Raw genomic sequence first — 54,456 nt, 5'->3', positions numbered from 1 at the left:
GTTGGTGTTGACCTTGGTGGTACAACGATTAAATTAGCATTTATTAATGTGTACGGTGAAATTTTACATAAGTGGGAAATCCCTACGAATACAAATGAACAAGGAAAACATATTACACTTGATGTAGCGAAAGCTATTGATAAAAAGTTAGAAGAATTAGGTGAATTAAAAAGTAAGCTAATTGGTATTGGTATGGGAGCTCCTGGTCCTGTACATGTGGCATCTGGAATGATTTATGAAGCGGTTAATTTAGGATGGAAAAACTATCCGTTAAAAGATTTACTAGAAGTAGAAACGGGATTACCTGTTGTTATTGATAATGATGCAAACTTAGCGGCGCTTGGTGAAATGTGGAAAGGTGCTGGTGAAGGAGCAAAAGATTTAATTTGTATGACACTTGGCACTGGTGTTGGTGGTGGTGTTATCGCCAATGGTGAGATTGTACATGGTATAAGCGGTGCTGCTGGTGAGATTGGACATATTACAGTTGTTACAGAGAACGCTTTTCCATGTAATTGCGGGAAGTCGGGTTGTTTAGAAACGGTAGCCTCTGCAACAGGTATTGTACGTGTTGCTATGCAACAAATACAAGAGACAGATAAAGAAAGTGTTTTACGTTCTATGTTAGCAGAAGAAGGGCTTATTACATCAAAAGATGTGTTTGAAGCGCTTGGACAAGGTGACGAACTAGCAGGTGAAGTAGTGGAAAAAGTAGCTTCTTATTTAGGATTAGCTGTAGCGAACCTTGCTAGTACGTTGAACCCAGAGAAAATCGTAATTGGTGGTGGCGTATCTAAAGCTGGAGACGCACTATTAGAGCCAATTCAACGTTATTTCGAGCAATATGCTTTCTCTCGTGCTGTAAAGAGCACAAAGTTAGCAATTGCAATACTTGGTAATGATGCAGGTGTAATTGGAGGAGCGTGGCTTGTAAAAAAGCACAAATACGAGGCGAAGATGATATAAGTTGTGAATAATGAAAAGAGGAAGGGGCCCCCTTCCTCTTTTTATGCAAGATCTTGTTGGAGAATAAAAATGTAAATGGATTAAGCTGGTGGGTACCCATTATATAGAACAGTCATGATTGTAAACCATCCGAAAACAAGTACGGTTGCAATAGCGAAGCCGCCCGCGAATAAGTTTTTTTCGCGAAGTGTTCTAAGCGTAGCAAATACAGCTAACAGAGTGACTAGCGTAAAAATAATAACAAGGCCCATACAATATCCTCCTCTGTCTACTCATTCCTTAGAATGAGTTTCTAGAATATTTACTCTTTTATATTGTACATGTTTTAAAAATGATTGTCGAGATAACACGCCTTCTTTTCCTAAGAGAAAGAAATGTTGTATCATTAAAAGTAAATTAAATAACTGGAGGAGATTTTCATATGAAATGGATACAAATGCCTTTAGGCCCATTACAAACAAATGCTTATATTTTAACGAATGATCAAAATGAGTGTATTATTTTTGATCCTGGTCATGAAGGAGAGAAACTTGTTACATATTTACAGGAAGCACAGTTAAAGCCACTTGCGGTTTTATTAACACATGCTCATTTCGATCATATTGGTGCTGTTGATGCCGTGAGAGACGCTTTTCATATTCCGGTATACGTACATAAAGAAGAAGCAAATTGGTTAGGCGATGCAACTGTGAATGGCTCGCAAATTTTTATGATGAACCGCAGTATTACAGCAAAACCAGCAGATCATATTATTGACGAAGAGGGTACATTAACGATCAGTTCTTTTAGTTTTGAAATTTTTGAGACACCAGGACATTCTCCAGGAAGTATCTCTTATTATAGTAAAGAAGCGAATGCTGTATTTTCTGGAGATGTATTGTTCCAAATGAGTATTGGAAGAACGGATTTACCTGGTGGAAGTTTTGCTGAATTAATTGGAAGTATTGAAGAGAAGCTATTTGTATTACCAGATGAAACAGCAGTGCTATGTGGACACGGTCCAGAAACAAGTATTGGATTTGAAAAAGAAAATAATCCATTTTTACAATAAGGAGTCATTATGGGGATGGAGCTCATTTTAAGAGAATGGATGGAAAAAGAAAAGGATCATTCGATTTCATATAGTACGTATATGAACCTCGTATTATATGCAGAGGAACATGGGTATTATATGAGAGAACGTGAAAAAATTGGAAGACAGGGAGATTTTTTTACGAGTAGCAATGTATCTTCTGTATTTGCGAAGACTTTTGCTAAGTTTTTTATTCGGCTTGTTGAAAAGGGAGAAGTTTTTCCAAATATTTGTGAGATTGGTGGGGGAACAGGAAAGTTTGCCTATGATGTTTTACAAGAATGGAAACAATTATCTCCGGAAACCTTTATCAATTTAAACTATTCAATTATTGAAGTGAGCCCTTTTCATAGAAGGCTACAACAGGAGAGGCTTTGCTTATTTGATAATGTGTCGTATTATACATCTTATATTGAAATGGGAGAGTCTTTCGAAGGAATTATTTTTTCGAATGAATTATTTGATGCGTTTCCTGTTGAGATAGTTGAGAAAAGAAATGGAATTTTGTATGAAGTACGTATCACGTATACAGATGAGGGAAACCTTACAGAAGTATTTAGACCGATAGAGAAAAGAGTCGGTCGTTACTTATTGAAATATAACATTCATATTGCTGAGGGACAGCGCTTTGAAGTGCCTATTGCAATGGAAGAGTATATAGAAGAGATTGCGAAATGGTTTCAGAAAGGTATATGTATTACAGTTGATTATGGATATACAAAAGAAGAATGGATGCATCCTGCACATCGTGAAGGAAGTTTAAGAGGATATTATAAGCACAAGCTAATTCGTAATCCTCTTGCATATCCAGGAGAAATGGACCTTACTACGCATGTTCATTGGGATGAGTTGAAGATGAATTTTGAGCTACAAGGAATTAATACGATATGGCATAGGAAGCAATCAGAGTTTTTGTTAGCAGCAGGAATATTAGATCAGCTTGCTAGCCATCAAGATACCAGCCCTTTTTCTGAAACTCAAAAACTAAATAGAGCTATTCGCTCTATGATTTTGAACGGAGGATTAGGTAATGCTTTCGATGTTGTTATACACACAAAAGATATGAAGAATTTACTTTTGAATCAATATTTAACAATATGAAAAAAACAAGACACAGTATTTTCTGTGTCTTGTTTTTTAATACGACTTTTAATTATGTAGCATTATATATTTTCTCTCATGATATATATTTATATTAAAGATATGAGATGAAAAATATAGAATACACTCTTTTTCTCTGTCTATAGGTCCCTAACCTAATAATACGCGAACGAGTTGAATGATTGTTTCGTTTTCTACTTTGTAGTAAATTTCCAATCCTTTTCTTTCACTAGAAACGATTTTAGCACTTTTTAACTTTGCTAAATGCTGTGAAATTGTAGATTGTGGCATGTTTAAGCCTGTGTACATTGTAGAAACGTTGCTTGGGCCACGTTCAATTAATCCCTTTACAATACATAAGCGAACAGGATGAGCAAGCACTTTCAATAATTCTGCATTGCTTTCATATAGTTCTATTTCTTTTTGAAAGGTTTCTAACATGTTCTTTTCCACCTCCGTGTGAGCTGTTATACCATACTATACATACCAAAAAATCAAAGAAAAGAAAACAGTTGTTGCAGAAAAAAAGTCCTAAAGTAAAGAAATTGTAAGAAAAGAGACCCTGATGTAAATAAAATAGATAAATTTGCACAGTTTTGTAAAATGACATTTTTGAGTGGAAATTTTGATGCGTTTCAAAAATTGAAAGATATAGATATATTCGTAACACAATTTTATCATGATTTTCTTATTCTTTCAAATGAATATACAAAATTTTTAAAATAATATGACAAAGGAATTATAATGTTATATATAGAATATATAACAGGTTAAAAGAAAAGAAGCTGATTATGATCAGCTTCTTTATGATGATAATGAAATGTTTGGATGTAACTGATACATCTTAGAATAATCAAGTCATCAGTCATTTATTCTAGAGTTCATCTTTTTAAACAACTATTTTATTTCTTGAAGAGTTTTATTATTCGTACACAGCTTCGTTTCTTCCCTTTATGCATTTACAGGTTCTTCTACATAAGAAAGGGCATTTTCAAAATCGGATATTAAATCGTCAACATTTTCAAGACCAACCGATAAACGAAGTAATGAATTAGAAATACCTCTTTCATCACGAGCTTCTTGCGACAATGCTGCATGTGACATTTTAGCTGGGTAGGAAAGAATCGATTCGACAGCTCCTAAACTAACTGCGAAGACAGGTAATTTTACTTTTGATAAAAATTGGCGGAGTGCGTCTTCTGATTGTAAAGTGAAAGATAGGACAGCTCCGGCTGATGTAGCTTGAGATTGTTGAATGTCAAATCCAAGATGTGTTTGTAAGCCAGGATAATAGACATTTTGAACTTTAGTGTGCTCTTGTAAAAAATGTGCGATTTTGTTGGCACCTGCAGCTGAATGTTCGAGACGTACATGCAATGTTTTAATGCCGCGAAGCACGAGAGAACAATCTTGCGGTCCTAAAATAGCACCAAAAGCGTTTTGTAGAAAGCCGAGCTTTTGAGCGAGTTCTTCATCTTTTACGACAGCTAATCCGGCGGTGACATCGCTATGACCAGCAATAAACTTTGTAGCGCTATGAAGAACGACATCAGCGCCAAGATCAAGCGGTTTTTGAAATAGTGGTGTCAAAAATGTATTATCAACAAAAGTAAGAGCACCAATAGATTTTGCAAGATTAGAAACAGCACGAATATCTGTCACTTTTAAAAGTGGGTTAGAAGGTGTTTCTACATAAAAGAGCTTCGTATTTGATTTAATGTTTTCTTTTACTTCTTCCACATTGGTCATATCAACAAATGTATGTGAAACACCATAACGGGAGAGAACTTCAGTAACAATTCGATAAGTACCTCCATATACATCTTCTGAAATAAGAACATGGTCACCTTGTGAAAGAAGGAGAAATGCAGTAGAAATGGCTGCAATGCCTGATGCAAAGGCAAATCCTTTTGTCCCGCCTTCTAATAAAGCAATGATATCTTCAAGAGCTTCACGTGTTGGATTTCCAGATCTACTATAGTCATACTTTCCGAAAGCATCTACATCAAACTGATGGAATGTTGATGTGTTATAGATGGGAACGTTAACAGCTCCTGTGTGTGAGTCATGCTTGTATTGATTATGCAGTAAAAGCGTATCTATGGAATAACTCATATTCTTACACCTTCTTTTACAAGTTTAATTGCTTGCTTTAAGTCTCGAATTAAGTCGTTGCTATTTTCGATGCCGACTGAAAAACGGAGAAGACGATTACACACACCACGTGCTGTTCGAACATCTTCTGGAATATCGGCATGAGTTTGCGTTGCTGGATAAGTCATTAAACTTTCGACACCGCCAAGACTTTCAGCAAATGTAATTAAGGATAAAGATTGTAAGAAAGGATTAATCCAAGTTTCATCTTGAAGGCGAAATGAAATCATACCACCTCTTCCTGGATAAAATACATCTGTCACACCATCTTCATCATTTAAATAAGCAACAATTGCATGAGCGTTTTCTTCATGCTGTTTCATGCGAAGTGCTAAAGTCTTCATGCCTCGAATTAATAGCCATGAATCAAACGGGCTTAAGACAGCACCAGAGGCATTATGATAATGAGCAAGCTCCTCGCAAAGAGATTTCCCTTTCGCAACGACAAGTCCGCTTAGTACATCGTTATGACCGCCTAAATATTTAGTTGCGCTATGAAGGACGATGTTTGCACCTTCTGTTAATGGTTGCTGTATATAAGGTGTATAGAACGTGTTATCTACAATAAGAAGTAGTCCGTGCCTTTTCGCTACACTTGCTACACTTACGATATCAGTTACTTGCATTAATGGATTAGTCGGTGTTTCTATGAAAATAGCCTTCGTTTGAGATGTGATTGCTTGCTCAATTTGTTTAATAGATTGTGTATCTACGTATCTACATCGAATATTCCACTTGTCTTCATGTTCGGAAAATAGACGATATGTTCCCCCGTATAAGTCTTCAGATACGATAAGCTCATCTCCGGAACGGAATAGTGAAAGGACAAGGAGAACAGCCGCCATTCCTGAACTACAGGCATACCCTTGCTCACCGCTTTCTAAGTCTGCAATTGCCTGTTCTAAAAGGCCACGAGTCGGATTTCCAGTTCTTGAATAGTCAAATCCAGTAGATTTACCAATTCCTTCGTGACGATAAGCAGTTGAGAAATAAACAGGTGGATTAACCGTTCCTGTTGTAGCTTCGCTACGGTTCCCGATTTGTGCTAGTTTTGTTTCGATTGTTGACATGTGAAAATTCCCCCTTTTTAAAGTGAACGACTAATTGAAAATAAAAAAAGCCTTCTAAGAAGAAGGCTTTCGGATTGAATAGAGTCTTCTTCTCATCTGTCAAATCTTTCACAATTTGCTGGAATTAGCACCTTATTAACGAATGAATGTTAATGGTTGCTGAGGCGTCATAGGGCCAGTCCCTCTACCTCTCTAGATAAGAATGTTCGTATGAAATTTTATTATGGTTTTAACTTTACAACAAAAGATAATTGAATTGCAACTTTATTTTAAATAATTTTTATTTTTGCGCAAGTGTCATTGACTTTTATTTTAGTGCGTGCTAAATTTATAAAAAATTAACAAACATTGTTAAAAGGAGAACGTATTTCCTTTTAGCTACATAAATAAAATAATAAAGACAAACTCTTATTGAGAGCGGTGGAGGGAAAGGCCCTGTGAAACCCGGCAACCTTCAAACTAAATGTTTGAAACGGTGCTAAAACCTGCAAAACGTGTGTTTTGCATAATAAGAGGAGGAACAATTATGTCCCCCTCTTCAAAGTGAAGAGGGGGTTTTTATATTGATAGAAATGAGGGAGATTCGTGAAATTACTAGATTTATTATCAAAAGGAATTGTAATAGGTGATGGTGCGGTTGGAACGTTATTACATTCGCATGGTTTACAAAGTAGTTTTGAAGAATTGAATTTGTCTGATCCGGACTTAATTATATCGATCCATAAACAATATGTAGCTGCTGGAGCGGATGTTATTCAAACGAATACGTATGGTGCGAATGAAGCGAAACTCCGCATGTATGGTCTAGAAAATCAAGTTGTCCAAATTAATAAAGCGGCAGTGAATATTGCGAAAGCATCAGTAACAGATCGGAATGCAATTTTAGGGACAATTGGAGGTATGAAACATATTGGTGCTGTTACAACGACTGATATAGAGCGAGAATTTATGTTACTTGAGCAGGCAGGTGCTTTACTAGAAGAACAGGTTGATGGATTACTATTAGAAACTTTTTATGATGAATTTGAATTATTGCATGCGGTTAAAGTATTGCGTAAACAAACGAATATTCCGATTGTTGCTCAGTTAGCGTTACATGAGGCAGGTACGACTCAAAATGGGAATGATGTCAATGAAATATTAAAACAGCTTTTAGATTACGGTGCCAATGTTGTTGGGTTGAACTGTCAACTAGGCCCGCTTCACATGACGGAAGCTTTCAAAATGATATCGATTCCTCAAAATGGCTATTTATCAGCATATCCGAATGCAGGTCTCCCGAATTATGTGGAAGGGCGTTACGTATATGAGGGAAGTCCAGCGTATTTTGAAGAAATGACACCGAAATTTATTGAACAAGGTATTCGTTTATTAGGTGGTTGTTGTGGTACTACCCCGGAACATATTGAAGGAATGAAACGTGCTATTGCAAATGTTGCACCTGTAATAGCAAAGGAGACGATTCAAAGGCCTAAAGTGGTCCATACACATGAGAAGCGTTCGAGAGCTCATGTTACTCTAGCAGAAAAGGCAAAGAAACAAACGACAGTTGTAGTGGAATTAGATCCACCGAAAACGTTAGACACGCAGCGTTTTTTTGAAGGGGCAAGAGCACTGAAAAGGGCTGGAGCGGATGCTATTACTCTAGCAGATAATTCATTAGCATCTCCTCGTGTTTCGAATATGGCTATGGGTGCATTATTAACGAAGCATGATATTCCAGTATTGACGCATTTAACGTGTAGAGACCATAACGTCATTGGACTACAGTCTCACTTACTTGGATTATCAGCATTAGGTATGGAGGAAGTGCTAGCTTTAACTGGTGATCCAGCGCGCGTTGGTGATTTCCCAGGTGCAACTTCTGTATATGATTTGTCATCGATAGAGCTCATTAAAATGATTAAAGAGATGAACGACGGACGCTCTATTTTAGGGAAATCAATTGGTCCGGCAACAAGATTTTCTGTTGGAGGTGCATTTAATCCTCATGTAAGGCATTTAAAAGCAGCGGTCAAGCGAATGGAACGAAAAATTGATGCTGGTGCTGAATATTTCTTAACGCAGCCGATATATGATGTTGCTTTAATAGAAGAAGTATATGAAGCGACAAAGCATTTGGAACAACCTATCTTTATTGGAATTATGCCGTTAGTAAGTAAGCGGAACGCAGATTTTCTTCATTTTGAAGTGCCGGGTATTACTCTCCCTGAAGAGATAAGACAAAGAATGGATGGACATGAAACGAAAGAGGCAGCCATAGAGGAAGGGATTCGTATTTCACAAGAGTTGATCGATGCGGCGATGAAATACTTTAACGGTATTTATCTTATTACACCGTTTTTAAAATATGAAATTACAGAACATCTCGTGAAATATGTGAGAGAAAAGCAAGAAGTGAAAGAAGGTATTAATTGATGAAACGAATAGAAGAGAGATTACAACATGAAATTTTAATATTAGATGGTGCAATGGGAACGATGATTCAGCAAGAAGACTTAACAGCGGAAGATTTTGGAGGAGAAGAATACGAAGGTTGTAATGAATATTTAGTAAAAACAAGACCGGATGTTATTTTAAATATTCATAAAGTCTACATTGAAGCTGGAGCAGATATTATTGAAACGAATACGTTTGGTGCAACAAATATTGTATTAAGTGATTATGCATTGTCTCATTTAGATGAAGAGTTAAACGAAAGGGCAGCGCTTTTGGCGAAGCAAGCGGTTAAAGAAAGTGGGAAAGAAGTGTATGTTGCGGGAGCGATGGGACCAACGACGAAAGCGATTAGTGTTACAGGTGGTGTGACTTTTGAAGAGTTAATTGAAGCCTATACAAGGCAAGCGAGAGGACTATTAAGAGGAGAAGTTGATGTATTACTCGTTGAAACGAGTCAAGATATGCGTAATGTGAAAGCTGCGTACATTGGAATTCAATCGGCGTTTGAAGAACTAAACAAAATAGTACCTATTATGATTTCTGGAACAATTGAACCGATGGGAACGACTTTAGCGGGTCAAACGATCGAAGCCTTTTATTTATCGGTAGAGCATATGAAGCCATTATCGGTTGGATTAAACTGTGCTACTGGTCCAGAATTTATGAGGGAACATATACGTTCCCTATCTGATTTATCGGAGTGTTATATTTCGTGTTATCCAAACGCTGGTCTTCCTGATGAAGATGGGCATTATCACGAATCTCCAGCGTCACTTGCTGAAAAAGTAAAACGTTTTGCTGAAGAAGGATGGATTAATATTATTGGTGGTTGTTGTGGCACAACACCAGAACATATACGTGTAATGAAATCGGCGCTTGCCTCGATTAACCCTCGTGAGCATCATGAAAGGGTTGGACATGGAATTAGTGGACTAGAAGCGTTGCAATACGATGATTCTATGAGGCCTTTATTTGTTGGAGAAAGGACGAATGTAATTGGATCGCGTAAGTTTAAAAGATTAGTAGCAGAAGGGAAATTTGAAGAGGCTGCTGAAGTGGCAAGAGCGCAAGTGAAGAAAAATGCTCATATTATTGATATTTGTATGGCAGACCCTGATCGTGATGAAATAGAAGATATGGAAAGATTCTTGGCAGAAGTTACGAAAGTGTTAAAAGTACCGATTATGATTGATTCAACAGATGAAAATGTTATGGCGAAAGCTCTTACTTATATTCAAGGAAAAGGTGTTATCAATTCTATTAATTTAGAGGATGGAGAAGAACGTTTTGAAAAAGTGACACCCCTTCTTCGGAAATACGGTGCTGCGATAGTTGTAGGGACAATTGATGAAGATGGTATGGCAGTTAGTGCAGAAAGAAAAATAGAGATTGCTAAAAGAAGCTATGAATTACTAACGAAAAAGTATGGTATACGCCCATCTGATATTATTTTTGATGCGCTTGTGTTTCCTGTAGGAACAGGTGATGAAGAATATATAGGTTCAGCGGCAGCGACTATAGAAGGAATTCGTCTTATTAAAGAAGCGTTACCAGAATGTTTAACGATTCTAGGTGTGAGTAATATATCTTTTGGTTTACCACCAGCTGGACGTGAAGTATTAAACTCTGTCTTTCTATATCATGCAACGAAAGCAGGATTAGATTATGCGATTGTTAATACGGAAAAATTAGAACGCTATGCGTTAATTCCAGAGGAAGAAAAACGTCTTGCGGATGCATTATTATTTGAAACGACGAAAGAGACGTTAGAAAAATTTACAAACTTTTATCGTGTTGCCAAAAAGAAAGATGTCGTTATACAAGAAACGCTAACACTTGATGAACGACTGGCAAATTATATTGTAGAAGGTACGAAGCAAGGACTACAAGAAGATCTAAGTCTCGCGCTTACAGAAGGACGAAAACCTCTGGATATTATTAACGGGCCGCTTATGACAGGAATGGATGAGGTGGGGCGATTATTTAATGGTAATGAGCTTATCGTTGCTGAAGTATTGCAAAGTGCTGAAAGTATGAAAGCTGCCGTAAGTTATTTAGAGCCACATATGGAATCTAGTGAGAGTGCAAAAAAAGGGAAAGTATTATTAGCGACTGTTAAAGGAGACGTACATGATATTGGGAAAAACCTTGTTGAAATTATTTTATCAAATAACGGATATGAAATTATTAATTTAGGAATTAATGTTCGTTCGGATCGAATTGTTCAAGAAGTACAAGAAAAGAAACCTGATATTATTGGCCTTTCTGGTTTGTTAGTAAAATCAGCGCAACAAATGGTAACGACTGCTGAAGATTTAAAAGCAGCGAATATTGATATTCCAATTGTTGTAGGTGGTGCAGCACTAACGAGGAAATTTACAGATAATCGTATTTCTCCATCTTATAAAGGGCTCGTATGTTATGCAAGTGATGCAATGACAGGTCTTGATATTATTAACAAATTACAAAAAGAAGAAGAACGTGAAAAGATGAAGCGAGATAAAAAGGAACGCCATCTTCATATTGTGAAACAAGAGGAGAAAAAAATAGAAATTCCCGCAGTTATTGAGCCGTTGCCAAAAGCAACTGTTATGATACCAGATTCGACGAAACGAGTTGTATTACGGGATATTCCTGCCCTTCATCTTGCACCGTTTTTAAATAGACAAATGTTAATTGGACACCATCTTGGGTTAAAAGGAAACGTAAAAAAACTCTTGCAAGAAGGGGATAAAAGAGCACATGAGCTAAATGATTTAATTGATGAATTATTACAAGAAGGACAATCTTGGTTACGCCCAAAAGCGGTGTATCAATTTTTCCCGGCGCAAAGTGATGGACAAAATATAATTATATACGATCCGGAAGATCACACACGTATTATAGAGCGATTTGAATTTCCGAGACAAGGGAAAGCACCATACCGTACTTTAGGAGATTATATACGCCCGATTGGAGATGAGATGGATTATGTCGCTTTCTTATCTGTTACCGTTGGAGAAGGGGTTCGAGATATTGCAGAGGAATGGAAGGCGAAGGGAGATTATTTACGCAGTCATGCGATTCAGTCGTTAGCACTTGAATTAGCAGAAGGACTTGCTGAAAAAACACATATGCTCATTCGTGATCGTTGGGGAATTCCAGATTCACCTGAACTGACGATGGAAGAGAGATTCCGTACAAAATATAGAGGAATACGCGTATCATTTGGTTATCCAGCATGCCCAGAACTTGCTGATCAAGAAAAATTATTTCGCTTAATTCATCCAGAAGAAATAGGTATTTCATTAACAGAAGGATTTATGATGGAGCCAGAAGCGTCTGTAACGGCTATGGTATTTTCTCACCCTGAGGCAAGGTATTTTAGTGTACTATAGTGTAGAAGGGGGAGACGTATGAAAAAAATAGTCTTTACAGGTGGCGGTTCGGCCGGGCATGTAACACCTAATTTAGCAATTATTCCACATTTACAAAAGCAGAACTGGGATATCTCTTATATTGGTTCTCATCAAGGGATTGAGAAAACGATTATAGAAAAAGAAGGAATCCCATACCATAGTATTGCAAGCGGGAAGCTACGTCGTTATTTTGATTTGAAAAATATAAAAGATCCTTTTCTCGTGATGAAGGGTGTTATGGATGCGTACGTAACAATTCGTAAACTAAAACCGGATGTTATTTTTTCAAAAGGTGGTTTCGTATCCGTACCAGTCGTAATAGGAGGGTGGCTAAATAGAGTGCCAGTTTTATTACATGAATCTGATATGACACCTGGACTAGCAAATAAAATTGCGCTCCGTTTTGCCTCGAAAATATTTGTTACATTTGAAGAAGCAGCGAAACATTTACCGAAAGAAAAAGTAATATATACAGGATCGCCTGTACGTGAAGACGTACTAAGAGGAAATCTTGAAAAAGGTTTAAAGTTTCTAGGGTTTTCCCGGAAGAAATCAGTTATTACTGTTATGGGAGGAAGTTTAGGCGCAAAGAAAATTAATGAAACGGTTCGATCGGCACTTCCAGATCTTCTGAAAAATTATCAAATTGTGCATCTTTGCGGAAAAGGAAATCTTGATGAATCCTTACAAAATAAAGAAGGATATAGACAATTTGAATATGTACATGAAGAGTTGCCGGATATATTAGCAGCAACAGATTTTGTTATTTCACGTGCGGGATCCAACGCGATTTTTGAATTTTTAACAATGCAAAAGCCGATGGTTTTAATTCCGTTATCGAAATTTGCAAGCCGTGGAGATCAAATTTTAAATGCTGAATCCTTTAAAAGACAAGGGTATGCATCGGTATTATATGAAGAGGATGTAACGGTGAACTCACTTATAAAGCATATAGAAGAGCTATCTCATAATAATGAGACGTATAAAATAGCATTAAAAAAATATAATGGAAAAGAAGCGATTAAAACTATCATTCAACATATTTCAGAGGCATGATTAAACAATCATGTCTTTTTTAGTAGGATGAAAGATTCCAAGAATTGATATTTTTATGTTACAATAACAAATGGTTAATAGGGAAATTCCAATTGATTAAGCGTGAAAATACGAATGGATTAGGAGTGACTGTGTTGGAGCTAAGTCTCTATGAAAATACTGCACTTATTATATGCTTTGTGTTGTACGTTGGTAGTGTTATTGTTTATATTTCACGGAAATTTTCACAAGAACGAGAGCTTGAAAAATCAGAAATAACAGCTGAACTAGAAATGTTAGCTGATGAAAGTTATAAAAAACAAAAAATAAAAGAAGATCATGAGGCACCCCATCATTGAAACGCAAATAAGTTCTAAGGATGGGGATTTTTTTTGAAAAAATCCCATTAACGCTAAAAAAGGAGTTTCCCCATACATATTTAAGGAGTGAATATAAATGAAATTTTATATTGCTTCAGGATTTCAAAATAAACATCTTGTTCGTTTCGTATCAAGCCAGTTGAAAGAAGTGGGATGGCAGCATACATATGATTGGACGAAAAATGAAAGAGCAACCAATAGAGAACAATTGCAAAAGATTGGTGAAGAAGAACAAGAAGCGATACGAGAAGCTGATGTTTTCTTACTCATACTAGAGGGTGGGAATGGAAGTCATACAGAATTAGGGATGGCAATTGCTTTAGAAAAGAAAATTTATATATATCACAAGGGCAATGAGTTGCAAACGACATTCTACCATTTACGAGAAGTTGATATTTTCGAAGGAGAAATTGAGGGGCTTGTCTCATATATATTAAATAAAGTGGAATGTTAGACGTGGGAATGCAGCGAGAAATATTTCTTGCAAAAAAAGAGTGAAGGTTACCATTAGGCTATTTTGGGCACAGTTATTATAAGTAAAGCATATAAAGGAGTTATAAATATGAAATTAGAAAATGGATGGGAAACAAGTTTTTTAGAGGTTGTACAAAACAGTGAATTTAAGAAAGATGCAATTCTTAGTCAATTGCTTTTTGCGGATAGTGAAGAAGTAGAAGAGCTTGTTGATGATTACGGTTATGAAGAGATTATTGAACGCGAACATGATGATGAGTTAGCAGGAATTTTAGGAGAAGAACTTTTCAGTGAGCTGGAGCGAAACGTATTCTTATCTCCACAGCCAGAAGGAAAACTTATTTCATTCGTAAATGGATTCGGTTTTCATGTGTTAGATTGGATTGTGCTTCTTGAAACAGAATTTGGCATTGATAGCGCAAACTTCACATCGGATGCAGTGAAAATGTTAGAAAAGCGCTTTAGACAGTTTCCCTATATAGAAGAGAAGACAATTTTTGATATGACGTTTGAAGAAGCGATGGATGTATTAGAATCTGTTACAGGATTACAGCTGAAGGGGAAAATGAACGTATAATGAAAAAGAACGTGATAGCTTCACGTTCTTTTTTTTTTACATAATAATAATTTTATCATCTAGCTTTGTTTGTCCAGTAAGAAGTGCATTTAAATACTCTACTTTTCGTATGCAAGCTTGTATATGTCTTTCAACCTCTTGTAACTCTGCTTGGTGATGCGTTTCAATTGGATGAATTTGTACGTTAAATTTTTCGAATTGACTACTATATGTTATTTCTGCATAGCCGCTCATAATATCGGTTTCGTTATGAAATAAAAATTGCTTCGTTTCTTCACAGAATGATACATCCTGAAAGCCATATACTTTTAATGCTTCAATTACTTTGTTAATCATGTTTGTATTCATTTTTTAACCCTCTTTACGAAGTTCTACTTTTATATTATAACATAAAAAATTACGTAGAAAGCGCTTCCAAGTGTATTTTATTATAAACTTTACGTTTCAATCATAAAAATGAAACAAAGAAAAAATAATTGTAAAGAAGGAAGGACTCTTTTATTGTTTCGTCATATATATAGAGAAATAGTGCAATGAAAGGAAATTTTCCGAGGTGGAGATTGTATTTCCAATTTGAGCGCAGTAAAAGAGGTGAGAATCTTGAACTTTGATATTGTAGGACAAAAAGCATATATAAAAGATGGGCCGCATCGGAACCGAATTGGAACTGTAAAGAAAAATGAAAAACAATTAGAATCCCATTTTGCTATTGTAATTGGAGAACAAAGTATTGATGTAGAGCTAAAGGATATCGTGTTAGTTGGAGTAGATGTAGGACAATTTCATAAATGGTGCGAGCAAAATGGTTATTTGTGAAAGGGACGGGCTGTGAGATAATGAAATATATTTGAGAAAAGAGAATATGTTATTATATTCTCTTTTTCTATGTGTGGGGATACGGAAATGAAGTATAAAGAACAAGAGTTTACATTGGAGTTGAAAGAGAACATTAAAGGTATGGAAAAGGAAATCGAGCGAATATCACTTGGATTTTTTAAAGCGTATTCGCATTTATACATAGGGAAAAATATGAAATTAGATATGGGATTTGAAAGAGAAAAAGAGAATCCCTTTGAAATAGGATATTATTCATCAGTTTCTATAGCGATATTAGATGAAGAAGGAGAGATGATTGAATTTTACATTATTCCAATTTGGAGATGCGAAAATACTTTTTTAGGGATGCCAACTCAGTCGAGAGTTTGGGGGAGTAAGAAAGTAGGGGAACTTGTTGATGAATCTTGTTATGAGATTGAGGAAGAGTTAAAAGAGCAACTAGAAGAATACTTGGAGTGATAACTTTCAAGAGAAGATGTATAGAGATGGAACATAATAAAAAAGACGCTAACAGTATAAAGTGTTAGCGTCCTTTTTTATTATGAAGCAATCTCACCAGTTTTTACATCATCTTGATTGTACGTATCCTGATCTAATTCACCAAGCCATTTACTAGAAATAAGACCAGCTGTCATAGAACCACTTACGTTAAGAGCTGTACGACCCATATCGATTAATGGTTCAACTGAGATAACAAGAGCGACAATGCCGATTGGTAAGTTCATTGTAGATAGTACGATTAACGCTGCGAATGTTGCACCGCCACCAACACCGGCAACACCGAATGAGCTAATAGCAACGACAGCGATTAAAGTTAAAATGAATTGTGGTTGTAATGGATCAATTCCTACAGTTGGAGCGACCATCATAGCAAGCATTGCTGGATAAATACCTGCGCAACCGTTTTGACCGATAGATACCCCAAAGGATGCAGCGAAGTTAGCGATTCCTTCAGAAATACCAAGCTTTTCTTTTTGAGCTTCAATATTTAATGGCATTGCACCAGCACTAGAGCGAGATGTAAATGCAAATGTTAATACAGGGAACACTTTTTTCAAATATTGAATTGGATTTAAACCAGATAATGCGATTAATAATAAGTGAATGATAAACATTACGATAAGAGCTACGTAAGATGCTAACACGAAGTTACCAAGTTTTAAAATAGCGTTAATATCGCTACCAGCAACTGTCTTTGCCATAAGAGCTAATACGCCGTATGGAGTAAGACGTAAAATTAATGTTACCATACGCATTACGATTGCATATACAGCATCAAGCATTTTCTTAAATAGCTCTGCTTGTTCTGGATATTTTCGTTTTACACCTATAAAGGCAATCCCGATAAAGGCTGCAAATATTACAACAGAAATTGTTGATGTTGGACGAGCACCTGTTAAATCAAGAAAAGGATTCGTAGGCAACAGTTCTAACAATTTGTCTGGAATTGTTGTCTTTTCAATAGAAGTAAATCTTTCTTCTACTAATTTCAGACGAGCAGATTCTGCATCACCTTGTTGTAATCCTGTTGCTGATACATCAAATCCTGCGCTTGCAGCTATACCGACAGCTGCGGCAATTCCTGTAGTAAGAATTAAAATTCCGATAATAAGACCACTGATTTTACCAAGGTTTTTCGTTAATTGTAATTTTGTAAATGCTGAAATAATAGATACTAAAATAAGTGGCATAACGATCATTTGAAGTAATTTCACATAACCGTTACCAATTAAACTAAACCAGGTATTTGATTCGATAATTACTTTAGAAGTAGGTTCATAAATAAATTGTAATATAAGACCAAAGATAATTCCGACTCCTAAAGCAGTAAATACACGTTTATTAAAAGATACATGCTTACGTTGCATATAATACAATACGCCAACTAAAATGAGCATGACTGTGATGTTAATCCCGACAAGCAGTGTATTCATGTTGATTCCCCCTAATTCCAATGTGTTATATAGAATATAAGGTAATAAAACCTATAAGTCAACTAGGGAATTGCGGAATTAAAAAAAAGATGGCAATTTGCCATCTCTTAATGCCCAGCTCCAGGGACAAGTAAAAATGTTGTGTACCATGTAAATCCGATGAAGAAAACGGTTAAATATGCCCCGAATACGTATATATACATACGCTCTGTTAATTTTAAATAACTTAAAAGTACGAAGAATCCTGTTTGTCCTAAAAATAGTAGTGCGGTCGGATGCATATCCCCTACGTAAAACATAACCGAGAAAATTCCAGTCCAAAAGCCGAGAACGCGAAACATGCGCTCCATGCCATCTCCCTCCTTTTCTAAAAAAGTAAAACCTCTTTTCATTATAGTTTATTTTTCTAACTATTGTAAATATTCATTCATATAAAAAAGAAGCCAATTATAATATTGACTTCTTCTTAGTTGAAAAACTAAATTTGAACTTTATCCCGCATTAACGGGCAGTAAAACTCCCATCTCAAAATTCGGCAAATGCGAGGAAATTAGGTGGGAGATAACTGCCCGTAAAAGCCCGATTGGTTCAATTAATAATCAGTGGGGGAAGAACACCCCCCCACTGATTAAAGTTTCACTTTATAGTTACAAGATTTGCAGCCATCTAGTAGACTATCGTTTCGTGTTAATTCCACGTTCGGGAATAGGATTTCAAAAATCCCCTTCATCATATCTCCGTGCATATTACAAATTTCAGTCGGATGATGCGCAGCAACTTCTTTAAATGGGCAATTGTGTACATCATAGAAAATTTTTGTGCCATCTGTACTTAATTCAAAAGCAGGGGATAAGCCAGCTGTTGAGAATGCTTCTTTTGCGATTAGCATTTTTTGTTCTATCGTCAATGCTTCTGCACTTACATTTAAGCGATGCATATGTTGTTGCATTAATTCTTTGCCGAATTGTTTTCCTGTTTCATATAGCGCTTTTTCACCGGCGCTACCTAAGCTTAGTAGTGAATTAAATGCTATCTGTGCTAATAATTGATAATCGCGAAATGGGAATTGTAACTGGATGACATCTTGAGACAAGACGTATAGTCTGCTTGGTCTGCCGCCTTTCCCAGTTTTTTTTGTTTCTGATTTGAGCATATTAACATCTTCTAATTTTGATAAATGTAAACGCGCCACGTTTGGATGAATGTTAAACTCATCTGCAATTTCTTGTACAGTTACGTAATTATGTTTTTGCGAAATATATTTATAAATGTAATAACGAGTAGGGTCAGATAACACACCTGTAATTTTTAAAGCTTGTTCCATGAGGATCTCCACCTTTATCACTTTATCCAAGATATTAACATTATAATACAGATAAACTTCTATATAGGTAATTTCAGACAATAGTTCAGAAATTGTTCATAATTTCACAAACATATTTTTCCTTTTTCTCTTAGTGAAAATACAAAATCTCTAATTTTTCTTGTGCATTTTTTTATGATATATACATAGTGAGGAGGGAAACTTGATGAATAGTGTCGAGCTTTTTGCAAATATGATTATGAAAGAAGCTTGTAGGGTGCAAGCATCGGACTTACATATTGTGCCCAGGCAGAAGGATGTGGCGATTCAATTACGTATTGGAAAAGATTTAATTACGAAACGGTGTATTGAGAAAGAATTTGGAGAAAAGCTTGTTTCACACTTTAAATTTTTAGCATCAATGGATATAGGAGAGAGGAGAAAACCTCAAAATGGTTCGTTGTACTTACAAATTGATGGACAAGAAGTGTATTTACGCCTTTCAACACTTCCAACAGTATATCAAGAAAGTCTCGTTATTCGCCTCCATTTACAAGCATCTGTACAGCCACTGTCTCATCTTTCGTTATTTCCAAGTTCAGCGGAAAAATTACTCTCTTTTTTAAAGCATTCTCATGGGTTACTCGTATTTACTGGGCCAACTGGTTCTGGAAAAACAACAACAATGTATGCGTTATTAGAAGTAGCTAGAAAATGGCAAACACGTCGCATCATTACACTGGAAGATCCAGTTGAGCAAAGAAAAGACGGTTTATTACAAATTCAAATAAATGAAAAAGCTGGTATCACATATAAAACGGGATTAAAGGCTATTTTGCGTCATGATCCAGATATTATTTTAGTTGGCGAAATTCGTGATGAAGAAACAGCAAAAGTAGCTGTAAGGGCCAGTTTGACGGGACATTTAGTAATGACAACCTTGCATACAAATGATGCGAAAGGAGCGATACTACGATTTATGGATTATGGTATTACAAGGCAAGAAATTGAACAATCATTATTAGCAGTAGCTGCTCAGCGGCTCGTCGAATTAAAATGTCCATTTTGCAGAGGGAAGTGTGCAACTTTATGTAAATCAATGAGGAAAGTGAGACAGGCAAGCATTTATGAACTGTTATATGGATATGAATTAAAACAAGCGATTAAAGAAGCAAGTGGAGAACATGTTACGTATCACTATAAAACGTTGGAATCGTCGGTTCGAAAAGGGTATGCTTTAGGCTTTTTAGAAGAAGATGTATATGTTTAAGAGAAAATGGAGTTTAAGTGATCAAGCATTATTATGTAAAAGATTAAGTGATTTATTAGAGAAAGGTTACTCACTTTTGCAGGCGTTAGAATTTTTGCAGTTGCAACTACCATTAGGAAAGAAATTACAGTTACAGCGTATGATCGAGGGATTGAAAAATGGACAAAGTTTGCACGCTTCTTTTCACCAATTAATGTTTCACTCTGAGATGTTAAGTTATTTGTTTTATGCAGAGCGACATGGTGACATTTCTTTTGCTTTGCAACAAGGAAGCGTACTTCTTTACAAGAAAGATAAATATAGGAAAGATATGATGAAAGTAATGCGATATCCTATGTTTTTATCATTTTTTTTAATGATTATGCTTTCTGTTTTTAACCTCATTTTATTGCCTCAGTTTGAAATGATGTATAGTTCTTTACGTTCTACAGCACCACCACTTACGGAGCAAATTTTAGTTGCAATTAAATTATTACCCTACTTCATTTATATGATTGTTCTTATCGTTATAACGGGATTTAGTATATATATATTTTATTTCCGAAAACTTCCGCCTACTCAAAAGGTAAAGATTATGATCCGTATTCCCCTTATGAAAACATTTCTTATTTTAAATCATTCGCATTATTTTTCCACTCAATTAAGTGGTTTATTACACGGTGGATTGTCCGTACACGAAGCATTAACAATAATGATGAAGCAAAAGTATCATCCGTTCTTTCAGTATGAAGCAGACCGAATTGAGCGGCAATTAATTGCAGGAGAACCGTTACAATCTATTATTGATAAAAGCGGTTATTACGAGAAAGAACTTTCTTATATCATTACGCATGGACAAGCAAACGGTAATTTAGCAAATGAGCTTGGTGATTACAGTGAGCTCATTATTGAAAAGGTAGAACAAAAAATTAAACGTATGTTATTTGTGATTCAACCCATTTTATTTACATGTCTTGGGGTTATAGTCATTTTGATGTACTTAGCGATGATTATGCCGATGTTTCAAATGATGAATTCTATATAGGGGGCATTTACATGCAGAATGAGGAGGGTTTTACTCTTTTAGAAATGTTATTAGTTATGGTTGTCATAACTGTATTATTACTATTAATTATTCCAAATGTAGTTACACAGCGCTCATCCGTCCAAGGAAAAGGATGTGCAGCCTATGTGAAATCTATAGAAGCACAAATACAAGCATATCACTTGCAACATAATAAGATTCCATCAATAGAGGAACTTGAAACAGGAAAGTATATTACTTCAAAAACTTGCCCGAAAGGTGAACCAATCCATATTTCCGATGATGGTACGGTATCAGCTGGGAAATCGTGAAGCAAAAAGGTTTTACTCTTTTAGAAATGCTACTTGTCTTATTTGCTATTTCTGTACTGAGTGTTGTTACGCATTTTAACGTTACTTCATTACATGAAAAACAAAAAGTTGAGCAGTTTTTGAAACAGTTTTCAAATGATATTTTGTATATGCAGCAGTTAGCGATTAAGCGTCAAAAACATTATACGTTACGCTGGTTTAAAGAGAAACATATGTATTATATTTCGGAATCGGAGACAGACCTTTTAATTGTTAAGAGAGAATATGATAAAGATGTCCAAATGGATTTGCATACCTTTCCAAATCCAATGACATATAATCCGAGCGGGAATATTAATAGGGGTGGTACGATTTTACTTTCCTATCGAGGGTATAAATATGAGATTGTATTTCAGCTTGGAAGAGGGAGATTTACGTATCGTGAAGTGTCAAAAAGGATCAGTAATGGTTGAAATGGTTGTAGCGTTAAGTTTAATAATGATGGCGGTATCGTTATTGCTCCCGCAAACATTATTAATTATGCAAGAAAGAAAAAATATAAAAATGAGCTATAAAGCATTAATATTATTAAAAAAAGAAGCGGCCTTATTTAAGTATGAGAATGAGGAAAAGCGAGTAAAAGAGCAAGTCATAAAAGGAATTGTATATTACACATATTGGAGAGGAGATGAAGTTTGTACGATGTGGAAAGATAGGAGAGGAAAAGCGATGGAGCAATGCCTTTATGCAAAGGAAAAATAAAAAAGAAGCGGGATTTACATTAATAGAAATGATTGCATGTTTGTTGCTTTTATCAATGTTCTTTTTACTTTTACCGCGTCTTCATATTATGGGGATAGAAAATACACATTCAAAAGGATTAAATGACTGGGAGTGGGATGTGTTTTTAGGACAAATGCAATTAGAGTTTCGTGAAGTATCAAGTGGGAGGAAGATAGCGCTAGAAAATGGTGGGAATATTTTACGCTTCCAACTTCGTAATGGTGATCAGGTGACGTATGAAAAGTTGAATAGTAATTTAATAAGAAAAGTAAATATGCGCGGAAGGGAATTTATATTACAAAGGATTGAAGCGATTTCGTATAAATTAACACCTCATTTGTTATATATATATGTGAAAGATATAAGTGGTGAAATATATGAAGGCGTGGCTGTGCGCTATAGTGAAATTGAGATAGAAACATGAGAAAACAAGATGGATTTGTAATGCCAGGAACAATTATTTTTCTTATTTTATTCATTTCATTTTTGATGTACGAAACGAATATGTTACTTTCGGATAAAAAATTTTATTCTGAAATAGAACAAAGTTTTTTCATGGAGGAACTTGTTGATCGAGCTATTTCAGATATAAAAAGAGAGTTACAGCAAAAAGAAAAAGAGGATGTTTTTTTATTTCAGTATGAAAGAGGAGAAGTGAGTGGAAAGTACGTCTTTGAAAATGATGTTATTATCATTTCGTTGCAATGTGTTACAAAACAGAGAGTTTTCTATACAGTGAGCTTTCGGTATAGGGAAAAGGATAATAAAATATTTGATTGGGTAGAAGGATAATATGTAAAATATATGGAGAAGAACCATGAGTTTCTATTGTGGAGGGAGTCAATTTCTTTGAGGAAAGGGATAAGAATAATGGTCAAAAGTTTAAATTTTCTCAAAAAAGAGAAAGGTAGAAAGAATATGATATATTCATGCTATCCAATCATTTTTTTCTAGGGAGATAAGGAAATGACAAATAACAATCAAATAGGTGAAAATAAGGAACAAACTATTTTTGATCATAAAGGAAATACGATTATGACAGAGGATAGGGAAATACAAATTATTTCAAAATTCGAAGAACCTCTTATTGTCGTATTAGCAAATGTATTAAGTGATGAAGAGTGCGATGAATTAATTGAATTGTCTAAAAGTAAGATGGAACGTTCTAAAGTTGGTTCATCACGTGATGTAAATGATATTCGAACGAGTAGTGGTGCATTTTTGGAAGAGAATGAACTAACTTCGAAGATTGAAAAACGAATTTCATCTATCACGAATGTTCCTGTAGCGCATGGAGAAGGATTGCACATTTTAAATTATGAAGTAGATCAAGAATATAAAGCGCACTATGATTATTTTGCGGAACATAGTAGATCAGCTGCTAATAATCGTATAAGTACTCTTGTGATGTACTTAAATGATGTAGAAGAAGGCGGGGAAACATTCTTTCCGAAATTAAATCTTTCTGTACACCCTAGAAAGGGAATGGCAGTATACTTTGAGTATTTTTATCAAGATCAATTACTGAATGAGCTTACGTTACATGGAGGAGCACCTGTAACGAAAGGTGAGAAATGGATTGCAACGCAGTGGGTGAGAAGAGGTACTTATAAGTAAAAGTGAGCCAGCTTGTTTGATTACGAGAAAATAGTGAGTATGTTACGTTTTGTTCTTCATAGCATAAGAAGAACAAAACGTTTTTTTATTAAATAAAGTAACATCTTTCGTTATAATAACAAATAATAACGGATAATTGAGAGGAACGAAAATGAAATCTATATACATAACTGGCTATATGGGAGCCGGGAAAACAACAATTGGAAAAGTGTTAAGTAAAGAACTTCATATGGATGTTGTAGATACAGACCAAAAAATTGAAGAGAAGCAAGAGAAGGAAATTCGTGATATTTTTGCCGAAGAAGGCGAAATGGCTTTTCGGGAATATGAAAGTGAAATGTTACGTTCACTACCGGTTCAGAATGTAATTATTACAACGGGTGGAGGGATTATTGAACGAGCGGAAAATCGAAAGTGGATGAAGGAAAATGGAACTGTTGTGTATTTATATTGCGATCCACATGTAATTGCAGAAAGGCTTCGTGAAGATACGACACGTCCACTATTTCAGAAGAAAGATATAGATGCATTTATAACGAAATTTGAATCGCGCCGAGCTTATTATGAAGAGGCTGATATTCATATCGATACGACAAATAAGTCGGTAAAGCAAATTATGAATGAATTAAAGCAAAAGATTAATGAATAAAAAAGTGGACATACTAATCAAGTAGAGGTGATGATAATATGTCTACTAATGATTATGTACGCTTTGTGACACAGCAATTTGTGTCATATATGGATGCTCCAAAAGAGGATCGAAGACAACAGAAACAACAACGTCGTGCGGAGAAAGAGCCATTCTTAAATAAATGGTTTGGTGTTATGCCACTGAGCGCTGCTTTGTTTTATCGAAATGTAAAAAATAAAAGAAAAAAATCAAGCTAACTTTTTCGTAATATGTCTGGCAAAATAAAGATCCCCTAGTGCAATAAGCTGCTAGGGGATCTTTATTTATTGTTGCACAGATTCTTTTTCTTCAGTAACCGCATGTATCTTATTATTTACCCATACAAACCCTATTCCGATGCAAATAGAAATACCCCAGCCAACAGCGGTCATAATAGCTCTCATTTCACCATATCCATCTACACCGAAAACAGAGATGAAATAGATTTTCAAGAAGCTTTTTAATATAAATTGAAGGCCGAAAAATAGTGTTAAATATTGCAGTGCTGGATATATACGACTATCACGATAAAGCTCACGACTTTTATCACGATCATGACCTTGCAGTGCTGAAATATCCGCTGCGAAATATAACATAAGTGGTTTTTTTATAAAGATTGTACATATAACGATGCAGCCAAGTACGATATGATAATATGCATCATTCCATAGCATTCGTTCCGCTGATCCAGATATTAAGTCTACCGTTGTATTAGAAATGAGTGTAATTAAAATAAAGAACCCTGTAACGTTAAACTGTTTTTCTTTTTTAAAGGTATACAGTGTATAAATAATCCCCGGAACAGAGGAAATTAACATTGCGTAATAAGGATCGATATAAGGTTTTGCAAATTTCCAAATGAGGAATGGGAATACGAGATAAAAGACAAGATCTAATATAGCTTTTTTATTTTGATTCATACAAATCCTCCTTAAGTCATACATATATTTTATAATATAATTTCTGAAAATTGTATAAGGTTTAATAAAAAAAAGAAAAGTAGATGATTAGTAGATTAAAAAAATTGTCCCTAGCGTAGTAAGTTTTTTTAGTATATAATAAAGGAAACGCTTTCATTTTTGATTTGTTCACAAAATGGATGGAAAATCACATATTTACTATTGATATGTTACTTTATAATGAAACTAATTAAATATACATGCATACAATATTGTGAAATAAATAACATAAATAATCTATATAAATGTAAACGTTATCAAAAGAGAGGTGGAGACAATGAGTAAATTTTTCTTCAATCATAATCCAGCAACATTAGAGGATGGAAGACTGGTTAAGTATGCTGAAATTATTTATGGAGAAGGTGGCCGTTCTGTATTAGAAAATTTAATGGTGAAGGCATCTATCAGATTACGTGATCGTTATCCGAATAAATCTGACGAACAGATCTCGAACCTCGTAAATCAAGGCATCCATGATATGTTTCAAAAATACGTGAATGAGTAAGAGCAGCTACTGGCTGCTCTTATTTTTTTGTATAAGGATTGTGCCTCTAGCTGAAAATAAAGATGCATTTTGAAACATGCAAAAAGGAGGCGAAAAAGATGAGTAATGGAATTGGTCGTTCAAAAGAGAATCTTCCAACTGATGCAAACCATGTAAGTGCAAAGGATCGTGCATATCAGAAACGTATGACAGAGAAAAAACAGCAAGAGCGTAATGAAGGTAGAGAATAGGCTGGGAACATATCTTAAAAGAAGCTCCTTCAATCTGAAGGAGCTTTCTTTAAGATAGAAAATGATTTGCGGTAACATAAAAGAGACCACCGTTTATAATTTGTATTGTAATGCGTGGTTCGTATTGTTCTTGTAATGCTTGCTTTTCAATTTCATAGCTTTCTGGAAGTTCATCGCTATCTTCGTAAAATCGATTTAAAAGGTCTAAATCGTGATTCCAACGCACTCTCGCTTCTTTTGCCCACGTGTGGTCATCTTCAGCGATTATACTTTTTAAAGCATCCTCTATACGCTGTAAGCCACTTTGTGGCTTAATGATAGGTGAGAGGGTAAAACAAAAGTCAGGTATTTTCGGTGTGAGTTTGATCTCTGCTAAAGTGTCATGAAAGTTTGCAATCATTGTCCCGGAAATAAGATGAATACCGATGGAATGAAGTATGTCTTTTTTTCGGTCGCATTGATAAGATACTTTTATATTTACACCAAGCCAAGGATGAAGGGGGGTATGAGTTGCCCCGCTATGTTTCACTTCCTCATATAAACGTATGTATGAACCTAGTTCTTTTGTTGTTTCAAATATTTGATGCAAACGGGGTGAACCGTAATGAATAAGTTCACCGTCGTTTTCTTCGTTTTCCGGATTTGTAATAAGAGTAAGGCGCATCGGGTTCGGAACGCCTCCTGTTTTTTCAAGATAGTGCCAATAGAAAGGGCGGTTCATTAATAATTTATCCATTTCAATTGTTAACTGCACGTCTAATAGGTGAGGGGAACGTTCTAAAATTTCGCAGTTATTCGCCTCAAAAAAGTTATATAAGTAATTATGAATTTCATTTTGCTGCATAGTCCTGCACCTCTGCTTCATTGCGCTTCGCAAAATCGATAATAGATGTTAAATTTTCCATCTTGATTCGAATTTCACCTTCGCTTTTTGACTGCGCGAAAATTTCTTGAATATGCGCATCAATATTTTTCATGTTGATTCTCGTTAAAATTTCATCGAGTTCACCGATTACACGTTCAAATAAATTAATTTTTTCATATAGTAGTTTTAAAATGTGCTCTTCAACAGTGTGCTTTGTTGCTAAGTTATAAATGTGAACATCATTTTTTTGTCCAAGACGGTGAATACGTCCAATCCTTTGCTCGAGTCGCATTGGATTCCACGGTAAGTCGTAATTAATCATATGGCTACAAAATTGTAAGTTAATTCCTTCACCACCAGCTTCGGTCGCAATTAATACTTGGGCATGATTTTGGAAAAGCTCCTTCATCCAATCTTTCTTCCCGCGCTTAAATCCACCGCGAAATGGAACAGAGGAAATGCCATGTTGTTGTAAGAACCATTGTAAATACATTTGTGAAGCTCTATATTCAGTGAAGATAATGACTTTATCGTCAACTTCTTTTATAAGCTCTAGTGCTTTATTTGCTTTGGAGTTGAACGGAATATGATTAATTTTGTCCATCAGCACATCAATATGTGGGTCCTTTATGTAGTGCTCATTTTCTTTCTGTCTTTTTTCTACATGTTTTTTTAATGAATAGTAAACAGCTTCACGACTACTACATGCTTCCCGTTTTAAAGTTAAGGATGAGAAAGCAGATGTGACGGCATCTTGTCCACGCCAATTTTCAATTTCATTATACAAAGCTTGTTCTTCTTCATTGAATTCAACGAAGATTGTTCGTACATGCCTCTTCGGCCAATCAATGCCAGTGTTATTGCGTCTATTTCGAACCATTACTTTATTGATAAGAGCTTTTAAATCTTCATCGGATTCAGTGGAACGATTTTTGGAAGCGTAATATTCTTCAAAATTAGATTGATTGCCTAAATGACCTGGTTTTAATAAAGAAACGAGGTTGAAGATTTCATCGATTTTATTTTGAACAGGAGTTGCAGTTAGTAATAAACAAAACTTCTTTTTTAATCGCTGTGCAAATTCATAGTTTTTTGTTTTATTATTTTTTAGTTTATGTGCTTCATCGATAATAATAAGGTCATACTCTAGGTTTAAAACGATATCGCGATGCGGTGAACGTTTCGCAGTATCGATTGATGAAACGATGACATCAGCTTGTTCCCAAGAATAACTTTTCTTTTGAGCGACCGCAGGAATAAAAAATTTTGTGTTTAGTTCATACGCCCACTGAGATACGAGAGAAGCTGGAACGAGAATGAGTACCTTTTTTACAAGTCCTCGAACCATATATTCTTTCAAAATAAGTCCAGCTTCAATCGTTTTTCCAAGTCCAACTTCATCTGCTAGAATCGCTTTACCATTCATTTGTTCAATGACATTTTGAGCGACCTCTAATTGATGTGGAAGCGGCGTGAAATGTGATAAATGTTTCGGTGCTTGCAATCCATCAAAAGTAGGGACGAGTAACGATTTCTCTGTTTTATAAGCTAAATGATATAAATCCCAATTTGTCCAAGGACCATCTTCATCAATTCTTTTTAAAAAATTATTTTGCCACGTTCGATCTACGGAAATATCGACATTCATTAAGACTCTCCCACCTTTTATAAACTAAAGTGATTATTAAAAAAATCTTTATTATAAGCCTCGTAATAAGGCGCTATCACAATTACTAAAAGTTAAAGAATAGACAACGATAAAGGTCTAAATCTTAAAAGTTGTATTTAATAGGATTAAGAATAAAAAATTCTAAATTATTTTTTATGCTAGAATATTGATGAAATATAGCGAATAATGTTAGGATAATGGTGTGAAATGTGTGGAATCTTTCGTATTTTATCCAAGAAAGTAACTTTTTATTTACGCTTTCATAAAAAAATATACTGAGATTCCGTATAACCTTATCTTTTCAGAATGAAAATGTTTAGATATGGGAAGCAACTTTTATTGATTTGTCAGAGCATAAGGGGGAAAGAGCATGATTACATTACAACGTACACCGTTATTTGATGTATACGCGAAGTATGGTGGGAAAACAGTCGACTTCGGTGGTTGGGAATTACCAGTTCAATTTTCAAGCATTAAAGAGGAACATGAAGCTGTACGTACAGGAGCAGGTTTGTTCGATGTATCTCATATGGGAGAAGTAGAGGTAAAAGGTGTAGATAGTTTAGCATTTTTACAACGTGTTGTTACAAATGACGTATCTACCTTAAAGGTAGGGGGCGCACAATATACAGCTATGTGCTATGAAAATGGTGGCACAGTAGATGATTTATTAATCTACAAACGTGGTGAAGAAGACTATTTATTAGTAATCAATGCATCAAATATCGAGAAAGATTACGAATGGTTAGCTAGCCATGTAATTGGCGATGCGAAAGTAGTCAATGTTTCTAGTGAAGTTGCGCAGCTTGCAATTCAAGGACCAAAAGCAGAAGGCATTTTACAAAAAGTTGTGTCAGAAGATTTGAAAGAAATTAAGTTCTTTAAATTTAAAAATAATATTCTTGTAGATGGAATTCCTGCACTTGTATCTCGTACAGGTTACACAGGTGAAGATGGATTCGAAATTTACTGTAAGAGTGAAGATGCAGCAAAACTTTGGGAGAAACTTCTTGAAGTGGGAGCAGAAGAGGGCTTAAAACCATGTGGCTTAGGTGCTCGTGATACACTTCGCTTCGAAGCAACACTTCCGTTATACGGACAAGAGTTATCAAAAGATATTACACCGATTGAAGCGGGAATTGGCTTTGCGGTAAAACCAAATAAAGAAGCAGATTTCTTTGGAAAAGAAACGTTAAAAGAGCAAAAAGAAAACGGTGCATCTCGTAAATTAGTCGGCATCGAAGTAATCGAACGCGGTATTCCTCGTACGCATTACCCTGTATTTATAGGAGAAGAAAAAATCGGGGAAGTAACGAGTGGTACACAATCTCCAACGTTAAAGAAAAGCATTGGTTTAGCACTAATTGATGTAAAATACGCAGCAGTTGATACAGAAGTAGAAATTGAAATTCGTAATAAACGCGTCAAAGCAGTAGTTGTTCCAACACCATTTTATAAACGTTCAAAGTAACGGGGAGAGGGGTAGATTTCATGTTGCATCGTTATCTTCCAATGACAGAAGAAGACAAAAAAGAAATGTTACAAACAATCGGCGTTCAAACGATTGATGAGTTATTCTCTGATATTCCAGAGAGTGTTCGTTTTAAAGGGGATTTAAAAATTAAAGAAGCAAAATCAGAGCCAGAGCTTTTAAAAGAGCTATCTCAAATGGCTAGCAAAAATGCGAACTTAAAAGAATATGCTTCTTTCTTAGGAGCAGGTGTATACGATCATTACGCTCCAGTAATTGTTGATCATGTTATTTCTCGTTCAGAGTTTTATACAGCTTACACACCATACCAACCAGAAATTTCACAAGGGGAATTACAAGCAATTTTTGAATTCCAAACAATGATTTGTGAATTAACAGGAATGGATGTAGCAAACTCTTCTATGTATGACGGAGGTACAGCTTTAGCTGAAGCGGCAATGCTAGCAGCTGGTCATACTCGCAAAAAGAAAATTCTTGTATCTAAGGCAGTTCATCCAGAATCAAGAGCGGTACTTGAAACATATGCAAAAGGTCAAAATCTTGAAGTTGTTGAAATTGATCATAAAAACGGTGTAACAGATTTAGAAGTATTACAAAGTGAAGTAGATGATACAGTTGCTTGTGTAATCGTTCAATATCCAAACTTCTTCGGACAAGTGGAAAAGTTAGCTGATATCGAAAAAATCGTTCATCAACAAAAATCATTATTTATCGTTTCTTCAAATCCATTATCATTAGGCGCATTAACACCGCCAGGAAAATTCGGTGCTGATGTTGTAATCGGTGATGCACAACCATTCGGTATCCCAACGCAGTTTGGTGGACCGCACTGTGGTTACTTTGCAACAACGAAAGCATTTATGCGTAAAATTCCAGGACGTCTTGTCGGACAAACTGTAGATTCAGATGGTAAACGTGGATTTGTATTAACGTTACAAGCACGTGAACAGCATATTCGTCGTGATAAAGCGACGTCTAACATTTGTTCAAACCAAGCGTTAAATGCATTAGCAGCTTCTGTTGCAATGACGGCACTTGGCAAACAAGGTGTAAAAGAAATGGCACGTCAAAACATTTCTAAAGCACAATATGCAAAACGTCAATTTGAAGCGAAAGGTTTCACAGTAACGTTCGCTGGACCATTCTTTAATGAATTTGTTGTAGATTGTAAACGTCCAGTTAAAGAAATAAATGATGTATTAATACAAAAGAATATTATCGGTGGTTACGACCTAGGCCGTGATTATAAAGAGCATGAAGACCATATGCTTGTAGCGGTAACAGAGCTTCGTACAAAAGAGGAAATTGACACACTTGTAAACGAAATGGGGGCTATCCAATGAAGAACCAAGACCAAGCACTTATTTTTGAAGTGACTAAAGAAGGACGCGTAGGATATAGCTTACCCAAATTAGATGTAGAAGAAGTAAAATTAGAAGATGTGTTTGAGAGTGATTATATTCGAGTAGAAGATGCAGAGCTTCCAGAAGTATCTGAACTTGATATTATGCGCCATTACACAGCGCTTTCAAACCGTAACCACGGTGTGGATTCTGGATTCTATCCACTTGGGTCTTGTACGATGAAATATAATCCGAAAATTAATGAAAACGTAGCTCGTTTCGCAGGCTTTGCAAATATTCATCCACTTCAAGATGAAAAAACAGTGCAAGGTGCAATGGAATTAATGTATGACTTACAAGAACATTTAATTGAAATTACAGGTATGGATACTGTTACGTTACAACCAGCAGCTGGTGCACACGGAGAATGGACAGGATTAATGTTGATTCGTGCATATCATGAAGCGAACGGTGACTTTAACCGTACGAAAGTAATTGTTCCTGACTCTGCTCACGGAACAAACCCGGCGTCTGCAACAGTAGCTGGTTTTGAAACAATTACGGTGAAATCAAATGAACATGGTCTTGTTGACTTAGATGATTTAAAACGTGTTGTAAACGAAGAAACAGCAGCACTTATGTTAACAAATCCAAATACATTAGGTCTATTCGAAGAAAATATTTTAGAAATGGCTGAAATCGTCCATAATGCAGGCGGTAAATTATACTATGATGGTGCAAACTTAAATGCGGTATTAAGCCAAGCGCGCCCAGGAGATATGGGATTTGACGTTGTGCATTTAAACCTTCATAAAACATTTACAGGTCCGCATGGCGGCGGTGGTCCAGGTTCTGGTCCAGTAGGTGTGAAAGCTGATTTAATTCCGTACTTACCAAAGCCGATTTTAGAGAAAACGGAAAATGGCTATCACTTTAACTATGATCGTCCAGAAGCAATTGGGCGTGTGAAACCATTCTATGGTAACTTCGGAATTAACGTTCGTGCATACACATATATTCGTTCTATGGGTCCAGATGGACTACGTGCAGTAACTGAGTATGCTGTATTAAATGCGAACTATATGATGAGAAGATTAGCACCATTCTATGATCTTCCGTTCGATAGACATTGCAAGCATGAATTCGTATTGTCAGGTCGTCGTCAAAAGAAACTTGGTGTACGTACATTAGATATTGCAAAACGTCTGCTTGATTTCGGTTACCATCCACCAACAATTTACTTCCCATTAAATGTGGAAGAATGTATTATGATTGAGCCAACAGAAACAGAATCAAAAGAAACATTAGATGGTTTCATTGATAAGATGATTCAAATTGCTAAAGAGGTAGAAGAAAATCCAGAAGTTGTACAAGAAGCACCACATACAACAGTAATAAAACGTTTAGATGAAACATTGGCTGCTCGTAAACCAGTTTTACGTTATGAAAAGCTAGCACCTGTACAAGTGTGATTGGAAAAAAAAGAACTCGCTACATGCGGGTTCTTTTTTTTTGCAAAATTGGTGTGGCTAGAATGAAAAAATGTTGAAAATTTATATTTTTTGTTTCATATTGCTGTAAAGATGCGGTTTTATAGGTGATTTTGTTGAAAAAGTCGGTTTGATAAAAGTATTTATTTTTGTTAGAATTTTATTGAAATTAAGAAGATGTGATGAGGTAGAAATTACTCATTTTTATGTATATGTGAAAAAACGAGCAAGACGGGGGTGGAAGCGTGGGATATCGATGTTATAGAATGGTATACCATTTAGAAAATGGAGAAACAATTAAAGATGTAAAAGAATTTTGTTACCGAGACCAAGGGAAAGTGTTAGAAAGAGTAGCGCACCGTGTAATGGATAATAGAGAAGTGACAGCGATTGATAAACAAGGAACAATCATTTCAATAGCGTGTGAGGACATTGTAAAGGTAGAACTTGATTACATAACAGAAAGTTAACCTTGAGTCATATCGAATTATTCGATACAATATACTGTTGAATGGTGAAGAGAGAAGAGAGGAGTTTATCATGGGTAATACACGACACTTTTATATGTTTATTTTAGCGTTTGTTCTTGTTGTGGCGTTAACGATTTATTTAATTGTTGATAGCAGCTGGTACAATACAGTTCATCCAGCATTCCTTCTTTTTATGTATGTAGGAATTGCGGTTGTTAGTTTCGGAATGAGAGACGAAATGTTAGATCGCTTTGAAAAGTGATACATATACGAAAGACCAACAGGAAAATGTTGGTCTTTTTTTCTTGCCCAAAATAGGATATTCCGTATATACTGTATATATAAGGTATGTACAGTATATACACACACTGGAGGAAAACATGAATATTATTATTTCGAATTCTTCCCAAGACCCTATTTATGTGCAAATAAGAAAACAATTAAGCCAGCTTATTTTAAATGGTGGTTTAAAGGGTGGAGACCAATTACCGTCTATTCGTAGCTTAGCGAAGGAATTACAAATTAGTGTAATTACAACGAAGCGTGCATACGAGGAGCTTGAAAAAGAAGGGTATATAGAAACTGTTGCTGGGAAGGGGACTTATGTTTCACGTAAAAATAATGAACTATTAAAAGAACAGCGGCTACGTCTATTGGAAAGTAAAGTAGAAGAGATTGTGAATGAAAGTAAAGTGTTGCAGCTTTCACTGGAAGAGTTGCAACAGATGATTGCGTGTTTATACAAGGGGGAATAAGAGATGTTAGAGCTAAAAAACGTTTGTAAAACTTATCAAGATTTCTCAGTGAAAAATGTAAGTTTTACATTGCCACGTGGATATATTATGGGATTTATCGGACCGAATGGAGCTGGAAAAAGTACGACGATCAAAATGATTATGAATTTAATCAGAAAAGAGAGCGGTGATATAAAAATTTTTGGTAAGGACAATAAGAAAGCCGAAAAGGAAATAAAACAAAATATCGGTTTTGTATATGATGAAAATCATTATTACGAAGATTTAACGTGTGAGCAAATGAAACGGGTTATTGCACCGTTATATAAAAAGTGGGACGAAAAGCAGTATCAATCGTATATGCAGAGATTACAAGTTCCAAAGTCTAAAAAAATTAAAGAGTTATCCAAAGGGATGAAAATGAAATTTGCGATTGCAATCGCACTTTCACACCATGCGGAATTCATTATTATGGATGAACCAACAGCAGGATTAGATCCAGTTGTTCGAAGTGAATTACTTGATATTTTGCAAGAAATTGTAATGGAAGATGAAGTATCCGTATTATTCTCAACGCACATTACAACAGACTTAGAGCGCATCGCAGATTATATTACGTTCATTAACGATGGAGAAATTATATTTACTGGTGAGAAAGATGAATTAATGGAGAATTACGTAATCGTAAAGGGGAGCAATGATTTATTGGATCGAGAAGGAAAAGAGTTATTCGTTGGCTTACGCAAAAATAAATTCGGATTTGAAGGACTCGCAAAGGAAAAACAAGCAATTATAGATTGGTTTGGAAATGAGGTTGTACTAGAAAAACCTACATTAGATGATATCATCGTTTACACTGCGAAAGGGAGAGGTGCCTATGCGTCAGCTCATATATAAAGATTTGTTCTTTTTTAGGGTAACGTGGTTAGTGAATCTAATTGTGCCTCTTGTATTATTTATGTTAGATCCAAGTGGTGAATTGTTATTTTCGATGAGTTGTCTATTTATAACTCTTTCTTCCGTTATGACGTTAACTTTTATGGATGAAAGGAATAACAGTGACATTATTATAAATAGTTTACCGGTAAGCCGAAAGGATATCATAATTGCTAGATATGTTTCCAGTGCAATATTTATTGTTGGTGGCATACTCTCTACGATGTTAGTTGTTTTTCTTGTAAGAGGCATTGTGGTCATTGGTGATATCGGTACCTATCATCCGAATCTATACATTGAAATTCCATGGTATGAAGTAATAAATGGAGCTGTTTACGCCGTATTTTTTGTTGTAACATTCTTTCCTAGTTATTATGTTACAAGGTCAAAGATAGCACGAAGTATAGTGTCAGGAGCATCAATGGTAGTTGGTGGAATTGCTTGGATATTCATAGGAGATGGATTGGATGAAACAACACCTTCATTCATTGAGTGGATTATGAATCCAGTGCATATCGGTGTATTTATAGTTGGAGGAATTATATTAGCTAGTGTCTATATCGCTTCTATGTTTCTTACAATTAAAATTTATGAAACGCGTGATTTATAGAGAGGGGAATTCATATGCAACAGTTGATTTTGAAGGAGTTTTTCTTACAGAAGAAGATGTTTCCTTTCTATTTTTTAATACCTATTTTATCTGTTTTTAGAAATTCCGTAGAACCGATGGGGATTGCAATAGGATTATTTATAACATGTAGTACGATTATATATATTTCTTTTTATTATGACGAGAAAAGTAAAATAGAAAAAGTATTAGTGAGTTTGCCGATAATGAGAAAAGAGATAGTTATAGCTAAATATATTTCAAGCACATTATTTATTATAGTCGGTTTGAGCATAACTTCTATAGTCGTAATATTAGGAAATATTTTGTTGAACAGAGATATAGTTATTCCTGGATATGCAATATTTTCAGCAATAGTAGCAACTTTGATTTATTGTGTAGTAACGATACCTACTAATTACATTGGAGGATATAAAGCTATTACTGTCTTGAATGTGATTATGATTTTTCCTTTAATGGGTATGATTGGCCTTATGTGCAATATTTTTGGTGATGAAATAATTATGTTAAAAGTACTCCACTCTCAAGAGGCTACACTAGCAATGAGTGTTCTTGGTATCGGAGTGTTAGTAAGTATAGTCATATCAATGTTTCTCTCAATGAAAATGTTTCAGGAGGCAGAGTTATAGAAGGGACATTTTCATATTAGGAGGGTAAAACATGATCAAGCAATTAGTCGTAAAAGATATAGTGTTGCAAAGAAAGTTAGGGTTTGCGTATCTTATATGTTTGTTTTTCCTTGCTATTGTTGATTTTCGTAGTGATAGCTTCCTTATGACGATTAGCTTATCTATACCTTTTCTTGGCATGGTACTGTCAATGAGTTATGAGGGGAAAAATAAAAGTGAAATAATAGTAAATAGTTTACCGTTACAACGTAAAGGAATTGTCATAGCAAAATACATATTTGTAAGTATTTTAGTTGCGTTAGGGGGGATTCTCTCACTTTTGGTTGGTTTGATTCAGTTACAAAATGAACATATAACTGGATTTATGCTGTGGGGAGAAATTCTCGGAGGTATAACAGGTGGGCTTGTTTGTAGCATAATTGTACTTCCGATTGAATTCTCAGTAGGATATAACAGTGCAAAACAAATTGCTCCTTTTATCGGAATAGCATTTGGGTATTTAAGTGGACTAATTGTAAGTAACGTATGGTTAGATGTAGAGAATGTTTGGAGCACGAGTCTAGTCGTAAATGTTTGTTTTATAGCTGGGCTGCTTCTTTTATATATCATGTCTATGTTATTCTCAATTCATTTGTATAGTGAGCGTGATTTGTAAGAGAGAGGAGAATAGTGTTGAAACAACTAATTTTAAAAGATTTCATCATTCAATGGAAATTTTTAATTTGGTACATATTGTATCCTGTTTTCTTTTATATGGCTTTAACAGATACGGAAAATCTGTTCATAATTATGTCAGTAATTATTACAATTGGGGCAACAGTAAAAACATTTGAAGCAGATAGTAAAAATGAGAGTGAAGTTATAGTAAGTAGTTTGCCAATATTCAGAAAACAAATTGTGTATGCGAAATATATAGTAGCAATTATTATTCTCTTTATAAGCGTAACGGTCGGTTGTTTCACGATGGGAATGAAGAATGGGGTTAACCTATTTGAATTTATTGAAACGACAATGGTTGCTAGTATTAGCTTTATTTTAGTGTATTTAAGCTTTGTTTTACCGATATCGTTTTGGCTAGGGTATAAAAAAACTATTTTTATTACGATAGTAATATTCATGGCGCCGATTGTTATTTTAGAAACTTTGTTTCAAATCAACCTGGAACAAATTCAACTATACAACAGCGTGTTATTCGTTAGTTCAATTTGCATGTTCATAGTATCTATCTTCGTTTCAGTGAAATTGTATGAGAAGAGAGAATTTTAAAAGGTGCCTCGTAAAAGGCACCTTCTTCAATAACGGCAATACGAGAGCAAAAGTTTATAAACAGAAAGGCTATTAGGCACATCTTTCGGAGTATGTAATATAAAGCTGAAAACGATAACGAAAATGAGAAAGAGGAAAAATAAAAACAGGATCTGCTTATGTATAGAATTTTGCATATAACCCACTCCTTTTTTAGGTAGTATGTCCAAAAGAAAGAAGGATATGAAAAATTTTAGGAGGGAGAATGATGAACAAAAGAAAGTGGTTATATAGAATTGGGGTACTTTTATTTTCAATTGGTCTCATAATAGCAAATTTTTACTCAGATATACCATCGCCATTTCCTAATTTGTATAAAGGGATTGGTATGAGTGTTGTCATAGCTGGTCTGCTTTGTCTGATCGCATCAAATTTCTATAGAAAATCAGAATGAATATAAAGTGAAACTTTAATCAGTGGGGGTCTTACTGCCCGTTAATGCGGGATAAAAAAGGACAGTTACTTCTTTTCAGAAGAACTGTCCTTTTTAAATAACTTGTTCCATAGCTTGGCGATACTCCATATAATCACGATTGTAATGGAGGCAATAATTGACCAAGCGATAGATGCAATTTCAAGTGCCATGTTAGGAAGGAATGTAAGAATGGATAATACTTTATGAAACAGCCATTCTATTATATGAAAACTTATTTGTAATAGAATGACGATCCCGAGTGTAATCCATGTTAACATTTGTTTTCCTTTTTCTTTCCACATGACATTCACCTCACGTTAGCCTAATAATTTTAAGCCAACAGCGCCGCACAGAATGCAGCTTAAGAAGGCAAGGCGACGCCAATCCGCTGACTCGCGGAAAATAAGAATACCGAGAAGTGCACTTCCGGCAGTTCCGATTCCAGTCCAAATTGCGTAAGCAGTTCCCATCGGTAATGTATTCATTGCAAGAGATAAGAAGAAGAAACTTACACCAAAGTTAGCGATTAAAATAACTTTTGGTGCCCAGCCTTTCTTTTCAGTGGCTACTTTCATAAAGAGTACACCAACAATTTCACAAATACCAGCTAGAATTAAAAATACCCAAGCCATTTTATGCGGCCTCCTTCGCTTCTTTTTCTTCTGTTACTCGTTTTAAACCGATTACTCCGAAGAAGATTAAACCGATTAATAATACTTTTACGATAGAGAAAGGTTCTCCGAAGATGAAAATCTCTGTAAGAACGATTCCACCAGCTCCAATTCCTGTAAAGACTGCGTATACAGTGCCGACAGGTAAATCTTTATATGCTCTAAATAATAAGACGAAACTAATTGTAATTAATAGAGCAACACCAGCCCACTCAAGTGGTGCCTCCGCTTTTTTAAGTCCAATAACCCAAAAGATTTCAATAATACCAGCTATGATTACATAAATCCATGCCATATGTCATTTCTCCTTCCTACCAGTCGTTAGGTAAAGGGCTTAAAAACGACGCATTGCAAAGGAGCAATCCGTCAGTTTGAAAGTCCGCGCCAAAATACTTTCCAAGAAGCTTCTAAACGTGTCTCAAAACGATTTAAACCTGCGTATAGTAGTTCAACCATAAGACCGTCAAGTAAGCATAAAAAAGCCTCCAAAGCGTCTTTTACTTCAATGTTATGCAGTTCATCTTGTTCGCTTGCTCTTTTAAACACAGGGAATAAAAGTTTTCCGACATTTTCAATGTGTACATTCGCTTTATCAATAATTTGTTCGCGAAAAGCATCCGGCGGAAAATAAGAAGTTCGTAACCAAAACATTGATTCTTCACTTTCACCAAATCGTTTTGCATAACCTTTTAACAGATTTACTAGCAATTCTTCAGTAGACGATTTTGAAAAATTTTCGATATCGTCAGTGAAGCTTTGTAAATCTTTTTGAAGAGCGGATTCTAAGCATGTAAAATATAGCTCTTCTTTTCCTTTAAAGTGTGCGTAAATCGATGGTTTTTTAATCCCAACTTCTTGAGCAATATTTGCTAATGAAGTTCCTTCGTAGCCGTAGCGTGCGAAATGTGAAAGTGCTACAGCTTTAATGCGGTTTGCTGTCATTTTCATCCCCTACCTACCGTTCGTTAGGTTCATTATATGAGATAAAAAATATAAAGTCAATAGGTGAAGAACTGAAAAAAGAGTGCTATGGTTGGCACTCTTTTCTAGACTGTTTTTCGCTCAATTAAATGGAATGAAAGTTCTTCTGAGTTTCCAATAATGTGTTCGTTTTGTATCTGTTTATGAAATAAAGAAAAAGCACGTGATCCCATTGTGAGCCCGGGATGCTCAATAGTTGTAATTTCTAATGCTTTTGAAATTTCATGGTTATCAAATCCCAGGATAGCGAGGTCTTCAGGTATGCGAATGCCATGTTTTTTTGCCTCTGTTAATAAACCAGCAGCTACTTGATCGTTCGCTGTGAAAATAGCGGTTGGACGATTTTTCATGTTTAAAATACGATGAAGTATTTTTGCCCCGTCCTGCATCGTATAACATTGATGGAAAATCCAATCAGGGTGTACTGTTTTTTCTTCGTGACGAAGAGTATCGGCGAAAGCTTTTTCACGCTCGATTGAATTAACACTTGTTTTTCTTGCTAAACAAATGCCGATTTTTTCATGACCTTTACTGAGTAAATAGGAAGTACCAAGGCGGAATCCTTCGTAATGATCTACATAGACAGATGAAATGAGGGGATGGTTCATTTTTTCACATGAAATAATAGGAGCAAATTTTGCGAACGGTTCAATTTGTTCCCATGAACTCGTGCGAGAGCAAATAATCATCCCGTCAAATTGTTTCATTTTCATCATTTCAAGAACGCGAATTTCTTCAATACTATCGTAATTCGTTTGGCATAAATTAATATGATATCCAGCTGCTAACGCTTCGTTTCCGATTCCTTCAATGATCGTGCTAAAGTACGGAAGATTAATAAAAGGTAGCATAACCCCGATTGTATACGTTTTTCCCTTTATTAAATGGATAGCATTTATATTTTTTGCATAGTTCAATTCTTCAACTGCATCTAAAACACGCTTACGCTTTTCTTCTTTTACGTAAGGATGATTATTAAGAACACGAGAAACAGTTGATATAGATACACCAGCAGTTTTTGCAATTTGTTTTATATTGGCCATATGTATCACCTCTTTCCTTAATTATAAGGGGAAAATAATAAGAATGAAAAAAATCTTGACCTGAAAAGCTTTTCACAATCTATGTTATAAGCATGACTTCTGTTGTTCGCGTAACCTTTTTATTTGGGCGTAAGAATAGTGGGGTCTTTTTTGTATGTCTGCAAAGAATTTTTGTCAGAATGTGTGAGAATAACGTGGAAAGTTTTCGGAGGAGGCGTTTGATAACGAAGCGAATAGTAGAGAGTATAAACGCTTCACTCGTTAAGAGAGCGGTATGAAAGGGCGGAAACAAATTGAAAAAAGGAATCATTTGTTTCGTGTTTTCTAGTGTAATACTTAGCTCATGTTCATTTCAGCAAACGATGCAAGAAGAAAAAACATTTGTAGGAACAACAGGAGGGGCTAAGGACCGTGTTACTGATCCGATTCCGCTAAAGGAACTTCCAAAATATTTTCCGGCGAAGTTTAAAGTTCCAACGTTTTTACCTTATGACATTACGAGTGATGTGCAGGGAGAGGTAAGAACGATGGGAAAGAAGAATGCTGTCTTAACGATTAAATATAAGCAACAAGAGAAAGGAAGGCACGATTATATAGAATTAACAGTGGCCAACTTTTCTTACAGTTTTCCATACCTCGTAGAAGAGAATCGATTTCAAGAACAAATGAAATTGAATAATGGAGCACCTGCTTATTTTAAAAATAAGGATGATTACGAGCGAGGGGACGAATTTGCTACGCTTATATGGAAAGAGAAGGGGATTGAATATCAGCTATTATATCGTAATGTAGATGAGAAAGCTGAAGATGTGATTAAACAAAATCTGCTGTACATTGCGAACAATATGGAATGAAAAAACTAGCTGTATCGTGCAGCTAGTTTTTTGTATATTATTTCTTTTTAATTTTTCCTGACCAAGATTTAAATCCACCTTTTAATTGGTAGAAATCTGTGTAGCCTTGTTTTTTTAAGTATTGAGCTGCACGACCTGTACGGAATCCGCTTTGGCAATATAAATAAACCGGTTGATCTTGGCGAAGTTCTTTGTGGCGAAGGCGAATTTGTGATAATGGAATGTTACGCGCACCTAAAATATGTCCCGCGTTAAATTCATCCGCTTCGCGAATATCGATAAGCTGTGCTTTACGGTAGCCAGCGCGAAATTCATCTTCTGAAAGTGTTTTAATTAATTTTTTCTGATAGAAATACATCCATACAGTGTAGCCGATGAATGCTGCAATTGCGGCTAGTATAATAATCAAGTTTGTTGACACGATTCTATCGCTCCTTTTTTCTTATCCTACTTTCAATATTATAATGCCCATATGTATTTATGCAACAGATTCATTTGTATATAAGAAGAAATTTCGTATTCTTTCACAAATTTTGTCGAATTTGGTAGACTAGAGAATGTGAAAAATAATTGGTTATATGAGGTGCAGGATGGGAAAAGAAAAATGGTGTTATATTAACTCTGGTCAATGTTCACCAGCATTTAATATGGCGTTAGATGAATGTTTATTAAATTGGCAAAGTGCAAAGAAAATGTCACCAACAATTCGTTTTTATGAATGGGAAGTACCAACATTAACAGTCGGGTATTTCCAGCGTGTTGAAAAAGATATAAATATGGATGTAGTTAACGAAAAGAAATATGGATTCGTTCGTCGTCAAACAGGCGGCAGGGGTGTACTACATGACAAAGAATTAACGTACAGTGTTATTGTGTCTGAAGATCATCCGAATATGCCAAAAACAGTTACAGAAGCATACCGAATTATTTCGCAAGGCTTATTGGACGGTTTTAAGGCATTAGGATTAGAAGCGTATTATGCAGTTCCGAAAACAGAAGCGGATCGTGAGAATTTAAAAAATCCGCGTTCAGGAGTATGTTTTGATGCACCATCTTGGTATGAGATTGTAGTTGAAGGAAGAAAAATCGCGGGTAGTGCCCAAACACGTCAAAAAGGTGTTATCTTACAACACGGTTCTATTCCGTTAGAAATAGATTTAGATGAGTTATACGACCTATTTTTATTCCCAAATGAGCGAGTAAAAGAGCGTATGAAAAACATGTTTTCTTCTAAAGCGGTAGCGATTAATGAATTAACAGACCGCACATTTACGATTGAACAGTTAATTAAAGCGTTTGAAACTGGATTTGAAAAAGGTTTAGATATAGAGCTTGTGCCGTATGAACTAACAGAAGAACAGCTTCATGAAGTTCAAACTTTAGCAAAAGAGAAGTATGAAAGTAATGAATGGAATTATAAAAAATAAGGAGATGGCGACCGCCATCTCCTTATTTTTATAGTAAATTAAGTACTTTTTCTACTTTGATTCCTTTATCTTGTAAAGAACGAAGGCGATTTACAACGTCCATAATTTCTTTGTCGAATGTAACGCTAATACCTTGGCTTTGTAGCTCTTTTTTTAATCCTTCAATAGAATCATCTATGTCGATGCCAAGCTCGTAATCTTGACAAACTTCAATTGTCTTTTTCACAAGTTTAACATAATTTTCTTGTAGTTTTGTATTTGTTTCAGTCAAAGCAGGTTGCTTCGGTTTTATAGGAGTAACCGGTGCTGTCTCTTGCTTTGTAACTGGAGTAGGTACTGCTTTTTTCACAGGTGCTGGAGTAGATAGTTCTATAGCTGCTTCAACACTTACTGACTTCGGCGTTGGTACCGGAGTAGGTTTAGGTGCAGCAGGTGTTTCTACTCGCGTAATAGGCTTTGGAGCAGGTGTAACTGCTTTTGGAGCTTCTACAACTACTTCTTTTTTCGGAGTAGCTTCTACAACTGTTTCTTCTTGCTCAGCAGCTTCTTTATTTTCTTTGCTCCACATAACGCGTTCGACTTCTAGAGAAACATTGTTTTTGTTCATCGCTGTTAATGTAACTTTACCAACCTCAGCGTTCCCAGTGAAATCAACAATTTTATAAATAACACTCTTGTTCCAATCCACGTTTCCGCTCAAAAATAATTCTTCGTTACATTTCGGCGTTAAGCCCTCGATTTTAATTTCTGCGTTTACACCGTTTTCACTGTATACCATAATTAGCGAAGCATTTACATCTTCGTCTGCTAACATTAGTTCACGTACCATTTTGCCGGTGCGTACTTGCGTTTTCTTCTTAACTGACATCTAATTTCTCCTCTCAAAAATTCAGTAATAATAAAAAAATCGTATAACGAAAAATAATTGCTCACGAAGATTTATGATACCGATAATAAAAGCATCACGTCAACAATTAACTTTAATTATTTTGCATTTTTCTTATTTTCTTTATGAAATTTTTCAATTTGTAAAATTATACAGAAGAAAAACAGCCGTTTGAAGGGCTGTTAAAAATTTGATTTTTTGTATAGTAATTTATATAAAATAAAAAATAGGATAGCGATTAAGGCGTTTTGCCAAAAGGTTAGATGATAAATGAGATAAGGTTGTTTTTTAAAATAGACATTTAAAAATACAGCTGAACAAAATGGAGTAGCAAATGCGAATCCAAATAGAATCCTTCTTTTCCAATTCATCTTTTGATTAAAGGAATAGCGCTTTAATAAATATAAAATGAAAAGTATACCTAGTATAATAAGTGAAACGAACAAAGTGGTTCCAGGGATGCTAAAAGCTGGGCTTAATTGTTCGATATTCTTCCCGAAGATTAAAATGAAAGTCGAAACAAGTGCATCTATTCCAAACTGTATAGCAAGAAGTAAGCTAATAACAAAACCGATTAAAGAAGTTTGTTCTAGCTTTGTTTGGGTTGGTAAAGCTGATATAAGTTCATCGCAGTAAGATCGTAAATCATTTCCGAAAATATCATAAGCATTTTTATTTTCTGCTTGTGCTTCGATGAGATGATCTAATATTTCTAATAAAAGTTCTTCTAATTTTTGTTCGGGTACGTTAGATAATCGGAGATATACTAGCATATCACCGTAAGCAGCTTCGTTTTCAGGTGTTAGAAGTTCGCGTTTTTTATTGTTCAATTCAACCATGTCTTTCGCCTTCATCCCTATCACTCCCCTTGTAATAAGTTGTTTACCGTCGTTGAAACCATTCCCCAACTTTTTTTAAATTCTTCAAGTTGTTCTAATCCCTTATCAGTTACGTGATAATATTTTCGCTTCGGTCCCAGAGAGGAAGCCTTTAATGTACCTTCAATAAGTTTCTCTTTTTGCATGCGTAACAATAAAGGATAGATGCTTCCTTCACTTACGAATGTAAAGCCGTGTTTATTTAATTTTGTACTTAGTTCATATCCGTACACTTCTTCTTGTGAAATGATATATAGAATGCAACCTTCTAGTACACCTTTTAACATTTGGCTGTGCATGATTTCACCACCTTTTATCCAGGTAACTTGCCTTGCAAGGTAGCTGTTATCCAAATTATAACAGTCAGTAACTTGCAAAGCAAGTTACTGAAGTGGAAAACTTTAATCTGTGTTAATTTTCATGTGCTTCCCATACTAATGAGAGGAGGGAAGTACATGAAACCATTTATGCCAAAACTCGTTTACTTTGAACCGAGGGCACTCGAATATCCGCTTGGAAAAGAGCTTTATGAGAAGTTTACGAAGATGGGATTAGAAATCCGTGAAACGACATCACACAATCAAATTAGAAATTTTCCAGGGGAAAATGAATTGCAAAAGTATCGTAATGCAAAAGCAACACTTGTCGTTGGGGTGAGGAAGACGTTAAAGTTCGATACATCAAAACCTTCAGCTGAATATGCAATTCCGCTTGCAACAGGGTGTATGGGACATTGTCATTATTGTTATTTGCAAACGACACTTGGGAGTAAACCTTACGTAAGGGTGTATGTGAATCTAGATGAAATCTTTGAGAAGGCAAAGCAATATATGGATGAAAGGGCCCCTGAAATAACAAGATTTGAAGCGGCGTGTACATCAGACATCGTTGGAATTGATCATTTGACACATGCATTAAAACGGGCGATAGAGTTTATCGGAGAAAGTGAACATGGACGTTTGCGTTTCGTTACGAAATATTCGCATGTTGATCATTTATTAGATGCAAAGCATAATGGGAAAACGCGTTTTCGATTTAGTATTAATTCACGTTATGTTATTAAAAATTTTGAACCAGGGACATCGCCATTTGAAGAGCGAATTGAGGCTGCTCGTAAAGTAGCGGGGGCTAATTATCCTCTTGGCTTTATTGTTGCGCCAATTTATATGCATGAAGGGTGGGAAGAAGGGTACCGTGAATTGTTTGAACGATTGTACAATGCGTTAAAAGACATGACGATACCAAATTTAACGTTCGAATTAATTCAACATCGTTTTACGAAACCAGCCAAAAAAGTCATTCAAGAACGTTATCCGAATACGAAACTTGAAATGGATGAAGAGAAGCGGAAATATAAATGGGGACGATACGGTATTGGGAAATATGTATATCAAAAGGATGATGTGGAAGTATTAGAAGAAACAATACGAGGTTATATATATGAGTATTTTCCCGATGCAGAAATTCAATATTTTACATAAGGGGAATCTGGATTCTTTTTTTGTTTTATATATTTAGGCTCGTTTCCACCTTGTCACGTTATTCTTTCTGGTGTATCATTTTATTGATTGCTTCGTACGGAATAAGCAAAATGAAATTGGATGGAGGAAACCGATGCCTACCCCTAGTATGGAAGATTATATTGAACAAATTTATTTGTTGATTGATGAAAAGGGTTATGCCCGTGTATCTGATATTGCTGAAGCGCTTAGTGTACATCCATCCTCTGTAACAAAAATGGTACAAAAATTAGACAAAGACGAATATCTAATTTATGAAAAATATAGAGGGCTTGTATTAACATCAAAAGGTAAAAAAATCGGAGAACGTCTCGTATATCGTCATGAATTGTTAGAACAGTTTATGCGCATTATCGGTGTGGATGAAAGCAAAATTTATAATGATGTAGAAGGAATTGAACATCATTTAAGTTGGGAATCAATTGACCGTATCGGTGATTTAGTACAATACTTTGAACAAGATGAAGTTCGAGTAAAAACACTTCGTGGTGTTCAAAAAGCAAATGAAGAGAAAAGTAATTAAGGGGAACGTGTGGCGTTTCCTTTTTTATTTCAATCGAAAAGGACGGGAGAATAATGAAAGCAATTATTTTTGATTTTGATGGATTAATTGTGGACACAGAAACAATATGGTTTCACTCTTTCAGAGATGCTGTTCGTGAATACGGCGGCGAGTTACCTTTAGGGGAATTTGCAAAATGTATTGGAACGACAGATGAAGTGCTTTATGCATATTTAAAAGAGCAATTAAAAGAAAAATTTAACGAGCATGCATTAAAGGGAAAAGTAACAACTTTACATAAAGAGAAAATGAAAATACCAAAAGCGCGTGACGGGGTAAAAGAATATTTAGAAGAAGCGAAAGAACTTGGATTGAAAATCGCATTAGCCTCTAGTTCATCTAGGGAGTGGGTCGTTCGTTTTTTAGAAGAGCTACAAATTAGAGATTATTTTGAAGTGATTAAAACGCGAGAAGATGTAGAGAAGGTAAAACCAGATCCAGCTCTTTATAAAGTTACGATAGAAGAATTAGAAATTGAACCATCAGAAGCTGTTGTATTTGAAGATTCATTGAATGGATTGAAAGCAGCGGTGGCAGCAGGATTAAAGTGTGTCGTCGTACCTAATGATGTGACAAGAAATTTGCAATTTGAAAACCATCACCTTCGTATCGAAAGTATGAAAGAGAAAAGTTTGAAAGAAGTGCTTCAACATCTAAAGTGAAACTTTAATCAGTAGGGTTTTTCGCATCTTCCACTGATTATTAGCCCCGCACCAACCGGGATAAAAAAAGACCGTATTTCCTAAAAGGAAGCACGGTCTTTCTTTTTGTTTTTTTTACCTTCAATGACAGTTAAATGAGATTGTTTTCTTTTTCTTTTCAACGATGGAGAATTACCCTTTTTCCCCTTGTCATCAGAAGCATTTCGTTTCAAGAAAGAATTGCTTAGGGGTGCTACATTTTGTTTCCCGTGTTTGCGGTTCGATTGTTTCGCTGCACGCTTATATGAGCTTTGCGAATTTGCAGAACCACTAGAGTTTGTAAACATTTTGTAGAGTAAGTAAAAGATACCGACGACAGCTAACATGATACCAATGTTTTTCAATACTTCCATTGGATTTGTAATAACAGATGAAACAAGGCCGAATATTGCCAATCCGATAATAAGCACAAATATAGCGAATGTAAACGAACGACCGTTCATAAGGGACACCTCCTAAAAACATATATTAAAATTAGTATATTAACGATGAGGAAAGGAGTTGAACACCATTTTTAAATAATTATTGTTTGTTTTCTAAACGTAATAATTCTTCAAACGATGCGATTGCAACTTCCGCTTGATCATCTGTTGGTTCTTTCGTTGTTAATAGTTGCAGCCATAATCCTGGATATCCAAGTACTCGTAAAACAGGGACATCTCGTAATCGATTGGTAAATTGTAATACTTCAAAAGAAATACCGAGAACAACTGGAATTAATAAAATTCGGTTTACTACCCTTGCCCAAAGCGGATCTGTAGGGACGAGGAAATAGACAAACATTCCAATAATGACTGTAAATATAATAAAGCTACTGCCACAGCGATAATGGAGGCGAGTTTGCTTTTGAACATTTTCTACAGTCAGTGGAAGATTATTCTCATAAGCATTGATTACTTTATGTTCCGCACCGTGGTACTGAAATACCCGCTTAATAAGTGGGGTTAAAGAAATGAAGTATATATAGCTCAATAATAGCATGAGCTTAATGACACTTTCGACAATGATTTGCCCTGTATGAGATGGGAAAATCGGTCTCGTTAATTCAGCTAAAAGTGCAGGAACTGCTGTGAAAATTACTTTACCAAATATGAACGATAAAACGCCAACTGCTGCAACTCCTAATACCATCGTTAATTTTGATTGTTCTTCTTTTTTATTTGCAAGTTGTTCATCTTCTTCTGGGTGGACATCAAATCGTTCTGAAGCAAAGTTTAAATGTTTCGCTCCATTCGCACTTGCATCCACAATAGCGGCAATACCTCGTAAAAATGGAATTTTCTTTAGTAGAGATAATGCTTTATTACGAACGCGTGGTAAACGATAAAATTCAATCGATTTATCTTTACGACGAACCGCTGTAACAGTATATTCTCTACCGCCAAACATAACTCCTTCTATGACTGCCTGCCCGCCATATATTTGTTTTGACTCTTCTGCCATGTTAACACCAACCTGTATTTGTTTCTCTCTTATGTAGAAAAAGAGGCAATTGTCATACTTGGTTTTGTCATCTTGAAATAAGACAATCACCGAGTTTCCTTTATTTTATCGACAAATACAGGCAGATGACAAGGGAAAATGTTACGAGAGTCGGACATTTCTTATTCTTTTTATAGACAAATTTTGCAGGATTTAAACATGCCTCAAAATAGTTTCGGGCATACTAGTGAGCGGAGGTGTCAATGTGAATCAAGAACAATCAACAATAAGAAACTTTGTACAAATTGGTTTATTTGGTGGCTTATTTTGGGGAGGTATATGGTATTTCCTTCATATATTCTCATTTACAGAAGCTGGACCTAACTATTTACTTTTACCGTTTGCATTTGGAGATTGGAAAGAAGGGGTTTGGGGAAATGTACTAGGTATCGTTTGTATGGGACTTCTTTCAATTTTAGTGGCATTTCTCTATAAAGCCCTTTTTAAAAAGTTTGAAGGAGTATTCCCTGGCGTACTATACGGTTTGTTTTGGTGGGCATTATTATTTTTGGGGATGGGGCTAATGGCACCTGTTATTAAAAGTGCACTCCATTTACCGAAAGAAACAATTGTAACGACAATATGTATCTTTATATTATATGGTGTTTTTATTTCGTATTCTGTAGCATTCGAATCGAATAATACAAATAGAGGAGAAGGGGTCGAGAAGACAAACTATTCAAATAAGTGATTCCTATGTTAAAATGTCGTATAGACATTTTTTAATATTAAGGAGTTTTAAGAAAATGAAAAAGTTACTCCTCGTAAATGGTCCTAACCTAAATCGCCTTGGCGTTAGGGAAGTAAATGTATACGGAAAAGGAACGTTAGCGACGCTTGAAACAGATATGAAACACGAAGCAGAGAAAATGGGAGTGGAGTTAGAATGTTTCCAATCGAATCATGAAGGTGCTATTATCGATCGTCTTCATGAGGCTGAAGATATATATGAAGGGATCATTTTAAATCCTGGAGCATTTACGCATTATAGCTATGCGATTCGAGATGCAATTGCGAGCATTTCGATTCCTGTTATTGAAGTACATATTTCTAACATTCACCAGCGTGAATCGTTCCGTCACGAATCTGTGACGGCGGCTGTTTGTGCGGGACAAATTGTTGGATTTGGTTTTTATGGCTATAAGTTAGCGTTATTTGCATTAATGGAGAAATTGAGGGAGGCATAAAGTAATGGAAAAGATCGAGAGATTAAGAAGTGCGTTTGATGAGGCTGGTATTGACGGTATCGTATTAACGAATGAACATAGCCGTAGATATATGGCGAATTTCACAGGAACAGCTGGTGTTGTACTAATTTCAAAAGAGCGTGCTCTATTTATTACAGATTTCCGTTATGTAGAGCAAGCTAGTAAGCAAGCGGTTGGATACGAAATAGTGCAGCATCCAGGATTAATTCTTGATGAAGTTGCGAAACAAGTTAAAGAACTTGGAATTCAAAAGCTAGGATTTGAGCAAGATACTCTTACATATAGCTCTTACGTAACGCATAATGAAGCGATCGAAGCTGAATTCATCCCAACTTCTGGGCTTGTAGAAAAGTTACGCTTGATAAAGACTGATTCAGAGATTAAGATATTAAAGGAAGCTGCACAGATTGCAGATGCTGCCTTTGAGCATATTCTATCATTCATTCGCCCGGGAGTATCTGAAATTGAAGTGTCAAATGAACTTGAATTTTTCATGAGAAAACAAGGAGCAACATCTTCTTCGTTTGATATTATCGTTGCTTCAGGTCTTCGTTCGGCATTACCGCACGGCGTGGCATCTGAAAAAGTGATAGAAAAAGGAGATTTCGTTACATTAGACTTCGGCGCTTATTACAAAGGATATTGCTCTGATATTACTCGTACGATTGCAGTCGGTGAACCATCTGATAAATTAAAAGAAATTTATAATATCGTTTTAGAAGCACAACTACGTGGTGTGAACGGTATTAAAGCTGGTTTAACGGGTCGTGAGGCTGATGCATTAACGCGTGATTACATAACGGAAAAAGGATATGGTGAATACTTCGGACACTCTACTGGTCATGGAATCGGTCTTGAAATCCATGAAGCACCAGGTTTAGCGTTCCGTTCTGATACAGTACTTGAACCAGGTATGGCTGTAACAGTAGAACCAGGTATTTATATTCCAGGTGTTGGCGGGGTACGTATTGAAGATGATATCATTGTAACAAGTGAAGGTAATGAAGTAATAACGAAATCACCAAAAGAACTTATTATTTTGTAATACACAGGAGGATTTTTTTACATGATTTCAGTAAACGATTTTCGTACAGGTTTAACAATTTCAGTGGACAATGCCCTTTGGCAAGTAATGGATTTCCAACACGTAAAGCCAGGTAAAGGTGCTGCATTCGTTCGCTCTAAACTACGTAACCTTCGCACAGGATCTGTTCAAGAGAAAACATTCCGTGCAGGTGAAAAAGTAGAAAAAGCACACATCGAAAACCGTCGTATGCAATACTTATACGCGAGCGGTGAGTCTCACGTATTTATGGATAACGAAACTTATGAGCAAATCGAACTTGGTGAAAACCAAATCGAGCGCGAATTGAAATTCTTAAAAGAAAACATGGGAGTATCTATTATGACATACCAAGATGAAGTACTTGGTGTTGAACTTCCGAACACAGTTGAATTAAAAGTTGCAGAAACAGAGCCTGGTATTAAAGGTGACACAGCTTCTAACGTAACAAAACCAGCTAAATTAGAAACTGGTCTTGTTGTACAAGTACCAATCTTCATTAACGAAGGCGAAATGCTTATCATCAACACTGGTGAAGGTAAATACGTTTCTCGTGCATAGTAGAAAAGCACTCGTGATTATCACGAGTGCTTTTTTTATAGGAAATAGGGCAGATAGTAAATTGCAGTTATAGCAAAACTAACTGTGACGAGTGAAAGGGTACCCATAATATATGGAGTCAAAACAATTTGAAACGGGCGTATTTCACCAGTTTCAATACCGGTAAAAGTTTTATTCGTTGCATGATCCATATTGTTATTTCTAAAGGTACTCATAATAATTAACCACGTAATTGCAAATATTGCTAGACTGCCAAGGAAAAAGCTCTCCATAAATGACCAGCCGACCATTTTTGAAAAAAGATAAATAATAGCTAATTCTACTACAATTGTTAAACTAATTTTCAATCCTTTCATATTTTCCCCCCTCATTTTGTACTTCCAACCAATTTGAAAAATTCTTGCGTGATACGACATGTAGTGAGCAAGGTGACTTTACTTCTTTCTCAAGTGCAGCATGTTCGCCTGGAAACTTGTTTTCCACATGCAATGAAATATAAGGTAGTTTCTCTTGCGCCTTTAAAGAGCGAATGTTAGTCGTTTTGGCACCAGCGAATACGTATGTGAGTTGTAAGTCTAAGAAAGCAACTTTAAAGATTTCTTTTTTAGCGGCCTCGTTATATCCTTTTCCCCAGTATGGATAGCCGATCCAACTGCCAATGTGAGATTGCTTTTTCTCATAATTAATATGTTTAAGTGTGGTGAGGCCAATTATTTCATTTTCTTCATTTACAATCACTCTTGATAAGGAGTGCTTTTTTCGTTCCTCTTCAATTGCAAAAAGAATGAATGTTTTTGTATCTTCCACTGATTCTACTTTTAGCCCTAATGCATTTTTTACATGTGGATTGCTTGATAGCTCAAAAATCACATTTGCATATCGTAAATCGAGCGGTAATAAAGTAACTTGCTTCATCATCTATGCTCCTTTTCTATTAAATATACCATAAATTAATTAGAATATTCAGTTTTATATTAAGTCGATAGAGAAAAATTATGTTTTTACTTCTGAAATAGACAACCTCTGCATATGGTTGTACAAATATATTCTTTTTCAGAATAAGGAAGTAGTAACTGTTATGGGAGAAGGTGGGAGAATGAAACAGTGGCTAGCGGCAATGGAAACATCCGTGCTTGTTATGGGATTACTTCGGTTGTTTTCAGGAAGCGCGGAAATATTCGCCGCTCTGCTTATGCTTTACGTGAATGATGCGAAGAAAGCATTGTTTATAAATGGTATGTTGGCGTTTGTTGGACCGACCGTATTAATTTTAACAATGACAATTGGCATAGCGAGTGTAGCAAGTGAGATTTCTTTCTTGAAACTCTTTTTTCTAGCGCTTGGAATTGGCTGCATTTTTATCGCGTTGTTGAAATAGTAAGTCGAGTATAGTGGGGAGAAGCTTATGAAAGAAGTATTAGAAGTTTTACCGAAAGCGATGAGACAGTTAGTTGAAGGCTGTAAACAATACGATACTCTAGAGGAAATTCGCGTTCGAATTGGAAGGCCACTAGAGTGTATTGCACATGGAGAAGTGTTTTTCTATGACTATATCGCTACAGCGGAAGATGCAATCCATTTATTGAATAAATTAAGTCAATTCTCAATTTATACGATGGAAGAGGAATTGAAACGTGGATATGTGACACTACGAGGAGGACATAGAATTGGCCTAGCTGGAAAAGTCATTACAGAAAAAAGCGCAGTGAAAATGATTCGAGATGTCTCTTCTTTTAATATTCGTATTGCCCGTCAAAAAATAGGGATTGCTGAGCCGCTTCTGCCATATCTTTATGAATCGCGATGGTTAAACACGATGGTAATTGGCCCACCGCAAACGGGGAAAACAACACTTTTAAGAGATGTAGCACGCTGTATGAGTCAAGGTGTAAGTGCTTCGAAAATTCCTTCATGTAAAGTGGGGATTGTTGATGAACGATCAGAAATTGCGGGCTGTGTGAAAGGAATCCCGCAATATGACTTTGGCGTGCGAGTAGATGTATTAGACGCTTGTCCAAAAGCTGAAGGAATGATGATGATGATTCGTTCTATGAGCCCAGACATATTAATCGTAGATGAAATTGGACGTAAAGAAGATAGTGAAGCGATTATGGAGGCGGTACATGCAGGTGTTCAGCTTTTTATAAGTGCACATGGATTTTCTTATGATGATGTTGTGAAACGTCCATCGTTACAGGCTGTGCTGGAACTTGGTGTATTTGATAGGTTTGTGGAATTATCAAAAGCGAGAGGGCCAGGAACAGTTATGCAAGTGAAAGATAGAGATGGAAAACCAGTATTATCCCATAGAAAGGTTCAAGGCGTATGGTGAAAATATTTGGTGCGGTATTAATAGTTGCTGTTAGCACTTTTTTCGGATTTTCATACGCTAAAAGGTACAGTGAGAGACCGCGGCAACTTAGGTTATTGAAGGCAGCATTGCAATCATTAGAAGCTGAAATTATGTATGGACACACGCCGTTATCTGAGGCTGCAGAGCGTTTAGTCAAACAAATGCCGAAGCCGTTAAATTGGATATTTCAAAGCTTTTCGAA

Annotated in this window: 71 protein-coding genes, 1 pseudogene and 2 riboswitches (2 of these 74 cut by a window edge); of the genes and pseudogenes, 47 read left to right on the top strand and 25 right to left on the bottom strand. The window is 35.7% G+C overall.

Going from position 1 to position 54,456, the window contains the following annotated elements:
• A protein-coding gene (glcK, locus tag CQ058_RS10785; RefSeq protein ID WP_002034037.1) for a glucokinase crosses the window boundary here: on the top strand, positions 1–966 show its 3' portion. It extends 18 nt beyond the left edge of the window; only the last 966 of its 984 coding nucleotides appear in the window; its start codon lies beyond the left edge, outside the window; its stop codon occupies positions 964–966.
• Between the two features lie 80 nt (positions 967–1,046).
• On the opposite strand, the gene CQ058_RS10780 is transcribed toward glcK, so the two are convergent.
• A complete protein-coding gene (locus tag CQ058_RS10780; RefSeq protein ID WP_002034036.1) occupies positions 1,047–1,217 on the bottom strand; it encodes a DUF2759 domain-containing protein in 171 nt (56 codons plus the stop codon).
• A gap of 170 nt (positions 1,218–1,387) precedes the next feature.
• On the opposite strand from CQ058_RS10780, the gene CQ058_RS10775 reads away from it, so the two are divergent.
• The gene (locus CQ058_RS10775; RefSeq protein WP_002034035.1) at positions 1,388–2,017 is read left to right on the top strand and encodes an MBL fold metallo-hydrolase; all 630 of its coding nucleotides are present in this window, start codon (positions 1,388–1,390) and stop codon (positions 2,015–2,017) included.
• A 9-nt stretch (positions 2,018–2,026) separates the two neighbouring features.
• Positions 2,027–3,139, top strand: coding sequence for a class I SAM-dependent methyltransferase (locus CQ058_RS10770; RefSeq protein ID WP_105589696.1), 1,113 nt, complete (start codon positions 2,027–2,029; stop codon positions 3,137–3,139).
• Between the two features lie 150 nt (positions 3,140–3,289).
• Here the strand turns inward: CQ058_RS10770 and CQ058_RS10765 are convergent, their stop codons facing one another.
• From CQ058_RS10765 to CQ058_RS10755, 3 genes are all read right to left on the bottom strand, one after another.
• Positions 3,290–3,580: an ArsR/SmtB family transcription factor gene (locus CQ058_RS10765; RefSeq protein ID WP_000894375.1), complete on the bottom strand. Its 291-nt coding sequence runs from the start codon at positions 3,578–3,580 to the stop codon at positions 3,290–3,292.
• 510 nt (positions 3,581–4,090) lie between these two features.
• Positions 4,091–5,254 (bottom strand): cystathionine beta-lyase, encoded by a 1,164-nt coding sequence (gene metC, locus CQ058_RS10760; RefSeq protein WP_105589695.1) that lies wholly within the window; start codon positions 5,252–5,254, stop codon positions 4,091–4,093.
• Positions 5,251–6,363: a methionine biosynthesis PLP-dependent protein gene (locus CQ058_RS10755; protein WP_002015129.1), complete on the bottom strand. Its 1,113-nt coding sequence runs from the start codon at positions 6,361–6,363 to the stop codon at positions 5,251–5,253. The genes metC and CQ058_RS10755 overlap by 4 nt, the downstream gene beginning before the upstream one ends.
• 89 nt (positions 6,364–6,452) lie before the next feature.
• Positions 6,453–6,566: riboswitch (SAM riboswitch) on the bottom strand.
• Positions 6,567–6,768: 202 nt separating this feature from the next.
• Positions 6,769–6,878, top strand: a riboswitch (SAM riboswitch).
• A gap of 70 nt (positions 6,879–6,948) precedes the next feature.
• Here CQ058_RS10755 and CQ058_RS10750 point away from each other — a divergent pair.
• From CQ058_RS10750 to CQ058_RS10725, 6 genes are all read left to right on the top strand, one after another.
• Positions 6,949–8,781 (top strand): bifunctional homocysteine S-methyltransferase/methylenetetrahydrofolate reductase, encoded by a 1,833-nt coding sequence (locus CQ058_RS10750; protein WP_002190677.1) that lies wholly within the window; start codon positions 6,949–6,951, stop codon positions 8,779–8,781.
• Positions 8,781–12,179 carry a methionine synthase gene (metH, locus tag CQ058_RS10745; protein ID WP_002034031.1) on the top strand — a complete coding sequence of 1,133 codons (3,399 nt, stop codon included), beginning with the start codon at positions 8,781–8,783 and terminating at the stop codon, positions 12,177–12,179. The genes CQ058_RS10750 and metH overlap by 1 nt, the downstream gene beginning before the upstream one ends.
• An 18-nt stretch (positions 12,180–12,197) precedes the next feature.
• The gene (locus CQ058_RS10740) at positions 12,198–13,256 is read left to right on the top strand and encodes an undecaprenyldiphospho-muramoylpentapeptide beta-N-acetylglucosaminyltransferase (protein WP_002190676.1); all 1,059 of its coding nucleotides are present in this window, start codon (positions 12,198–12,200) and stop codon (positions 13,254–13,256) included.
• Between the two features lie 95 nt (positions 13,257–13,351).
• On the top strand, positions 13,352–13,594 hold the full coding sequence (locus CQ058_RS10735) for a DUF3966 domain-containing protein (RefSeq protein ID WP_085960924.1): 243 nt from the start codon (positions 13,352–13,354) through the stop codon (positions 13,592–13,594).
• A gap of 97 nt (positions 13,595–13,691) precedes the next feature.
• The gene (locus tag CQ058_RS10730) at positions 13,692–14,069 is read left to right on the top strand and encodes a nucleoside 2-deoxyribosyltransferase (RefSeq protein WP_002034029.1); all 378 of its coding nucleotides are present in this window, start codon (positions 13,692–13,694) and stop codon (positions 14,067–14,069) included.
• A 108-nt stretch (positions 14,070–14,177) separates the two neighbouring features.
• On the top strand, positions 14,178–14,666 hold the full coding sequence (locus tag CQ058_RS10725; RefSeq protein ID WP_002190674.1) for a hypothetical protein: 489 nt from the start codon (positions 14,178–14,180) through the stop codon (positions 14,664–14,666).
• A 36-nt stretch (positions 14,667–14,702) separates the two neighbouring features.
• On the opposite strand, the gene CQ058_RS10720 is transcribed toward CQ058_RS10725, so the two are convergent.
• Positions 14,703–15,014 carry a hypothetical protein gene (locus CQ058_RS10720; RefSeq protein ID WP_002129099.1) on the bottom strand — a complete coding sequence of 104 codons (312 nt, stop codon included), beginning with the start codon at positions 15,012–15,014 and terminating at the stop codon, positions 14,703–14,705.
• Positions 15,015–15,266: 252 nt separating this feature from the next.
• On the opposite strand from CQ058_RS10720, the gene CQ058_RS10715 reads away from it, so the two are divergent.
• Together CQ058_RS10715 and CQ058_RS10710 are read left to right on the top strand one after the other, a co-directional pair.
• Positions 15,267–15,482, top strand: a complete 216-nt coding sequence (locus tag CQ058_RS10715) for a DUF3912 family protein (RefSeq protein WP_002067106.1) — start codon at positions 15,267–15,269, stop codon at positions 15,480–15,482.
• An 87-nt stretch (positions 15,483–15,569) separates the two neighbouring features.
• Positions 15,570–15,962, top strand: a complete 393-nt coding sequence (locus CQ058_RS10710; protein WP_002190672.1) for a hypothetical protein — start codon at positions 15,570–15,572, stop codon at positions 15,960–15,962.
• Between the two features lie 80 nt (positions 15,963–16,042).
• Here the strand turns inward: CQ058_RS10710 and CQ058_RS10705 are convergent, their stop codons facing one another.
• The 3 genes from CQ058_RS10705 to CQ058_RS10695 form a co-directional block, all read right to left on the bottom strand.
• Positions 16,043–17,437: an L-cystine transporter gene (locus CQ058_RS10705; RefSeq protein WP_002138338.1), complete on the bottom strand. Its 1,395-nt coding sequence runs from the start codon at positions 17,435–17,437 to the stop codon at positions 16,043–16,045.
• A gap of 107 nt (positions 17,438–17,544) precedes the next feature.
• The gene (locus tag CQ058_RS10700) at positions 17,545–17,787 is read right to left on the bottom strand and encodes a DUF2626 domain-containing protein (protein WP_002190671.1); all 243 of its coding nucleotides are present in this window, start codon (positions 17,785–17,787) and stop codon (positions 17,545–17,547) included.
• Positions 17,788–18,065: 278 nt separating this feature from the next.
• Positions 18,066–18,761 carry a helix-turn-helix transcriptional regulator gene (locus CQ058_RS10695; RefSeq protein ID WP_002014995.1) on the bottom strand — a complete coding sequence of 232 codons (696 nt, stop codon included), beginning with the start codon at positions 18,759–18,761 and terminating at the stop codon, positions 18,066–18,068.
• 205 nt (positions 18,762–18,966) lie between these two features.
• Between CQ058_RS10695 and comGA the strand changes: the two genes are divergently transcribed.
• The 10 genes from comGA (at position 18,967) to CQ058_RS10645 (ending at position 24,612) form a co-directional block, all read left to right on the top strand.
• Entirely contained in the window at positions 18,967–20,010 is a 1,044-nt protein-coding gene (gene comGA / locus CQ058_RS10690) for a competence type IV pilus ATPase ComGA (protein ID WP_002014996.1), read from the top strand.
• Entirely contained in the window at positions 19,997–21,034 is a 1,038-nt protein-coding gene (gene comGB / locus CQ058_RS10685) for a competence type IV pilus assembly protein ComGB (protein ID WP_002138336.1), read from the top strand. The genes comGA and comGB overlap by 14 nt, the downstream gene beginning before the upstream one ends.
• Positions 21,035–21,045: 11 nt before the next feature.
• The gene (comGC, locus tag CQ058_RS10680) at positions 21,046–21,345 is read left to right on the top strand and encodes a competence type IV pilus major pilin ComGC (protein ID WP_002088623.1); all 300 of its coding nucleotides are present in this window, start codon (positions 21,046–21,048) and stop codon (positions 21,343–21,345) included.
• Entirely contained in the window at positions 21,342–21,797 is a 456-nt protein-coding gene (gene comGD, locus CQ058_RS10675; RefSeq protein ID WP_002088622.1) for a competence type IV pilus minor pilin ComGD, read from the top strand. The genes comGC and comGD overlap by 4 nt, the downstream gene beginning before the upstream one ends.
• Entirely contained in the window at positions 21,790–22,086 is a 297-nt protein-coding gene (locus CQ058_RS10670) for a hypothetical protein (RefSeq protein WP_002190667.1), read from the top strand. The genes comGD and CQ058_RS10670 overlap by 8 nt, the downstream gene beginning before the upstream one ends.
• Positions 22,070–22,531, top strand: coding sequence for a competence type IV pilus minor pilin ComGF (gene comGF, locus CQ058_RS10665; RefSeq protein WP_002190666.1), 462 nt, complete (start codon positions 22,070–22,072; stop codon positions 22,529–22,531). Before CQ058_RS10670 ends, comGF begins: the two co-directional genes overlap by 17 nt.
• The gene (gene comGG, locus CQ058_RS10660; RefSeq protein WP_002129085.1) at positions 22,528–22,899 is read left to right on the top strand and encodes a competence type IV pilus minor pilin ComGG; all 372 of its coding nucleotides are present in this window, start codon (positions 22,528–22,530) and stop codon (positions 22,897–22,899) included. The genes comGF and comGG overlap by 4 nt, the downstream gene beginning before the upstream one ends.
• A gap of 174 nt (positions 22,900–23,073) precedes the next feature.
• On the top strand, positions 23,074–23,724 hold the full coding sequence (locus CQ058_RS10655) for a 2OG-Fe(II) oxygenase (protein ID WP_002190664.1): 651 nt from the start codon (positions 23,074–23,076) through the stop codon (positions 23,722–23,724).
• Positions 23,725–23,875: 151 nt separating this feature from the next.
• A complete protein-coding gene (locus tag CQ058_RS10650) occupies positions 23,876–24,373 on the top strand; it encodes a shikimate kinase (RefSeq protein WP_002190663.1) in 498 nt (165 codons plus the stop codon).
• Between the two features lie 38 nt (positions 24,374–24,411).
• On the top strand, positions 24,412–24,612 hold the full coding sequence (locus tag CQ058_RS10645) for a YqzE family protein (protein WP_002190662.1): 201 nt from the start codon (positions 24,412–24,414) through the stop codon (positions 24,610–24,612).
• A gap of 66 nt (positions 24,613–24,678) precedes the next feature.
• On the opposite strand, the gene CQ058_RS10640 is transcribed toward CQ058_RS10645, so the two are convergent.
• Both CQ058_RS10640 and CQ058_RS10635 read right to left on the bottom strand, forming a co-directional pair.
• The gene (locus tag CQ058_RS10640; RefSeq protein WP_002015010.1) at positions 24,679–25,314 is read right to left on the bottom strand and encodes a VC0807 family protein; all 636 of its coding nucleotides are present in this window, start codon (positions 25,312–25,314) and stop codon (positions 24,679–24,681) included.
• Between the two features lie 128 nt (positions 25,315–25,442).
• A pseudogene (locus tag CQ058_RS10635) lies at positions 25,443–25,559 on the bottom strand (GTP pyrophosphokinase).
• Between the two features lie 71 nt (positions 25,560–25,630).
• On the opposite strand from CQ058_RS10635, the gene CQ058_RS10630 reads away from it, so the two are divergent.
• Entirely contained in the window at positions 25,631–25,858 is a 228-nt protein-coding gene (locus CQ058_RS10630) for a hypothetical protein (RefSeq protein WP_000032698.1), read from the top strand.
• A 98-nt stretch (positions 25,859–25,956) separates the two neighbouring features.
• The gene (locus tag CQ058_RS32280) at positions 25,957–26,088 is read left to right on the top strand and encodes a hypothetical protein (RefSeq protein WP_002190661.1); all 132 of its coding nucleotides are present in this window, start codon (positions 25,957–25,959) and stop codon (positions 26,086–26,088) included.
• A 49-nt stretch (positions 26,089–26,137) separates the two neighbouring features.
• Here CQ058_RS32280 and CQ058_RS10620 read toward each other — a convergent pair whose 3' ends face one another.
• Both CQ058_RS10620 and CQ058_RS10615 read right to left on the bottom strand, forming a co-directional pair.
• Positions 26,138–26,932 carry a YqhG family protein gene (locus CQ058_RS10620; RefSeq protein ID WP_002088611.1) on the bottom strand — a complete coding sequence of 265 codons (795 nt, stop codon included), beginning with the start codon at positions 26,930–26,932 and terminating at the stop codon, positions 26,138–26,140.
• Positions 26,919–28,601 (bottom strand): DEAD/DEAH box helicase, encoded by a 1,683-nt coding sequence (locus CQ058_RS10615; RefSeq protein ID WP_002015016.1) that lies wholly within the window; start codon positions 28,599–28,601, stop codon positions 26,919–26,921. Before CQ058_RS10615 ends, CQ058_RS10620 begins: the two co-directional genes overlap by 14 nt.
• A gap of 391 nt (positions 28,602–28,992) precedes the next feature.
• Between CQ058_RS10615 and gcvT the strand changes: the two genes are divergently transcribed.
• The 12 genes from gcvT to CQ058_RS10550 all read left to right on the top strand — a co-directional run bounded on the left by gcvT (position 28,993) and on the right by CQ058_RS10550 (position 38,043).
• Positions 28,993–30,093, top strand: coding sequence for a glycine cleavage system aminomethyltransferase GcvT (gcvT, locus tag CQ058_RS10610; RefSeq protein ID WP_002034013.1), 1,101 nt, complete (start codon positions 28,993–28,995; stop codon positions 30,091–30,093).
• 20 nt (positions 30,094–30,113) lie between these two features.
• Positions 30,114–31,457: an aminomethyl-transferring glycine dehydrogenase subunit 1 gene (gene gcvPA / locus CQ058_RS10605; RefSeq protein ID WP_002034012.1), complete on the top strand. Its 1,344-nt coding sequence runs from the start codon at positions 30,114–30,116 to the stop codon at positions 31,455–31,457.
• On the top strand, positions 31,454–32,929 hold the full coding sequence (gene gcvPB, locus CQ058_RS10600) for an aminomethyl-transferring glycine dehydrogenase subunit 2 (RefSeq protein WP_002122485.1): 1,476 nt from the start codon (positions 31,454–31,456) through the stop codon (positions 32,927–32,929). The genes gcvPA and gcvPB overlap by 4 nt, the downstream gene beginning before the upstream one ends.
• A 284-nt stretch (positions 32,930–33,213) precedes the next feature.
• Positions 33,214–33,417 carry a DUF3929 family protein gene (locus CQ058_RS10595; protein WP_000262495.1) on the top strand — a complete coding sequence of 68 codons (204 nt, stop codon included), beginning with the start codon at positions 33,214–33,216 and terminating at the stop codon, positions 33,415–33,417.
• A 70-nt stretch (positions 33,418–33,487) separates the two neighbouring features.
• The gene (locus CQ058_RS10590) at positions 33,488–33,679 is read left to right on the top strand and encodes a hypothetical protein (RefSeq protein WP_002088608.1); all 192 of its coding nucleotides are present in this window, start codon (positions 33,488–33,490) and stop codon (positions 33,677–33,679) included.
• A gap of 118 nt (positions 33,680–33,797) precedes the next feature.
• Positions 33,798–34,172: a GntR family transcriptional regulator gene (locus CQ058_RS10585; RefSeq protein ID WP_002190660.1), complete on the top strand. Its 375-nt coding sequence runs from the start codon at positions 33,798–33,800 to the stop codon at positions 34,170–34,172.
• 3 nt (positions 34,173–34,175) lie between these two features.
• Complete coding sequence (locus tag CQ058_RS10580; RefSeq protein WP_105589694.1) at positions 34,176–35,048, top strand: ABC transporter ATP-binding protein; 873 nt, start codon at positions 34,176–34,178, stop codon at positions 35,046–35,048.
• Entirely contained in the window at positions 35,029–35,697 is a 669-nt protein-coding gene (locus CQ058_RS10575) for an ABC-2 transporter permease (RefSeq protein ID WP_002143120.1), read from the top strand. The genes CQ058_RS10580 and CQ058_RS10575 overlap by 20 nt, the downstream gene beginning before the upstream one ends.
• Positions 35,698–35,711: 14 nt before the next feature.
• Positions 35,712–36,344: an ABC-2 transporter permease gene (locus tag CQ058_RS10570; protein WP_002034007.1), complete on the top strand. Its 633-nt coding sequence runs from the start codon at positions 35,712–35,714 to the stop codon at positions 36,342–36,344.
• Positions 36,345–36,375: 31 nt separating this feature from the next.
• Positions 36,376–36,999 carry an ABC-2 transporter permease gene (locus CQ058_RS10565; RefSeq protein ID WP_002190658.1) on the top strand — a complete coding sequence of 208 codons (624 nt, stop codon included), beginning with the start codon at positions 36,376–36,378 and terminating at the stop codon, positions 36,997–36,999.
• Between the two features lie 14 nt (positions 37,000–37,013).
• The gene (locus tag CQ058_RS10560; RefSeq protein WP_033728154.1) at positions 37,014–37,610 is read left to right on the top strand and encodes an ABC-2 transporter permease; all 597 of its coding nucleotides are present in this window, start codon (positions 37,014–37,016) and stop codon (positions 37,608–37,610) included.
• Positions 37,611–37,857: 247 nt separating this feature from the next.
• Entirely contained in the window at positions 37,858–38,043 is a 186-nt protein-coding gene (locus CQ058_RS10550; RefSeq protein ID WP_002190656.1) for a hypothetical protein, read from the top strand.
• A gap of 65 nt (positions 38,044–38,108) precedes the next feature.
• Here CQ058_RS10550 and CQ058_RS10545 read toward each other — a convergent pair whose 3' ends face one another.
• The 5 genes from CQ058_RS10545 to CQ058_RS10525 all read right to left on the bottom strand — a co-directional run bounded on the left by CQ058_RS10545 (position 38,109) and on the right by CQ058_RS10525 (position 40,759).
• Positions 38,109–38,366, bottom strand: coding sequence for a DUF3975 family protein (locus CQ058_RS10545; RefSeq protein WP_002190655.1), 258 nt, complete (start codon positions 38,364–38,366; stop codon positions 38,109–38,111).
• Between the two features lie 15 nt (positions 38,367–38,381).
• Positions 38,382–38,696 carry a DMT family transporter gene (locus tag CQ058_RS10540; RefSeq protein WP_002015033.1) on the bottom strand — a complete coding sequence of 105 codons (315 nt, stop codon included), beginning with the start codon at positions 38,694–38,696 and terminating at the stop codon, positions 38,382–38,384.
• 1 nt (position 38,697) lies between these two features.
• Complete coding sequence (locus CQ058_RS10535; protein WP_000312339.1) at positions 38,698–39,030, bottom strand: DMT family transporter; 333 nt, start codon at positions 39,028–39,030, stop codon at positions 38,698–38,700.
• Between the two features lie 71 nt (positions 39,031–39,101).
• A complete protein-coding gene (locus tag CQ058_RS10530) occupies positions 39,102–39,683 on the bottom strand; it encodes a TetR/AcrR family transcriptional regulator (protein WP_002034003.1) in 582 nt (193 codons plus the stop codon).
• Between the two features lie 98 nt (positions 39,684–39,781).
• Entirely contained in the window at positions 39,782–40,759 is a 978-nt protein-coding gene (locus CQ058_RS10525; protein WP_105589693.1) for a LacI family DNA-binding transcriptional regulator, read from the bottom strand.
• A gap of 317 nt (positions 40,760–41,076) precedes the next feature.
• Here CQ058_RS10525 and CQ058_RS10520 point away from each other — a divergent pair, with 317 nt between their 5' ends.
• A complete protein-coding gene (locus CQ058_RS10520) occupies positions 41,077–41,613 on the top strand; it encodes a hypothetical protein (protein WP_002165082.1) in 537 nt (178 codons plus the stop codon).
• Between the two features lie 37 nt (positions 41,614–41,650).
• On the opposite strand, the gene CQ058_RS10515 is transcribed toward CQ058_RS10520, so the two are convergent.
• Positions 41,651–42,034: a rhodanese-like domain-containing protein gene (locus CQ058_RS10515; protein WP_002015038.1), complete on the bottom strand. Its 384-nt coding sequence runs from the start codon at positions 42,032–42,034 to the stop codon at positions 41,651–41,653.
• Positions 42,035–42,203: 169 nt separating this feature from the next.
• Between CQ058_RS10515 and CQ058_RS10510 the strand changes: the two genes are divergently transcribed.
• Positions 42,204–43,040: a lipoate--protein ligase family protein gene (locus tag CQ058_RS10510; RefSeq protein WP_002015039.1), complete on the top strand. Its 837-nt coding sequence runs from the start codon at positions 42,204–42,206 to the stop codon at positions 43,038–43,040.
• A 28-nt stretch (positions 43,041–43,068) separates the two neighbouring features.
• On the opposite strand, the gene CQ058_RS10505 is transcribed toward CQ058_RS10510, so the two are convergent.
• The 3 genes from CQ058_RS10505 to CQ058_RS10495 form a co-directional block, all read right to left on the bottom strand.
• Complete coding sequence (locus CQ058_RS10505) at positions 43,069–43,908, bottom strand: hypothetical protein (RefSeq protein WP_105589692.1); 840 nt, start codon at positions 43,906–43,908, stop codon at positions 43,069–43,071.
• Between the two features lie 200 nt (positions 43,909–44,108).
• Positions 44,109–44,780, bottom strand: a complete 672-nt coding sequence (locus tag CQ058_RS10500; protein ID WP_002015041.1) for a DUF1129 family protein — start codon at positions 44,778–44,780, stop codon at positions 44,109–44,111.
• A gap of 5 nt (positions 44,781–44,785) precedes the next feature.
• Positions 44,786–45,103, bottom strand: coding sequence for a PadR family transcriptional regulator (locus CQ058_RS10495; protein ID WP_000556081.1), 318 nt, complete (start codon positions 45,101–45,103; stop codon positions 44,786–44,788).
• Positions 45,104–45,259: 156 nt separating this feature from the next.
• Here CQ058_RS10495 and splB point away from each other — a divergent pair, with 156 nt between their 5' ends.
• The 3 genes from splB (at position 45,260) to CQ058_RS10480 (ending at position 47,548) form a co-directional block, all read left to right on the top strand.
• Positions 45,260–46,285, top strand: a complete 1,026-nt coding sequence (gene splB, locus CQ058_RS10490; protein ID WP_002015042.1) for a spore photoproduct lyase — start codon at positions 45,260–45,262, stop codon at positions 46,283–46,285.
• Positions 46,286–46,418: 133 nt separating this feature from the next.
• Positions 46,419–46,847, top strand: a complete 429-nt coding sequence (mntR, locus tag CQ058_RS10485; protein ID WP_002143106.1) for a transcriptional regulator MntR — start codon at positions 46,419–46,421, stop codon at positions 46,845–46,847.
• A gap of 53 nt (positions 46,848–46,900) precedes the next feature.
• Positions 46,901–47,548, top strand: coding sequence for an HAD family hydrolase (locus tag CQ058_RS10480; protein ID WP_002190650.1), 648 nt, complete (start codon positions 46,901–46,903; stop codon positions 47,546–47,548).
• Positions 47,549–47,628: 80 nt separating this feature from the next.
• Here the strand turns inward: CQ058_RS10480 and CQ058_RS10475 are convergent, their stop codons facing one another.
• Positions 47,629–48,030 carry an SA1362 family protein gene (locus tag CQ058_RS10475; RefSeq protein WP_002015046.1) on the bottom strand — a complete coding sequence of 134 codons (402 nt, stop codon included), beginning with the start codon at positions 48,028–48,030 and terminating at the stop codon, positions 47,629–47,631.
• 79 nt (positions 48,031–48,109) lie between these two features.
• Positions 48,110–49,030, bottom strand: a complete 921-nt coding sequence (locus CQ058_RS10470; protein ID WP_002015047.1) for a DUF1385 domain-containing protein — start codon at positions 49,028–49,030, stop codon at positions 48,110–48,112.
• 244 nt (positions 49,031–49,274) lie between these two features.
• Between CQ058_RS10470 and CQ058_RS10465 the strand changes: the two genes are divergently transcribed.
• Genes CQ058_RS10465 through efp form a run of 4 tightly spaced genes read left to right on the top strand, consistent with a single transcriptional unit; the run spans position 49,275 to position 51,901 of the window.
• Positions 49,275–49,760, top strand: coding sequence for a YqhR family membrane protein (locus tag CQ058_RS10465; protein ID WP_002015048.1), 486 nt, complete (start codon positions 49,275–49,277; stop codon positions 49,758–49,760).
• Positions 49,761–49,815: 55 nt separating this feature from the next.
• Positions 49,816–50,256 carry a type II 3-dehydroquinate dehydratase gene (gene aroQ / locus CQ058_RS10460; protein ID WP_002015049.1) on the top strand — a complete coding sequence of 147 codons (441 nt, stop codon included), beginning with the start codon at positions 49,816–49,818 and terminating at the stop codon, positions 50,254–50,256.
• Between the two features lie 4 nt (positions 50,257–50,260).
• Positions 50,261–51,322: a Xaa-Pro dipeptidase gene (gene pepQ, locus CQ058_RS10455; RefSeq protein WP_002033991.1), complete on the top strand. Its 1,062-nt coding sequence runs from the start codon at positions 50,261–50,263 to the stop codon at positions 51,320–51,322.
• A gap of 21 nt (positions 51,323–51,343) precedes the next feature.
• Positions 51,344–51,901 (top strand): elongation factor P, encoded by a 558-nt coding sequence (gene efp / locus CQ058_RS10450; RefSeq protein WP_002190649.1) that lies wholly within the window; start codon positions 51,344–51,346, stop codon positions 51,899–51,901.
• 35 nt (positions 51,902–51,936) lie between these two features.
• Here the strand turns inward: efp and CQ058_RS10445 are convergent, their stop codons facing one another.
• Together CQ058_RS10445 and CQ058_RS10440 are read right to left on the bottom strand one after the other, a co-directional pair.
• Positions 51,937–52,257, bottom strand: coding sequence for a hypothetical protein (locus CQ058_RS10445; protein WP_002129051.1), 321 nt, complete (start codon positions 52,255–52,257; stop codon positions 51,937–51,939).
• Positions 52,238–52,816, bottom strand: coding sequence for a GNAT family N-acetyltransferase (locus CQ058_RS10440; protein ID WP_181150761.1), 579 nt, complete (start codon positions 52,814–52,816; stop codon positions 52,238–52,240). Before CQ058_RS10440 ends, CQ058_RS10445 begins: the two co-directional genes overlap by 20 nt.
• A gap of 181 nt (positions 52,817–52,997) precedes the next feature.
• Here CQ058_RS10440 and CQ058_RS10435 point away from each other — a divergent pair, with 181 nt between their 5' ends.
• The 3 genes in view from CQ058_RS10435 to spoIIIAB are tightly spaced (at most 27 nt apart) and all read left to right on the top strand, a layout consistent with a single transcriptional unit that may run on beyond the window.
• Positions 52,998–53,279: a YqhV family protein gene (locus tag CQ058_RS10435; protein WP_000816054.1), complete on the top strand. Its 282-nt coding sequence runs from the start codon at positions 52,998–53,000 to the stop codon at positions 53,277–53,279.
• Positions 53,280–53,306: 27 nt separating this feature from the next.
• Entirely contained in the window at positions 53,307–54,233 is a 927-nt protein-coding gene (gene spoIIIAA, locus CQ058_RS10430) for a stage III sporulation protein AA (RefSeq protein ID WP_002143102.1), read from the top strand.
• Positions 54,227–54,456: the beginning of a stage III sporulation protein SpoIIIAB gene (gene spoIIIAB, locus CQ058_RS10425; protein ID WP_002088574.1), read on the top strand. It continues 286 nt past the right edge of the window; only the first 230 of its 516 coding nucleotides appear in the window; the start codon lies at positions 54,227–54,229; its stop codon lies beyond the right edge, outside the window. The genes spoIIIAA and spoIIIAB overlap by 7 nt, the downstream gene beginning before the upstream one ends.

It is taken from the genome of Bacillus sp. MYb56 (genome assembly GCF_002976445.1).
GTDB classification, from domain to species: domain Bacteria; phylum Bacillota; class Bacilli; order Bacillales; family Bacillaceae_G; genus Bacillus_A; species Bacillus_A mycoides.
Note: the sequence above shows the minus strand (reverse complement) of the source record. Positions and strands in the feature narration are given on the sequence as shown.

Excerpts from the sequence above, each read along its gene's own strand:
- CQ058_RS10445 (WP_002129051.1), bottom strand. The coding sequence starts at position 52,257 with ATGAAAGGATTGAAAATTAGTTTAACAATTGTAGTAGAATTAGCTATT.
- CQ058_RS10535 (WP_000312339.1), bottom strand. The coding sequence starts at position 39,030 with ATGGCATGGATTTATGTAATCATAGCTGGTATTATTGAAATCTTTTGG.
- CQ058_RS10710 (WP_002190672.1), top strand. The coding sequence starts at position 15,570 with ATGAAGTATAAAGAACAAGAGTTTACATTGGAGTTGAAAGAGAACATT.
- comGF (WP_002190666.1), top strand. The coding sequence starts at position 22,070 with ATGCAAAGGAAAAATAAAAAAGAAGCGGGATTTACATTAATAGAAATG.
- CQ058_RS10525 (WP_105589693.1), bottom strand. The coding sequence starts at position 40,759 with ATGGCCAATATAAAACAAATTGCAAAAACTGCTGGTGTATCTATATCA.
- CQ058_RS10630 (WP_000032698.1), top strand. The coding sequence starts at position 25,631 with ATGAGTAAATTTTTCTTCAATCATAATCCAGCAACATTAGAGGATGGA.
- CQ058_RS32280 (WP_002190661.1), top strand. The coding sequence starts at position 25,957 with ATGAGTAATGGAATTGGTCGTTCAAAAGAGAATCTTCCAACTGATGCA.
- gcvPB (WP_002122485.1), top strand. The coding sequence starts at position 31,454 with ATGAAGAACCAAGACCAAGCACTTATTTTTGAAGTGACTAAAGAAGGA.
- CQ058_RS10590 (WP_002088608.1), top strand. The coding sequence starts at position 33,488 with ATGGGTAATACACGACACTTTTATATGTTTATTTTAGCGTTTGTTCTT.
- CQ058_RS10670 (WP_002190667.1), top strand. The coding sequence starts at position 21,790 with ATGGTTGAAATGGTTGTAGCGTTAAGTTTAATAATGATGGCGGTATCG.
- CQ058_RS10780 (WP_002034036.1), bottom strand. The coding sequence starts at position 1,217 with ATGGGCCTTGTTATTATTTTTACGCTAGTCACTCTGTTAGCTGTATTT.
- CQ058_RS10770 (WP_105589696.1), top strand. The coding sequence starts at position 2,027 with ATGGGGATGGAGCTCATTTTAAGAGAATGGATGGAAAAAGAAAAGGAT.
- CQ058_RS10705 (WP_002138338.1), bottom strand. The coding sequence starts at position 17,437 with ATGAATACACTGCTTGTCGGGATTAACATCACAGTCATGCTCATTTTA.
- CQ058_RS10725 (WP_002190674.1), top strand. The coding sequence starts at position 14,178 with ATGAAATTAGAAAATGGATGGGAAACAAGTTTTTTAGAGGTTGTACAA.
- pepQ (WP_002033991.1), top strand. The coding sequence starts at position 50,261 with ATGGAAAAGATCGAGAGATTAAGAAGTGCGTTTGATGAGGCTGGTATT.
- CQ058_RS10645 (WP_002190662.1), top strand. The coding sequence starts at position 24,412 with ATGTCTACTAATGATTATGTACGCTTTGTGACACAGCAATTTGTGTCA.
- CQ058_RS10640 (WP_002015010.1), bottom strand. The coding sequence starts at position 25,314 with ATGAATCAAAATAAAAAAGCTATATTAGATCTTGTCTTTTATCTCGTA.
- CQ058_RS10655 (WP_002190664.1), top strand. The coding sequence starts at position 23,074 with ATGACAAATAACAATCAAATAGGTGAAAATAAGGAACAAACTATTTTT.
- CQ058_RS10775 (WP_002034035.1), top strand. The coding sequence starts at position 1,388 with ATGAAATGGATACAAATGCCTTTAGGCCCATTACAAACAAATGCTTAT.
- splB (WP_002015042.1), top strand. The coding sequence starts at position 45,260 with ATGAAACCATTTATGCCAAAACTCGTTTACTTTGAACCGAGGGCACTC.
- gcvPA (WP_002034012.1), top strand. The coding sequence starts at position 30,114 with ATGTTGCATCGTTATCTTCCAATGACAGAAGAAGACAAAAAAGAAATG.
- metH (WP_002034031.1), top strand. The coding sequence starts at position 8,781 with ATGAAACGAATAGAAGAGAGATTACAACATGAAATTTTAATATTAGAT.
- metC (WP_105589695.1), bottom strand. The coding sequence starts at position 5,254 with ATGAGTTATTCCATAGATACGCTTTTACTGCATAATCAATACAAGCAT.
- CQ058_RS10620 (WP_002088611.1), bottom strand. The coding sequence starts at position 26,932 with ATGCAGCAAAATGAAATTCATAATTACTTATATAACTTTTTTGAGGCG.
- CQ058_RS10530 (WP_002034003.1), bottom strand. The coding sequence starts at position 39,683 with ATGAAAATGACAGCAAACCGCATTAAAGCTGTAGCACTTTCACATTTC.
- CQ058_RS10570 (WP_002034007.1), top strand. The coding sequence starts at position 35,712 with ATGCAACAGTTGATTTTGAAGGAGTTTTTCTTACAGAAGAAGATGTTT.
- CQ058_RS10695 (WP_002014995.1), bottom strand. The coding sequence starts at position 18,761 with ATGGAACAAGCTTTAAAAATTACAGGTGTGTTATCTGACCCTACTCGT.
- comGA (WP_002014996.1), top strand. The coding sequence starts at position 18,967 with ATGAATAGTGTCGAGCTTTTTGCAAATATGATTATGAAAGAAGCTTGT.
- CQ058_RS10755 (WP_002015129.1), bottom strand. The coding sequence starts at position 6,363 with ATGTCAACAATCGAAACAAAACTAGCACAAATCGGGAACCGTAGCGAA.
- CQ058_RS10595 (WP_000262495.1), top strand. The coding sequence starts at position 33,214 with ATGGTATACCATTTAGAAAATGGAGAAACAATTAAAGATGTAAAAGAA.
- gcvT (WP_002034013.1), top strand. The coding sequence starts at position 28,993 with ATGATTACATTACAACGTACACCGTTATTTGATGTATACGCGAAGTAT.
- mntR (WP_002143106.1), top strand. The coding sequence starts at position 46,419 with ATGCCTACCCCTAGTATGGAAGATTATATTGAACAAATTTATTTGTTG.
- comGC (WP_002088623.1), top strand. The coding sequence starts at position 21,046 with ATGCAGAATGAGGAGGGTTTTACTCTTTTAGAAATGTTATTAGTTATG.
- CQ058_RS10495 (WP_000556081.1), bottom strand. The coding sequence starts at position 45,103 with ATGCACAGCCAAATGTTAAAAGGTGTACTAGAAGGTTGCATTCTATAT.
- CQ058_RS10470 (WP_002015047.1), bottom strand. The coding sequence starts at position 49,030 with ATGGCAGAAGAGTCAAAACAAATATATGGCGGGCAGGCAGTCATAGAA.
- comGB (WP_002138336.1), top strand. The coding sequence starts at position 19,997 with ATGTATATGTTTAAGAGAAAATGGAGTTTAAGTGATCAAGCATTATTA.
- CQ058_RS10650 (WP_002190663.1), top strand. The coding sequence starts at position 23,876 with ATGAAATCTATATACATAACTGGCTATATGGGAGCCGGGAAAACAACA.
- spoIIIAA (WP_002143102.1), top strand. The coding sequence starts at position 53,307 with ATGAAAGAAGTATTAGAAGTTTTACCGAAAGCGATGAGACAGTTAGTT.
- CQ058_RS10500 (WP_002015041.1), bottom strand. The coding sequence starts at position 44,780 with ATGAAGGCGAAAGACATGGTTGAATTGAACAATAAAAAACGCGAACTT.
- CQ058_RS10545 (WP_002190655.1), bottom strand. The coding sequence starts at position 38,366 with ATGTGGAAAGAAAAAGGAAAACAAATGTTAACATGGATTACACTCGGG.
- CQ058_RS10740 (WP_002190676.1), top strand. The coding sequence starts at position 12,198 with ATGAAAAAAATAGTCTTTACAGGTGGCGGTTCGGCCGGGCATGTAACA.
- CQ058_RS10585 (WP_002190660.1), top strand. The coding sequence starts at position 33,798 with ATGAATATTATTATTTCGAATTCTTCCCAAGACCCTATTTATGTGCAA.
- CQ058_RS10580 (WP_105589694.1), top strand. The coding sequence starts at position 34,176 with ATGTTAGAGCTAAAAAACGTTTGTAAAACTTATCAAGATTTCTCAGTG.
- efp (WP_002190649.1), top strand. The coding sequence starts at position 51,344 with ATGATTTCAGTAAACGATTTTCGTACAGGTTTAACAATTTCAGTGGAC.
- CQ058_RS10540 (WP_002015033.1), bottom strand. The coding sequence starts at position 38,696 with ATGGCTTGGGTATTTTTAATTCTAGCTGGTATTTGTGAAATTGTTGGT.
- CQ058_RS10440 (WP_181150761.1), bottom strand. The coding sequence starts at position 52,816 with ATGAAGCAAGTTACTTTATTACCGCTCGATTTACGATATGCAAATGTG.
- CQ058_RS10480 (WP_002190650.1), top strand. The coding sequence starts at position 46,901 with ATGAAAGCAATTATTTTTGATTTTGATGGATTAATTGTGGACACAGAA.
- CQ058_RS10505 (WP_105589692.1), bottom strand. The coding sequence starts at position 43,908 with ATGTCAGTTAAGAAGAAAACGCAAGTACGCACCGGCAAAATGGTACGT.
- CQ058_RS10550 (WP_002190656.1), top strand. The coding sequence starts at position 37,858 with ATGAACAAAAGAAAGTGGTTATATAGAATTGGGGTACTTTTATTTTCA.
- CQ058_RS10510 (WP_002015039.1), top strand. The coding sequence starts at position 42,204 with ATGGGAAAAGAAAAATGGTGTTATATTAACTCTGGTCAATGTTCACCA.
- CQ058_RS10565 (WP_002190658.1), top strand. The coding sequence starts at position 36,376 with ATGATCAAGCAATTAGTCGTAAAAGATATAGTGTTGCAAAGAAAGTTA.
- CQ058_RS10475 (WP_002015046.1), bottom strand. The coding sequence starts at position 48,030 with ATGAACGGTCGTTCGTTTACATTCGCTATATTTGTGCTTATTATCGGA.
- CQ058_RS10435 (WP_000816054.1), top strand. The coding sequence starts at position 52,998 with ATGAAACAGTGGCTAGCGGCAATGGAAACATCCGTGCTTGTTATGGGA.
- comGG (WP_002129085.1), top strand. The coding sequence starts at position 22,528 with ATGAGAAAACAAGATGGATTTGTAATGCCAGGAACAATTATTTTTCTT.
- CQ058_RS10700 (WP_002190671.1), bottom strand. The coding sequence starts at position 17,787 with ATGGAGCGCATGTTTCGCGTTCTCGGCTTTTGGACTGGAATTTTCTCG.
- aroQ (WP_002015049.1), top strand. The coding sequence starts at position 49,816 with ATGAAAAAGTTACTCCTCGTAAATGGTCCTAACCTAAATCGCCTTGGC.
- CQ058_RS10575 (WP_002143120.1), top strand. The coding sequence starts at position 35,029 with ATGCGTCAGCTCATATATAAAGATTTGTTCTTTTTTAGGGTAACGTGG.
- CQ058_RS10730 (WP_002034029.1), top strand. The coding sequence starts at position 13,692 with ATGAAATTTTATATTGCTTCAGGATTTCAAAATAAACATCTTGTTCGT.
- CQ058_RS10720 (WP_002129099.1), bottom strand. The coding sequence starts at position 15,014 with ATGAATACAAACATGATTAACAAAGTAATTGAAGCATTAAAAGTATAT.
- CQ058_RS10765 (WP_000894375.1), bottom strand. The coding sequence starts at position 3,580 with ATGTTAGAAACCTTTCAAAAAGAAATAGAACTATATGAAAGCAATGCA.
- CQ058_RS10615 (WP_002015016.1), bottom strand. The coding sequence starts at position 28,601 with ATGAATGTCGATATTTCCGTAGATCGAACGTGGCAAAATAATTTTTTA.